Genomic DNA, 55318 nt, shown 5'->3' with positions numbered 1-55318 from the left:
GGTCGTCTGCCAAGGCCCGCACCACGCTGGTGCCGACGTTTCCGGTGGCTCCCGTGACCACCACTCGGATCCCGGTCATCGGACCGCCTCCTCTTGTGCGAAGGGACTCCGGTCGAGGTGGGCGAGCAGGTCGGCGGGGTGCTGGTACACGGCGCGGGCGCCGGCCTCCTCCAGGTCGGCCCGGGGGATGCCCCCGCACAGCAGCCCGACGCAGGCGACGTCGGCCCGGGTGCCGGCCCGCATGTCCCACACCGTGTCGCCGACGAGGACGGAGCCGCGGGCGGGGGCGTCCGCGAGGCGGAGGGCGTGGTGCACCGGGTCGGGGGCGGGTTTGCCCTCGTCGACGTCGTCGGAACTGGCCGTCGCGGTGATGGCGTCGTCGGCGTCGACGGCTCTGAGCAGTGCCTCCAGTTCGGTGTCCTTGGCGGAGGTGACGAGCACCACCCGCCAGCCCCGGCGGTCAAGCTCGCGCAGCAGCCGGGCCGCCGAGTCCAGCGGGGGCAGCCGGTCGAAGTAGGTGCCGTAGAGGGTCTCGTGCGCGGCGGACAGCGCCTCGTCCTGGCCCTTGTCGCGGTCCTCGCCCAGCAGCCGCGCGATCAGGTCCTCGCCGGGGAGGCCGATCGCGCGGTGGATGTCGTGCATCGCGACGTCGTGGCCCGCCTGCCGCAGCGCCTCCCACCAGCAGGTGACGTGGAGGTGGTTGGTGTCGGCGAGGGTGCCGTCGACGTCGAACAGCGCGGCCCGGTTCATGCCGGCCTCCCGGGGTTCGGCGGTCAGTAGCCCAGCTCCCGCTTGAGTTCGGCCTTGTCCATGGAGGAACGGCCGTGCACGTTGCGGCGCTTGGCCTCCTCGTAGAGCTGGTCGTACGTCGGCCCCTGCGCCCCGCTGTGGGAGCGCAGCCCGCCGCGCCGGGAGGAGGAGATGTCCTCGAGCGAGGTCCGGCTCGCCGTCTTGGACTCGCCCGCGCGGGCCCGTTCCTTGTTCACGGTGCGCGCGGCGATCTCCTTGGCCCGCTCGGGGCTCTCGCCGCGCTCTTCCGCGCTCTCCTTGATGTGCTCGTACTGCCGTTCACGCTTGGGACTGGAACCGCGGGGCATGGTGACTCCTCTGCCGGGACGGGACCGCCACGGTGAAACCGCTGCGCGGCCGGGTCGGGATGCGGTGGAGCGGGATCCTCAAGTCCTGCTCGGGGATGTCGGTGTCCAGGCCTGCCAGGGCGGAGGCGAACTCCGCGAGCAGACCGACGGTGATGTCCTCGCCGGGGCAGCGGTGGCCGGTGCGGGCGTCGCCGCCGCCCTGGGGGATGATCTCGCCGGGGCCGGGCTCCCGGCCGAGGAAGCGGAGCGGATCGAAGCGGTAGGGGTCGGGCCACAGCTCCGGGTCGTGGTGGTGGCCGTACACGTCGAGGAGCACGAGGGTGCCCTCGGGCACCGCCTCCCGGCCGAAGCGCAGGTCGCGGGCGGCGAGACCGCCGACGAAGGGCACGAAGGGGTAGAAGCGGCGCACCTCGTGGGCGAAGGCCCTGGCGTACGCCCCGTCGTCCGCCCGCAGTCCGTCGGCGAGGCGGGGCCGTCGGTGCAGGGCGTGCGCGGCGAAGGCCACCATCCAGGCGACGGCGACGGTGGGGCGGATGACGTTGAGCAGTTCCACGGCCGCCGTGCGGGAGTCGAGCAGACGTCCGTCCGCGTCGCGGTGCCGGGCGACCGTCTCCAGCGCGGTGTCGCCGTTCCCCGGGGGCAGCGCCTGGTGGAGGCGGGTCACTCCGCCGCGGAGTTCGTCGATGGTGCGCGCCAGGGACTCCTCCTGGCGGGCCCGGGCCCGGCGGCCCCGCCAGTGGCGCGGTCCGGGGGTCGCGAAGCCGTCGACCATGGCCACGCAGTCCTCGGAGATCTCGCGGGCGGCGTCCTCGGGGACCGCCAGGCCCGTCCAGTCGCAGGCGGCCCGGGCGAGCACCACGGCCGCCTCGTCGAAGAGGACGGCCGGCCGGCCCCGCCAGCCGTCGACGGCGGCCGCCCAGTGCCGGCGTACGAGTGCGGCGAGCTCGTCCACCGCGCCGTCCCGCATCAGCAGCGACACGAACATGGCCTTGCGGACGCGGTGGGTGTCCCCGTCCAGGGTGTGGACCGCGCCTCGCCCGAACAGGGTGTCGAGCACGGGGCCGGGGAGGGCTCCGTGACGCAGTACGTGCCGCTCGTCGTAGAAGAACTCCACGGCGGCCGGGCCGTGCAGCAGCAGCACGGGCCGGCCCATCAGCCGGGTCCGGACGGCGGGCGGGTCGCCGTGGCGGCGCCGCAGGTCGGGGGCCCAGGCGTAGCCCTGGGCCAGCAGGGGGACCGTGCTGTCGATCAATGGAGGCATGCCGGGCGCCTACCCGCGGGCCCCCTCCGCACTCCTGGCGCCCGGGGGGTTTCGACGGGGCCCGAACCGGTTAGGCGGCATCCATGCCCGACCGTGACACCGCGCAGGCGGAACCAGGGAGGCGCCCCATGGCCGCTCGGACCTCCTCCCTCGGAGGCGTCGCCCCGCCCGAGAGCCTGCGCCCTCCCGCGCCGGCCGAGGGGCCACTGCCCAAGGACCACACCCAGGCGATCCTGGAGACCACCAAGCGGGTGGCGGCCCTGCTCAAGCGCGCCGGGCCGCCCTTCGCCCTCGCCGGCAGCGTGGCCGCCTTCGCCCACGGGCTCCCGGCGCGCTTCCAGCACGACACGGACTTCTGCGTACGGCCTGAGGACGCCGACCAGGCCGTGAAGGCCCTGGAGGACGGCGGCATCACCATGCGCCGCGCGCCGGAGGACTGGCTGGTCAAGGGCCGCTCGGGCGGGGAGGAGATCGACCTGATCTTCGAACTGGCCCGGCGTCCGGTCAGCACGGAGCTGCTGGAGCGGGCGAGCGTCAAGGCGGTGGACTCGGTGTGGATGCCGGTCCTCTCCCCCACCGACCTCATGGACAGCCGGCTCGCCGCGCTGTGCGAGCACTACTGCGACTTCGGCGACCTGCTGCCCATGGCCCGCATGCTCCGGGAGCAGATCGACTGGGGCCGGCTGGAGCGCGACCACCGGGCGGCCCCGCTGCCCGACGCGTTCTTCCACCTGCTCGAAAGGCTCCGCGTCATCGACCGAGCGGACGCCACGGGAGAAGGACCGACGGGAGGAAGTGCATGAGCGCCACCCGCATCATCGAGTACCGCATCGAGCACCTGCGCGAGCGGCTGGCCGGTGACGAGCTCGCCGAGCTGGGCGTGCGCGTCGAGCTGCACGGCGGCCGTGCGGTCGTCCGGGGCTGCGTCGGCGACGAGGAGCGCAAGGCGGCCGTCCTGCGGATCGCCGGTGAGGAGCTGTCCGGGCTCGACTGGTACGACGACATCACCTTGAGCCGCGCCCGCCCGCCCGACCACGCCGAGGAGCTGTCATGATCCGCGTCGCGGCCGTCGGCGACATCCACCTCGGACCGGGCAGCGCCGGACTGCTGCGGCCCGCCTTCGACACCCTGGGCGAGTGCGCGGACCTGCTGCTCCTCGCGGGTGATCTGACCCGGCACGGCACCCTCGACGAGGCACGGGTGGTGGCCGCCGAGGCGGCCGGGCTGCCGGTGCCCGTGGTCGCGGTGCTCGGCAACCACGACTACCAGAGCGACCGGCAGGAGGCCGTCGCGGAGGAGCTCCGCTCGGCGGGGCTGTACGTACTGGAGGGCGACGGCGTCCTCCTCGACATCGGCGGCACCCCGGTGGGGATCGCCGGGACCAAGGGCTTCTGCGGCGGCTTCGCCGGGCGCAGCGCCAGCGAGTTCGGCGAACCGGAGATGAAGTCCTTCCTCCGCTCCACCCGCGCCAGCGCGGAATCCCTCGGACGGGCCCTGCGCGAACTGCGCGAGGCCGGCAGCGCCGTGCGCATCGCGCTCACCCACTACTCCCCCGTGCCGGACACCCTGGCGGGCGAACCCCGGGAGATCTACCCCTTCCTCGGCAGTTACCTCCTCGCCGAGGCGATGGACGAGGAGGGCGCCGACCTCGCCGTGCACGGCCACGCCCACCTCGGCACCGAGCACGGCATGACGGCGGGCGGGATCCAGGTCCGCAACGTGGCCATGCCCGTCATCGGCCAGGCCTTCTCGGTGTACCACCTCTCCCCCCACGCCTCCGCGGACGGGAGCCCCGACGGTTCGCACCGGGGCGCGCCGCGCTGGGCCCCGGTCGCCGCGCGGGGGGCGAGCCGATGACCGGCACCGCCCCCTGCCGGGAGGAACCCGGATGACCAGGCGGCCCTCCTCCGCCCGCCCCGGCCGGGACCTGCTGCGGGTCTACCTCAACGACCACCTCACCGCGGCGACCTCGGGCGTGGAGCTGCTGCGCCGCGCGGCCGGAGCCCGTCGCGGCACGGCCCTGGGACCGCCGCTGGCCGCGCTGGCGCAGGAGGCCGCGCAGGACCGGGAGAGCCTGCGCCGCGTCATGGCCGCCCTGGACGTTCCGGAAAAGCGGGGGCGCGCCGCCCTGGGGCGGATCGCCGAGAGGATGGGGCGGCTCAAGCTCAACGGGCGCCTGTTCACCCGCTCACCGCTCAGCGACGTGCTGGAGCTGGAGGCGATGCGCCTGGCCGTCGAGGGCAACGCGTGCATGTGGCGCTCGCTGCGCGCCGTGGCGGCCGCCGACGGCCGGATCGACGGCGTACGCCTCCACGAGCTCCTGCGGCGGGCGGAGCGTCAGCTGCGGATCCTGGAGACCCTGCGCGGGGAGCGTGCCGCCGAGGTGTTCGCCCCGGGGGCGGCGCGGACCACGGCCGCCCGGCCCTGACACCCGGCCGATCAGCCGCCGGAGCCGGACGGGTCGGTCGCAGGGGCCGGACGGATCGGTCGCAGGGGCCGGACGGACGGGTCGCGGAGGCCGAGCGGATCGGTCGCGCGGGTCAGTCGCCGGGGGCCAGGAGGGTGGCCAGCCGGCCGGTGCCGGGGGCGAGGTCCGCCCAGTCGCCGGAGAACTCCAGGACGGCGACGGCGCAGGTCGGCATCGACGCACGGATCCGCCGCAGGAGTTCCTCCGGGCCGTCGCCGGGGAGGGCGGCGGCCAGTTCGTGGATGCCGGGGTTGTGGCCCACCAGCAGGAGTCCGGACACGCCGTCGTCCGTCGCGGTCACGGCGGCGAGCAGGGTGTCCATCTCCGCGTTGTAAAGCCTGTTCTCGTACACGACCGGCGGCTGGTCCGACAGCGAGGGCCGCATCAGCTGCCACGTCTGCCGGGTGCGCGCGGCCGGGGAGCACAGTGCCAGGTCCACCCCGAGCCGGGACCCGCCCAGCCGGTGTCCCATCGCCTCCGCGTCCCCGCGTCCCCGGTCGGCCAGCGGCCGGTCGACGTCCTCGATGCCGCCCTTGGGCACTGCCTTGGCGTGCCGTACCAGGACCAGTCGTCGCTCCTGCTTCGCGGACACCTCTGCCTCCTCCGGGCCGATGCGGGCGCCGGCCGTCTCAGCCGGTCGGCGCCGTGCCCCTGCCCCGGCACCCGCCGGCCAAACCCGCCCGCCGCACCCGGGGGCCGCGCCCCGGCCCGGGCGGGAGGGTCGCCCGCGTTCACCACGGCACCGCGCGGGTAGGCGCACGGAGTGAGCTACGTGAATCCCGGCAAGGAGTACACCCGCGACAGCCGGTACATCGGGACGCGGATCACCGCCGACGGGCGCGAGGGCTTCCCCGTGGAGCCGGGGCGCTACCGGCTGGTGGTGAGCCGGGCCTGTCCGTGGGCGAGCCGGGCGGTGGTCGTACGGCGGCTGCTCGGTCTGGAGAGCGCCCTGCCGATGGCCGTCGCCGGCCCGGTGCACGACGAGGGCAGCTGGACCTTCGACCTCGATCCGGGCGGCCGGGACCCGGTGCTCGGCATCGAACGCCTCAAGGAGGCCTATCTGGCCCGCGACCCCGGCTACGACCGCGGCATCACGGTCCCCGCGATCGTCGACGTCCCGACCGGCGCGGTGGTGACCAACGACTTCGCGCGGGTCACGATCGACCTGTCGCTGGAGTGGACCACCCACCACCGTCCGGGCGCGCCCGAGCTGTACCCGCCGCGGCTGCGGCCGGAGATCGACGCGGTGAACGAGGTGGTCTACCGGGACGTGAACAACGGCGTCTACCGGGCCGGTTTCGCCGGGACCCAGGAGAAGTACGAGGAGGCGTACGAGCAGCTGTTCGACCGGCTCGACCGGCTGTCCGACCGGCTCGCGAGCTCCCGCTACCTGGTCGGGGACACCATCACCGAGGCGGACGTACGGCTGTTCACCACGCTCGTGCGCTTCGACGCGGTCTACCACGGCCACTTCAAGTGCAACCGGAACAAGCTCGCCGAGATGCCGGTGCTCTGGGAGTACGCGCGGGACCTGTTCCAGACGCCCGGCTTCGGCGACACCGTCGACTTCGACCACATCAAACGGCACTACTACCTGGTGCACTCCGACATCAACCCCACCGGCACCGTGCCGGCCGGACCCCGGGCCGAGGCGTGGCTGGCCCCGCACGACCGGGCCCGCCTGGGCGGCCGGCCCTTCGGCGACGGCACCCCGCCGGGGCCGCCGCCCCTGGCGGAGCGGGTGCCGGCGGACCACAATCCGCTGACGGCCCGGTCGCAGGCGCTCACCGGTTGACGACGGCGCGTACGTTCTCGACGCTGCCGCAGTCGGACTCCAGCAGCCTCTGGCGTTCCTTCAGGAACGCGGCGCCGAGCTCCGCCCGGCGCTCGTCCGGGACGTTCTCCCGGGCGCCGTTGAGGATCGTCCGCTCCTCCTCGTCCAGGTGGTGGGAGACGGCCTTGACCAGGTCCTCCAGCTTGGAGTCCCAGTCCTCGGAGCCGATGTCGTCCGCCTCCAGCAGCGCGAGCAGCGCCTGGTTGCCCTCGTCGTGCTCCTCCACTCCGTGCTCGACCTCGTCGTCGTCCACGTTCTTGAAGCGCTTGAGGGCGCCGTAGACTTCGGCTTCCTCCGCCTCGCCGTGGGCGATGAGCAGCGCCGAGAACTTCGCGAGCGCGCCCGCTCGGTCCGCCTCGACGCTCCGCATCTGCCGGAACAGCTCTTCCATGGTCCGGTGGTCCTGGAGGATCAGCTCGACGACGTCCTGTTCCTTCGCTTCGGCGGCCATGGCCGTGCCTCCTTTTGTCGGGGTCTGCGTCGTGTGGCAGGTGCTCACTCGCGGGCGGTTGAAACCCCCGGTGCCGCATTCGGCGGTCGGCCGGGCCGGGCCGGTCAGGCCGGGTGGCCGGCCTCCACGTCGCGGACCGCGCCGAAGCGCAGCGGCCCGGAGCCGGCGGATCCGCCGCTCCGGTCTACCGGGGACAGCACGAAGCCGACGTGGTCGCCGCCCACCGCGACGGTCTCTTCGACCAGGCCGGTGAACCAGACGCGTACGTCCGACAGCACGGGGCTGCCGTCCCGGCCGGGCCGCCAGGCGGTGCGGGCGAACTTGTCGACGCCGTCGCCCGTCTGCCCGCCGAACAGTTCCGCCAGGGCCCGCTGCTCACGGCCCAGCACGTGCACGGTGAGGTGCCGGGCCGTGCGGGCGACGTCGTAGGTGTGGTTCGCGGTGGACAGCCACACCGTGAAGCGCGGCGGTTCGATCGAGCACTGCGAGGCGAAGCCGACCAGGCAGCCGGCCCGCCGCCCGCCCGAGGCGGCCGTGACGACGTACATCGTGCCGTCCACCGCTTCGGCGAAGGCGCCGAGGCCGGGGGCGGGATCGGGTCGGGGATGGGGGTCCGTCACGGTGTCTCCCGGGAGTGGGGCCGCGCCTGGCGGCGGGTGGGGTTCTTCGTCGCCCATCCTCCGCCGCCGTCCCGCGAACGCGGGTGCTTGGGCGGCGCGTGTCCGGGCAGGGGCGGGGCGTACGCGCAATCCGTACGAGCCGAAGGAGGTGGATTCGGTGCGCATCGCCTTTCTGACCGCGCCCGAAGGCGTCGAGGAAGTGGAACTGACCGCGCCGTGGAAGGCCGTCGAGGGGGCCGGCTGGAATCCCCAGCTGGTGTCGACCGAGGCCGGCCAGGTGCAGGCGTTCGACCACTTCGACAAGGCGGGCCGCTTCACCGTCGACCACGTCCTCGCCGGGGACACGTCCGAGGCCTTCGACGCGCTCGTGCTGCCCGGCGGGGTCGCCAACCCCGACGCCCTGCGGACCGACGAGCGGGCCGTCGGCTTCGTCCGCAGCTTCTTCACCGCGGGCAAGCCGGTCGCCGCGATCTGCCACGCCCCCTGGATGCTGGTGGAGGCCGACGTCGTACGCGGCCGGACCCTGACCTCGTGGCCGAGCCTGGCCACCGACGTCCGCAACGCCGGCGGCAGCTGGGTGGACGAGGAGGTGCGGGTCTGCCGCGCGGCGCCGTCGACGCTGGTCACCAGCCGCAAACCGGACGACCTGGAGGCCTTCTGCGGCGCCGTCCTGCGGGAATTCGACCGGCACCTGCACCCCTAGGGACGTCCGGCCCCGGGTCACCCGAACGGCGGCGGGCACCGCCCGGGGGCCCGCCGGTCAGGCAGGCCCCCGGGCGGTGTCATGGGGTGCGCTACCACCGGTACCAGCGCCCGCCGCTGCCCCGGGCGACGAACCCCACCAGCCACAGCACGAGCACCGCGATGGCGACCCACCAGAGGACCTTCACCGCGAAACCCGCGCCGAGGAGCAGCAGAATCAGCAACAGGACCAGAAGGAGCGGAACCATGACCCACCTCCGAATCGAACGGCCGGCAAACGGCGCCCGGGGGCCGGGCGACCGCATGCAGCGCTTGCCCCCGCGCGCCCGCCCCATTCCCGGGCCGGCGTCGCCGGTAGAAAGGTGAACACCGTGACCCGTCCCACCCCGCCCCCGCCGGACGGCCCGGAGCCGGTCCCCTCCGGACCGCAGCCCGTCCCCCGCGAGCCGGAGCCGACGGAGCCGACGGAGCCCCCGTCGCGGCCCTCCGGTCCCCCCGGCGGCAACCCCGAGGAGCCGGTGCCGGAACCCCCCGACTGAGCACCCGGTAGCGCCCCGGTCAGCGCGTACGGCCCCCCGGCTTGCCGAGGAACCGGCGCAGCTTGGCCAGGGGCCAGGTGTTGATGACGTCGTCCGCCGTGAGCCAGCCGCGCTGCGCCGTGGCCACCCCGTAGCGCATGTAGGGCAGATGGGTGGTGGCGTGCGCGTCGGAGTTCACGGCGAACTTCACGCCGTACCGCTTCGCGCGCAGGACGTCCTCGTCGCACAGGTCGAGCCGCTCGGGATGCGCGTTGATCTCCAGCGCCGTGCCCGCCCGGGCGCAGGCCTTGAAGACCTCGTCAAAGTCGGCGTCGATGGGCGGGCGCCTGCCGATCCGCCGGGTCGTGGGGTGCCCGATGACGCCGACGTGCGGGTTCTCGCAGGCGCGGACGAGGCGGCGGGTGAGGTCCTCCCTGCTCTGGTCGAAGTGGGAGTGGACGGAGGCCACGCAGATGTCGAAGCCGGCGAGGAACTCGTCGGGCCAGTCCAGGGCGCCGTCGGGGCCGATGTTGAGTTCCGTGCCGTGCAGGAGCCGCATCGTGCGGTGCGCGTCGTCGAGCGCGCGTACCCGCTCCCGCTGGGCGAGGATCTTCTCGCTGGTCATGCGCTGCATGTACAGGTTCGGGGCGTGGTCGGTCACCGCGTAGTACGCGTAGCCGCGGGCGGCAGCGGCGGCGGTCATCTCCTCCAGGGGGGCCAGCCCGTCGGTGAGGTCGGTGTGCGTGTGCAGATCGCCGCGGATGTCCTCCTCGGTGACGAGTTCGGGCAGCTCGCCGCGCAGGCCGGCCGCGATCTCGCCGCGGTCCTCGCGGAGCGTCGGCGGTATCCAGGGCAGTCCGAGCCGGGCGTAGACCGCCTCCTCCGTCCCGTAGGTGACGCTCTCGCCGGTCTCGGCGTCGAAGAGGCCGTACTCGGAGAGCTTGAGGCCTTGGCGCACGGCGAGCGCGCGGGTGCGGATGTTGTGCGCCCTGGACCCGGTGAAGTACTGGAGCCCGGCGCCCCAGGAGGCCGGCGGCAGGACCCGCAGGTCCACCTGGACGCCGGCGGCGGTCCGTACGGAGGTCTTCTTGTCCCCCCGCACGATGATCTCGGCGGTGTCCGGGAGGGCGGTGAGGGCGTCCATGAACGGGGCCGGCCGGCGTGCCGCGACCAGGATGTCGATGTCGCCGATGGTCTCCTTCATGCGGCGCAGGGATCCGGCGTACGTGCACCGGACGCAGCCGCGGACGTCCGACAGCTCGGCGACGAGCTGCTCGGCGAGGTCCATCGCGGCGCTGATCAGGATCCGGCCCTCGCCGGCCTTCCTCAGGAGGGCGACGCCGTGCAGGATCTTCTCCTCGGTCCGCTCCCCGAAGCCCTTCAGGTCGCGCAGCCGTTCCTGGTGGACGGCCTCGACCAGCTGGTCGACGGAGGTGATCCCGAGCTCCTCGTAGAGGAGCATCGCCCGGCGGGGTCCGAGCCCCGGAATCGCGACGAGCTCGCGCACTCCGGCCGGCACGGACGCCCGGGCCTCGTCGACGACCGTCATGCGGCCGGTCCGCAGGTACTCCAGGATCTTGTCGGCGACGGACCTGCCGACGTTCGGGATCTCGCGCAGGCCCTTCGCGTCGAGGGTCGAGACGTCCTGCGGGTGTCCGCCGACGGCTCGGGCCGCCTTCTCGTAGGCGCGGGCCTTGAAGGCCTCCCCGCCCCGGATGGCGATGAGGTCGGCGTACTCCTGGAGCATCGCCTCGACCCGGTCGTTGGCTCGGCCCATACCTCCAGGGTGCCCCGCCCGCCCGCGCCGGGCACGCCGGGCGCCCGTGCGGGAGGGAAGCCCGGGCCCGGCCGCGGACGGGTGGCGAGGTGGTTCAGTGCTCGCAGAGGGAGAATTCCCGTTCGTAGAGCTGGTCGTTGTGTTCGTCGACGAAGAACTTGCGCTCCCGCATGAGCTGCTCGCGGTGCTCCTCGGCCTGCTCGAGCGTCATGGTGGAGGTGTCGGACCACGGTTGCTGCGGAGGCACGTCCGAGGTCGAGACGATCCTCTGCGAGGGGTCGACCAGGAAGAACGCCAGGATCTTGCGGTGCCCCGGGCGGGTGGGGTCCGTCAGGCGGAACGAGCCGACCCGGTGTTGGAGGACGTTCGGGAACGCCAGGCAGCGCCCCGCCGGCGTCGAGACCGATCCCAGCACCTGGTTCAGCGCGTCCTCGTCCTCCAGGCCGTAGACCTCGCGCAGGCCGTCGTCGTCGTTCTGTTCGTAGTCCGGGTCGTCGAGTGCCGCCCGGAAGCCCAGCCGGCTTTCGGTGATGTTCTCGCTGTCCCAGTAATAGATGCCGGTCGAGACGATCCGCTCGTTCAGCATCCCCTCGACGTGCCAGGAGCCGCCCGGGTACTCGGGCTTCTCCGGGGTGAGGTGAACGGTGGCGAGCTTGACGATGACCTGGAGACGGCGGCCGCGCAGGTCGACGCGGTCGGCTTCGCCGGGCGGCTCGGGCGGGGTGAAGGCCGGGGCGTCCGGGACGTCCGGCCGGCGGTTCTCCCACCACTCGTCCAGGGCCGCTTCCCATGCGCGGCGGGCGTGGGCGTAGGCCTCGTCGTCACTGCAGGAGGACCGGTCCGGGCGCTCCGGCTTCGAGCCGTACCACCCGTATGGATCGGTCTCGATCCGCAGGGGCCGCGGGTGGCGCAGGTCGGTCAGTACGTTCTCCAGCAGCGGGCGCAGGCGGGCGAACAAGTCAGGCAGCACCGCGGCCAGTTCGCGATGGGCCTCGGGGTGGACGTTGTTCACGTACGAGAGGAAGGTGACCTCGCCGTCGTCACTGACGTCGACGTCCGTGGGGAGCCACTGGAACTTCTCCGAGAACTCGTACTTCGAGTAGCGGTCCGCCGGATTCCGCCACGCCTCCTCAGGTGCCCCGCTCACGCCGCGCACCAGGCAGAACAGCGAGGGGTGCACCAGGTCCAGCACCTGCCCGTCGGATCCGGGGTGCCAGTCCCGTTCCGCTTCGGGGACCTCCTCCAGGACCCGGACCGCCTCGCGCAGCCGGGACCTCAGCTCCTCGTCGACCAGCGTGTCCGACTGCCAGACCCCGTCGACGGCGGACACCTCGATGCCGGTCCGGGCGTCCCGCAGCGCGGCGTAGTGCACGAGCTCGTCCAGCACGTAGCGGACCTGCGCTTCGGTGAGGCCCTGGGCGACCGCTTCTCGGGTCCACCTGGCGACGATGCCGTCATCGCCCATCTTGTCGGACCAGCCCGGCTTCGCCCGGATGTGCGCGCTGCACTCCATCATGCCGAGTTCCCGCAGTGTGCGGGGCTTGGCGAACGCTATGGAACGGGAAGTCTGGAAGGGCAGGGGGAAAGCGGGCAGGCCGGTCAATTCTCGTGGTCCCTACAGTCGGTGTGCGGTGGCGGGAAGAATAGCCCAGCACACCGACACCGCTGCCGTGGGCGGGTTCACGGGCCGGCTCCACGGTGGAGCCGGCCCGTGTCACGTCGTCAGCGACGCAGTGTCAGCAGGCCCGGCCGGTAGGGCCACAGGCCGTAGTCGCCGCCGACCTTGGGGTCACGGCCCTGGTAGAGGAACTGCAGGTTGCAGGGGTCGACGGTGAAGGTCTGATCGGCGGTGGTGCGGATCAGCTCGCCATGGCTGATGTCGTTGGTCCAGGTGGCGCCGCTGTTGGCCTTGCCGGCGAAGGGGCTGCTCTCGCTCCCGGCCTGGGGCGTCCACGTGCCGTCCAGGCTGGTGGCCGTGAACGAGCGGAAGTAGCGGCCCTGCGCGCCGTCCGCCTCGACGATCATGAGGTAGCGGTTCTGGCCCTGGAGCTTGTAGACCTGAACGGCTTCGAACAGGTTCTTCGTCGTGTCGCTCATGATCACGGTCGAGTTCGAGCCGAAGCTGCCCGGGAAGTTCCCGATCGGCATGCTGGCCCGGTAGATCTTGCCGTTGTCACCGGCGAAGAACAGGTACATGTTCGTGCCGTCACCGATGATCGTCTGGTCGATCGGTCCTGTTCCGGAGTCGGCGATGCTTCCGGAGAAGAGCACCTGCTGCGGCGACCAGCCATTGGGGTTGGTGGGATCGTTCGACGTCCGGTAGGAGAAGGCGCTCCCGCCGCCCCACTGGTAGGTGAGCACCCAGATGTTCTTCGGCGCGAAGTAGAAGAGCGTGGGCGCGACGGTGGACGCCGACATGGCGTTCTGGCCGGCCGTGGCCATCTCCGACCAGTTGGTGAACGGGCTGAAGTTCATCGAGCCCCAGCTCTTGCCGGTGTCGTGGGTCGTCGCGTAGACGAGCTGCCGCCCGTTGTAGGGGGCGACGGTGAAGTCCTTGAGCGAGGCCCACCCGGGCTTCGGCTGCGCCAGCGGGCCCGTCGACGTCCAGCGGTAGGCCGACGGGAGTTCGCACGTGCCGGGGTTGCCGGCGCCGACCCGGACGAGCTGCCACTGCTGGTTGGTGCCGCCCCAGTCGTCGTACTGGACGACGTTCGCGTTGTCGGCGGTGGAGCCTCCCTGCACTTCGAGGACCTTGTTGCTGTGGCGCGCGATGAACCTCACGTGGCCGTCCGCGCTGTCCGCCAGCCGCCACTGCTGGTTCGTACCGTTCGCGTCGGCCCACTGGACGATCGCGGCGCCGTTCGCGGTGGACCCGTTCTGGACGTCCAGCACCTTGCCGGAGTGGCGGGACTTGATGCGGTAGTAGCCGCCGCCGGAGTCGACGAACTGCCACTGCTGCTGGAGCTGGTCGTTCCTGGTCCACTGGGTGATGCGGGCGCCGTCATCGGTCGCCAGGTTGTAGACGTCCAGGGCCTTGCCGCTCTTGCGGTTGACCAGCACGTACGAGGCGTTGGGGTCGACCGACGCCGCCGCGGCGGGCTGGGCACCGAGGAAGGCGACCAGGAGCAGCAGGGGTGCGAGGACGGCGAGCAGGCGTCGTGCCGGATGGACCGGGGACGGTGGGCGGGACCACATCAGAAGGGCTCCTTCGGGGGGTGGGGTGATCCCGACGGCCCGCGGGGCGGGCGCGTCGAGGGGCCGGGTACGGGATAGGTGTGGAGGAGGCCGCACATGCCGAAGCGCTGGTGCCGCGGGCGCTCCAGCCGTGACACTTCGCCGTCGTCGAGGTGGGAGAGGTCCCCGGCCTTCAGCCGTTCCAGCTGACGGCCGGTCGTGACGGCCGTGGCGAGGGCGCCGTCGCGCCAGCGGATCCGCCAGGCGTCCAGGAGCTCGCTCTTCAGCCGGTGGGCCGCGTTGTGGAACTCCCGCAGCCCGCCTTCGCGCAGGGCCAGGAAGCCCTCCAGTGCCAGATCGCGGCGGCGACGGGCTGCCGCCGAGCGGTCGCCGCTCAGGCCGGCCGCCCTGCGGTAGGCATGGGGATCGGCCAGCACGGGAGCGGGGAAGGTGAAGACGGCGTCGCCCGCCTCGGGCAGTCCGTCGTTCTGCATGAGCACGACGAGGCGCAGGTCTCCGTCGTTGACGAGGCGGTGGATCGTGCCGGGGGTGAACCAGACGACGTCGCCGGGGAGCAGCGGGGTCTCGCCGAAACCGGAGGTGGTGAGGGTCTGTACGCTGCCCGCGCCGGCGATGACGACGTAGGCCTCGGAGCAGACGAGGTGCATGTGGGGCGTGCCGCCGCACAGCCCGTCGGCGGCCTCCCAGTCGTAGACGGTGAGCCCGGAGATCCCCACGCCCCCGGGGAACGGGCTCACCACGGGTGGTCCGCGAGGTGGCGGGAGACGCGGCCGGCGGTCCATGCGCCGTCGGCGACGACGATCCGGTAGCGGCGCGACAGGGTGTCGCCGGGGGCCAGTGGCAGTTCCTCCTCGAACGCCAGGGACGGGTTGACGGCGGGGATGGGTTCGGTGCGGACGAACCAGTGGCCGGGGGCGTCGGGATCGTCCAGGAACAGGAGGGTGGAGAAGCGGTCGACCTCGTCGTGCGCGCTGGTGAAGGCCAGCCAGTCGCCCCGCTCACCCATCGCGGGGCCGGTCACCGCGCCGCCGGTGAACTCGCGCGGGCCGCGCCAGAACAGGCCGGAGTACCCGGCGAGTTCTCTGCCCTGCGTGCCGGGGCTGCCGAACGTCAGAGCACCGTCGTGGACGTTGGTCAGCGAGGTGGTGACGTCCAGGGTCCAGTAGTCGGCCCCGGGGCCGTGCGCGGTCAGCGTGCGGTGTTCGTCGATCCAGTGCTCCCCCGCCATCGTGTGCCAGGCCAGGGCTTCGGTGATCACGGCGCGGCCGTGGCCGGTCGCGGCGGACACGGTGAGGCTGCGCATCGTGCCGAGGTTCGGCAGGTCCACGTAGCCCTGGCCGCGCAGGTAGGTGCCGCCGCCCCAGAAGTTCTGCCCGGACAGCCACGACGCGGTGATCTGGATGCCCTTGTGCCAGCGGTGGTCGTGCGGCCGGTACCCGGTGACCACGTCCCCGGCGAGCGTGCGCACCGGGTGCAGGTAGGGCTTCGGCGCCTCGAAGGGGTCCATGACCGGCCGGTGCACGTACCGGAAGAGGTCGACGCCGCGGGCACGGACGGTCAGCGAGTCCTCGTCCTCGAGGAGTTCGAACGTCACCGGAACACCTCCGGGTGCCCGCCGTCGAGCGAGCCGTAGAACGGGTCGGCGACGTCGATCTCGCCGCGCCGGACCGGCAGGCCGGTGATCGCGGCCTTGTACAGGGCGGTGACCAGTTCCATGGTGGGTCTGCCGAGGTCGGGCCGGGTCCCCGCCTCGTAGTCGTCCAGAAAGGCCGCGAGCTGGGCGGTGTGCGAGCTGGGCACGTCGTCGGGGGGCTCCCACTTCCCGCCCGGCGACCTGGTGGTGAAGGTCCAGTCCGCGTTGGAGTAGCCGTACAGGTGCCGCAGTTCGACGGTGGCGTCGGTGAGGTCGAAGCGCAGGTAGCTCTCCTCCCGGAGGGAAAGGACGCTGTTGACGACCGTCGCGATGGCTCCGTCGCCGAACCGGACCAGGGCCGCGGACACGTCCTCGGTCTGGACCTCGCGCGCGAGGCGGCCGGCCATCGCCCGTACCTCGGTCCATTCGCCGAGCACCGCGAGCATCAGGTCCATCTGGTGGATGCCGTGGCCCAGGGTCGGGCCGCCGCCCTCGCTCTCCCAGGTGCCGCGCCAGGGCACCTCGTAGTAGGCGTCGTCGCGGTACCACGCGGTGACGCACTGCGCGACGAGCGGACGGCCCAGGGTGCCGGCCGTGATCCGGTCGCGCAGGTACCGGGACCCCGAGCCGTACCTGTGCTGGAACACCGCGCCCGCGAAGGCGGGCCCTTCGGCGCGGCGGATCCGGTCGAGCTCGGCCAGCGACCGGGCCACCGGCTTCTCGCACCACACCCACGCCCCCGACTCCAGGCAGGCCACGGCCTGTTCGGCGTGCAGGAACGGAGGGGTGCACAGGTGAACGAGGTCCGGCCTCTGCTCCTCGAGCATCGTGCGCAGGTCGGTGTAGACCGCGGGGACGCCGTGTTCGGCCGCGAACTCCCCGGCGCGGTCGGCGTCCACGTCGACGGCCGCCACGATCCGGGCCCGGTGCGCCTGCGCGCGGAGGGCCGGAACGTGGCAGATGCCCGCGATCCCGCCCGTTCCGACGATCGCCGTCCTGATCATCCGCCCAGCACCTTCCTGATCGCGTGGTAGGCGGGCTTGGGCAGCAGGTTCTCGTCGTAGGGCAGCGCCGCGCCCTCGCCGGGGAAGACGGAGGGGATCCACGAGTACTTGTCCGTGTAGTCCCAGATGGTGACGCCGACGCACCTCCTGACCGCCAGGCAGGCCCTGACGTAGTCGGCGTACCAGGTGGCCTGGGTGGCGAGCATCGAGGGGGTCGCGGGGAGGGTCATCCGGATGTCGAGCTCGGTGACCGCGACGTCGACCCCGAGGTCGGCGAAGCGCTGCATGTTCCGCTGGACGTCGGCGGGGAAGCCGTAGTGGAGCGCCAGGTGGCCCTGGATGCCGAAGCCCTCGACCGGGACCCCTTCGGCCTTCAGCTGCTTGATCAGTTTGTAGTAGGCGTCGCTCTTGGGGCCCATGCCGTCGACGTTGTAGTCGTTGAGGTAGAGCTTGGCGTGCCGGTCGGCCTCGTGGGCCCAGCGCAGGGCGTCGGCGATGTAGCCGGGGCCGAGCGTCTTGTAGAAGAGCGATTCGCGGTAGGTGCCGTCCTCGTTGAAGGCCTCGTTGACGACGTCCCAGTGGATCACCTGGCCCTTGAAGTGCCGGACCTCCGTCTGGATGTGGTTCTTGAGGATGGAGCGCAGTTCGTCGGCGCTCCAGGTGCCCTCGGTGAGCCAGGCGGGGAGCTGGCTGTGCCAGACGAGGGTGTGGCCGCGGACCTTCTGGTGGTGGGCCTTGGCGAACGCGACGACCTTGTCGGCGTCGGTGAAGTCGAAGACGCCGCGCTCGGGCTCGGTGGCGTACCACTTCATGGCGTTGCCGGGGGTGGTCTGGCCGAATTCGCTGCCGAGGAGCTTCAGGTAGGGGGCGTCGGTGAACTCGGGGTTGTCGGTGGCGGAGCCGAAGTACTTGTGGTGCTTCGCGGCCAGTTCGCCGAGCGTCCTGGGACGGGGCTCGGCGGCCGCGGGCGCCGCGGCGAGACCGGCCGAGAGGCAGACGGCGGCGGACAGGGCGGTGAGGATCCGGGACAGGGGAGCGGGCAGGTGAACGGACATGGCGGGTGGCTCCTCGGGGTGCGGGCGGTTCAGTCGAGGACGATCGTGGTGAGCGCGCGCGGGGCGAGTGTCGCCGTGAGGGTCGTGCCGTGCGTGGAGACGACGTCGGCCGGGGTGATCGAGCGGGTTCCGTCGGTGACGTAGCCGTCGGGGTGCCGGTCGTGCGCGCCGCGGAGGGAGAACGCGGCGGAGCTTTCGGTGGTCGCGGTGTTGAGGATCTCGATCACGCGGCTGCCGTCGGTGTTGCGGAAGGCCGTGATCTTCAGTGCCTGGTCGGCGTGCGTGACCGGAACGCGTACGGCGCCGGGCCGGATGAAGCGGCTGAAGGCGGCCAGGGCCCAGTACCGCTTGGACACCCGGTAGTCGTCACCTGGGTCGGCGAGCTGGATGAGCCCCCGGGTCGCGCCGAGGGAGGCGCCGGTCCAGTAGACGTAGGCACTGGCGTTGCCGGTGGTCAGGGTGTTCTGGATGTCGGCGGCGACGGCGAGACCGTCGTAGCCGCTGCCGTCGTCCCAGTTCTCGTTCCAGGTGGCCCCGTCCGGGGACCATTCCGACATCCACACGGGTTTGCCGGTCGGCTGCGGGACGGCTGTCGGGCCGCTGTAGCGGTGGCCGGTGACGGTCCGCACGGACCTGGCGGCGGCGGGGTCCGCCTCGATGGCCCGGGTGTAGGCGACCTGCCGGTCCCAGCCGGCGGCGTCGCAGCAGACCAGCCCGGTCTTCAGTCCGGACGCGCGGACGGCCGGCCCGAGCACCTTGAGGAAGTCGACGGCCTGCCGCGGGGTGAACCGCATCGAGGCGTAGGCCGCCGTCCAGTCGGGTTCGTTGGTGAATCCCAGGTCGGTGATCCCGATGCCTTCCTGCCGGTAGAACTTCGCGTACTGCACGAGGTAGTCCGCGTAGGCCTGGCGCCATGCGGGCCGCAGCTCGCCGCCGTCGTTCTCGCTCCCGTTGGTCTTCATGAAGGCCGGGGCGCTCCAGGCGTCGGCGTAGAACCGTTCGACGCCGTAGGACTTGGCCTCCTTGGCGAGCCAGACCTGGCCGCCGTCCCAGCCGTCCCAGACGTACTCCGGTGGGGCGTCCGGGCCGCCGGGATCGGCCGGCAGGATCGTCGGCATGTGGTCGTAGACCCTGTCGGTCGACGACCCGATGCCCAGGCGCAGGATCGACAGGCCCGCGCCCTTGTCCTTGCTGAGCAGCAGGTCGAGTACTTCGCGCCGCTTGGCCGGGCCGAGACCGCGCGCGCCGTGCAGCAGGTCGGCCCGCTGGAAGGCCATCGAGAAGCCGAATCCGTCGATGGGCTGGAGCGCCGTGCGGAAGTCGATGGCGTCGCGCGCGGGGGCGGCCACGGCCGTCGCCGATGTTAGCGCTAACAAAAATGGCAGTGCGAGTGCGGTCAGGCGTTTCACGATGTCTCCTCGGGGGTGGAGGTCGCGCGGGACGGGTCAGCCCTTGGTGGCGCCCGCGGTGAGGCCGCCGATCAGCTGCCGCTCGGCGACGGCGTAGAACGCGAGGGCGGGGACCATGGCGAGCACGATGTAGGCGAGGACGAGTGCGTAGTCGGTCGAGTACTGGCCCTGGAACTGCTGGACTCCGACCGGGATCGTCTGCCATTTCGGGTCGTTGAAGACCAGCAGCGGCAGGAAGAAGTTGTTCCAGCTCGCGACGATCGCCAGCACCGACACCGTGCCGAGCGCCGGACGGGCCATCGGCAGCAGGATCTTCCAGAAGAAGCGGAATTTGCCGCAGCCGTCCATGACGGCAGCCTCCTCGACCTCCGCCGGGATGGTCCGGAAGAAGCCGCGCAGAATGATGATCGTCATGGGGAGCCCGAAGGCCGCCTGCGGGAGGATCACCCCGAGCGGGTTGTCGAGCAGTCCGAAGGTGCGCAGCAGCAGGAACAACGGCAGTACGGCCACCGCGAACGGGAACATGAGCCCGATCGTGAACAGCGTGTAGAACAGCTCCCGGCCCCGGAAGGCGTAGCGGGCCAGGACGAACGCCGCCATCGCGGACGCCGCCACCGTGCAGCACGTCGTGCCGATCGCGATGCCCGCACTGTTGGCGATCTGCCGCCAGAACATCCCGTCGCCGAGGATGCCGGTGTAGTTGGCGGTCTCCCAGTGCTCCGGCAGCCCGAACGGGTTGGTCGTCAGCTCTCCGGTGCTCTTGAACCCGGAGATCACCGCGTACACCAGCGGCACGACGACGAACGCGCCGATCAGCCAGACCACGGCGTGCAGCGACAGGCCCCGTACCGTCCTGCGGGCGTTCATCGGCCGCCTCCCGAGGTGATGGCCCCGCTCAGGTCACGGCGGAGCACGTAGCGCTGGTAGAAGAGGGAGAAGACCAGGCTGATCATGAACAGCACCACGCTGATCGCACTGGCGTAGCCGACCTGGTAGCGCTTGAAGCCGAACTGGAACATCGAGATGGCCATCGTCTCGGAGGAGTGGTTGGGCCCGCCCGCCGTCATGACCCAGACGAGGTCGAAGAGCTGGATGGCCCCGATGATCGAGAGGAAGACACTGATCCGGATCGTCGGCCCGAGCAGCGGAAGCGTCACGTTCCGGAAGCGCTGCCAGGCGCCGGCGCCGTCGATGGAGGCGGCTTCGAGGATCTCGGCCGGAATGCCCTGCAGGCCGGCGAGGAAGAGCATCATGTGGAACCCGAAGTACTTCCAGGTCATGACCACGAACAGGGTCGGCATGACCGTCGAGGGATCGGCGAGCCACTTGCCCTGCAGCCCCTCCAGGCCGAGGAGACCGGCGAGGTGGTCGGCCATGCCGGCACCGGGAAGGAAGATCATCGTGAAGAGGACCGCCGTGACCACCTCGGACAGGATGTACGGCGCGAAGAACAGCGCCCGGTAGACGGCCCGGCCCCGCAGCCGCTGGTTGAGCAGGACCGCGGTGAACAGCGCGAAGGGCAACTGCACCGTGACCGACAGGACGATCAGGTACAGCCCGCGCCCGAGGTCGCCGAGGAAGACCTGGTCGCCGAAGAGCCTGGCGTAGTTCCCGAAGCCGGCGAAGTCGTCCATGGGTCCGACCCCGCCCCACGTGAAGAAGCCGGTCCAGACGGCGACCGCGATCGGTGCGAGGACGAAGACGAGGAAGAGGACCAGGGCCGGGACGAGGAACCAGGCGACCGACGCCCAGCTTCCCGGCCCGCGCAGGAGCGACCGTACGGGGGCGGGCGGGCGCACCGGCCCGGCGTCCCGCGTCCGCTCCTCGGTCAGGGTGGACACGGGGCTAGGCACCCTTCGCAGCCTCGGTGATCGACTTGGTGACCTGCTCGGGCGTCTTCTTGCCCGCGATGAGGTCGGCCACGCTGTCGTTGACCTCCTGGCCCACCGCGGGCGGGTAGGCCTGGTCGAGGAAGAGCTGGAAGCCCGTCGCCTTCACCAGGCTGTCGGCCACCACCTTCCTGTTGGGCTCGGTGAGCCGGCTTTCCGCGCCCTTGACCACCGGCAGGTAGCCGTTGGAGGCCAGCAGTCTGGACTCGTTCTCCAGGACGAAGAACTTCAGGAAGTCCAGCGCCTCCTTCGGGGCGCCCTTGCGCAGAGCGAACCCGCTGCCACCGCCCAACACCTCGGTCACCTGGCCGACGCCGCCTTCGACCGCCGGGAAGGGGAAGAAACCCAGGTCCGCTCCGAGGTCCGCGCCCGCGTCCTTCTGCACCGACGGCGCCCACTGCCCCATCAGCTCCATGGCGGCCTTGCCGTTGCCCATGGTCGCGGCCTGGCCGCCGGGGGTGGAGTAGCCGGCGCCGAGGAAACCCGTCTGGAACGGCTGGAGGTCGACCAGCTCCTTGAGGTGGGCACCGGCCCGGACGAAGCCGGCCCCGGTGAAGTCCTTGGCGGTCGCCGCCCGCTGGAGCGCGGGGAGGCCGGCGACGCGCATCGCGAGGTAGGCCCAGTAGTAGTGGCCCGGCCATTTCTCCTTGCCCGCGAGGGCGATCGGAGTGACGCCCGCCGCCTTGAGCTTCCTGACGTCTTCGAGGAACTCGGCCCAGGTGGCCGGCGGAGTGGTGATCCCGGCCTGGACGAAGAGCTTCTTGTTGTACCAGAAGCCGACCATGCCGATGTCGTACGGCACCGCGTAGGTCCGGCCCTCGAACTGGTAGGCCTGCAGCGAGACCGGGGTGAGCTCGGACGACCAGCCGAACGCCTCGGTGAGGTCCTCGACCAGCCCCGCGTCGACCTGCTGCCGCAGCACGCCGCCGCCCCAGGTCTGGAAGACGTCGGGAAGTTTGCCCGAGGAAGTGCCGGCCGTCAGCTTGGACTTGAAGGCCTCGTTCTCCAACGAGGTGGTCTTGATCGTGATGTTCGGGTGAGCGGTCGTGAACGCCGAGGAGATCTGCGGGAACAGGGACTTGCCCGGCTCCGTCGTGGCGATGTTCCACCACGCGAAGGACATTTTGCCGCCGGCCGCCGACCCCGGGCCGGAGCCACCGCCGCCGCAGGCCGCGGTGAGCGGGACGGACAGAGCGGTCAGGCCCGAGAGCGCGAGGAAGGTTCGTCGACTCGGGGATGTGCTGGCCATGGGACCTCCGGGGTGGGGAATGCCGGTTCGGGTCGGTCGGTACGGGGCGCTCGGTGCCCGTCGCTGGTTCAGCCGGTTCGAAAATCTTTCGTAACATTCTCGAATTGACGCTGCCACAAACTAGGAACGTGAAGGCTCACGGTCAAGCCTTCTTACCGAATTTCCTTCAGCAGCAAGCCTCTTGTTGCTTGACAACCCGGTCATGCCGCCCGGAGACTCATCGAAAGTTTGCGATACCTGTCGCCCACCCAAGGCGTCCGCGCGGAGGAGAGAAGTTGAGCGAGCAGCGCCCGACCCTGGCCGTCATCGCCGCTGAGGCGGGGGTCTCCCAGGCCACCGTGTCCAAGGTGGTCAACGGCCGCTCCGACGTCGCACCCGCGACACGCGAACGGATCGAGGGCCTGCTGCGCTCCCACAACTACCTCCACCCCGGCGCGCAGGCCAGGGCCCGCAGGTCCGGCCTGGTCGACCTGATCATCGGCGGCCTGGACAGCGCGTGGGCGGTGGAGATACTGCGCGGCGTCGAGGCCGAGTGCGCCCGGCGCAGCGTCGGCACCGTCGTGTCGCTCGTCCCGCCGGGCGAGGCCACGCCTTCGAGCTGGGCCGCGCTGCCGGTCCTGCACCACAGCGACGGCGTCATCCTCGTCACCGCCTCGGTCACCCAGGCCCAGCGCGCCCAGATCGAACAGGCCGGGGTGGCGCTGGTCGTCATCGACCCGATCGACCTGCCGGGCAACGGTGTGCCGAGCATCGGCGCGACCAACTGGGCGGGTGGCCTCGCCGCCACCGAGCACCTGCTGGAGCTGGGGCACCGCCGGATCGCCGCGATCGGCGGGCGCAAGGAGATGCTCTGCAGCCAGGCCCGCATCGACGGGTACCGCGCCGCGCTGGAGCGGGCCGGGATCGAGGTCGACCGCGACCTGATCCGGTTCGGCGACTTCCAGCACGAGGGCGGCTTCCGGCGAGCCCGGGAACTGCTCGCCCTCCCCGAACCGCCGACCGCCGTCTTCGCCGGGAGCGACCAGCAGGCGATGGGCGTCTACGAAGCCGCCCGGCAGGCCGGGCTGAGCGTCCCGCGGGACCTCAGCGTGGTCGGCTTCGACGACCTGCCGATGTGCGAATGGCTGTCACCGCCGCTGACGACGGTCCGCCAGCCACTGGAGGAGATGGGCCGGCTCGCCGCCCGCACCCTTTTCCAGCTCCTGGACGGCCAGCCCCTGGTCAGCCCCCGGATGGAGCTCTCGACCGAGCTCAAGGTCCGGCTCTCCACCGCCCCGCCACGTTCCTAGGAGAACTCCTTGACCGAGCCCTGGCGTGACCCCCTCCTGCCCGTGTCCGTACGAGTCGCCGATCTGCTGAAACGGATGACGCTGGAGGAGAAGGCGGGTCAGCTCGCCGGCTTCTGGGCGCTGCCCTCGGATCCGGGGGCACCCGTCGCTCCGATGGAGGACGACTCCGGCGAGCCCGCGCCCGGCCTCGACGACGTCGTCGCCCACGGCCTCGGCCAGCTCACCCGGGTGTTCGGCACCGCGCCGATCACCGCGGAAGCCGGAATGGAGCGGCTCGCCTCGCTCCAGCGGCGGGTGACCGGAGCCGGCCGGTTCGGGATACCGGCGATCGCCCACGAGGAGTGCCTGACCGGGTTCATGACGTTCGGAGCGACGGTCTTCCCCGGTCCACTGGCCTGGGGCGCCTCCTTCGACCCCGGGCTCGTGCGCCGGATGGCCGCCGCCATCGGCGCGGGGATGCGGCGGGTCGGCGTCCACCAGGGGCTGGCGCCGGTGCTCGACGTGGTCCGCGACTACCGGTGGGGCAGGACCGAGGAGTGCATCGGCGAGGACCCCTACCTCGTCGGAGCGATCGGCACCGCCTACGTGCAGGGGTTGGAGGGTGCCGGGATCGTGGCGACCCTCAAGCACTTCGCCGGGTACTCGGCCTCGCGCGGCGGCCGGAACATGGCTCCCGTCGCCTCGGGACCGCGCGAGTTCGCCGACGTACTGGTCGAGCCCTTCGTACGGGCACTGCGCGAGGGGGGCGCCCGGTCGGTGATGAACAGTTACACCGACGTGGACGGCGTCCCGGTGGCCGCCGACCAGGGGCTGCTGACCGAACTGCTCAGGGACGGGCTCGGATTCGGCGGTGTGGTCGTCGCCGACTACTACGCCGTCTCCTTCCTGGAGACCCGGCACGGTGTCGCCGGATCGCGGGGCGCGGCCGGCGCGCTGGCGCTGACCGCCGGGATCGACGTCGAACTGCCCACGGCCCGGTGCTACGGCGAACCGCTCACCGCACTCGTACGGGCGGGAAGCGTGCCCGAGGAGCTCATCGACCGGGCCGCGGAACGGGTCCTGCTCCAGAAGGCCGGGCTCGGCCTGCTCGACCCCGACTGGGAACCCCTCAAGCCCGAGCCGGTCGACCTCGACCCGCCGGAGAACCGGGCCCTGGCCAGGCTCCTGGCCGAGCGGTCCACCGTACTGCTCGCCAACGACGGCATCCTGCCGCTGCGTCCGTGCCGGGTCGCGATCAGCGGGCCCCACGCCGACGACCCCCAGTCCTTCCTCGGCTGCTACTCCTTCCCCAACCACGTCGCGCTGCCCGGTGACCTCGGGCTGGAGATCCCGACGCTCGGCGAGGCGCTCACCGCCGCCGGGTTCACGGTCACCGCGGACGATCCGGACGTGAACCTGCTCGTGCTCGGGGACCGGGCGGGCATGTTCGGCCGGGGCACCTCCGGAGAGGGCTGCGACGCCGAGACCCTCGACCTGCCCGGCGGCCAGGCGGCGCTCGCCTCCGCCGTCCTGGACTCGGAGGTGCCGACCGTCCTGGTCATCGTCTCCGGACGTCCCTACGCGCTCGGCGCGCTGGCCGAGCGCGCATCGGCCGTGGTGCAGGCCTTCTTCCCCGGCGAGGAGGGCGGGACGGCGCTGGCCCGGATCCTCAGCGGTGCCGCGGAACCGTCCGGGCGGCTGCCCGTCTCCATCCCCCGCCGGGCCGGCGGCCAGCCCGGCACCTACCTGCACGCCAGGCTCGGCGGGCGCACGGACTGGAGCTCGGTGGACCCGACCCCGCTGTTCCCGTTCGGGCACGGGCTGAGCTGGACCAGCTTCACCTGCTCGGAGCTCTCCGTGGATCCCGTCGCCGCGACGGACGGGGCCGTCGCCGTTTCGGTCACCGTACGCAACGTCGGCGAGGTGGCCGGGACCGAAGTGGTCCAGCTGTACCTCTCCGACCCCGTGGCGTCCGTCGTCCGGCCGCGGCGGTGGCTCGCCGGCTTCGCCCGGGTCGAACTACGGCCGGGCGCGGCCGCCCGGGTCACCTTCTCGGTCCATGCCGACCGGACCTCCTTCACCGGGCTCGACCTGCGCAGACGGGTGGAGCCCGGGGAGATCGGCGTGGCCGTCGGACGGTCCAGCGGTGATCTTCCGCTCCGGGGCTCCTTCGTCCTGGAGGGCCCCGTACGACACCCGGCGGCCGACCGGGTGCTGTCCGTGCCGGTCGAGATCGTCCCGGTGCCATGACCGGCTTCTCCGGCGATCCCGTGCTGCCCGGGTTCCGGCCCGACCCGTCCGTCTGCCGGGTGGGGGCGGACTACTACCTGGTGACGTCCAGCTTCGAATGGTTCCCGGGCCTTCCGGTGTTCCACAGCCGCGACCTCGTGAACTGGCGGCGCATCGGCTCCGCGCTGGACCGGCCGTCCCAGCTCGGCCTCGACGGGTGCGAGCCCTCCCGGGGCCTGTTCGCACCGACGATCCGGCACCATGACGGGGTCTTCCACCTCGTGTGCACGCTGATGGACGGACCCGGCCATTTCGTCGTCACGGCGACGGACCCGGCGGGGCCGTGGTCGGAGCCCCACTGGCTGGAGGGTAAGGGCTTCGATCCGTCGCTGTTCTTCGACGAAGGGCCGGACGCCGGCGACGGGAACGGCGACGGCGACGGCGACGGCGACGGCGACGGCGAGAACGGGAACGGCCGGGGCGGCGGCCGGGCCTGGTTCACGGCCGCACGAGTCGTGGACGAAGCCGCGGGCCGCACCGAGATCTGGATGCGCGAGTACCTCCCCCGCGAACGACGGCTGACGGGACCGGAGCACATCCTGTGGTCGGGAAGCCACGCCGGCGCCCGGTGGTCGGAAGCCCCGCACCTCTACAGGACCGGCGGCGGCTACCTCCTGGTCACCGCCGAGGGCGGCACCGATGTGGACCACAGCGTGGTGGCCGCCCGCGCCGACCGGGTGACCGGCCCCTACGAGGGCGTCCCCGGCAATCCGGTGCTACCGCCCGCCACGGGTCCGGTCACCTGCACCGGGCACGCCGACCTCGTCCGGACCCCGGACGGCGACTGGCGGGCCGTCCTCCTGGGCGTCCGCCCCGGCTCCGCCCTCGGCCGCGAGACCTTCCTCAGCCGGATCGGCTGGGACGCGGGCCGGCCGGTCTTCTCCCCCGTCGTCCACACCGGCCCCCGCCGCCCCGTCCACGAGGACTTCGCCACGCTCTCCGCGGACTGGAGCTGCCTGCGCACACCGCCGGAGCGGTTCTGGACCACCGGCGACGGGCTCCGCCTCCGGCTGCGCCCGGAGCGCCTCGGCGAACGCGCCACCCCGTCGCTCCTGGCCCGCCCCCAGGAACAGCCCGACTGCGACGTCTCCACCGAACTGCGCTTCACCCCCGCCGCACCGGGTGAAGAGGCGGGCCTCGCCGTCGTCGTTGACGACGACGCGCACCTCCTCTTCCTCCGCACCGCGGAAGGGCTCAGCCTCCGCCGCGGGGCCGAGGTCCTGGCGGACGTTCCCGTCGCCCCGGGCCCCGTCCGCCTGGGGGTCCGCATCCGCGGCTTCGGCCACACCTTCGCCCACGCGGTCCCCGAGGGAACCTGGCAGGACCTCACCACCGTCGAAGCCACCTTCCTCACCCCGCTGTTCACCAGCGTCCAGCTCGGGCTCTACGCCACCTCCAACGGCCGTCCCTCCACCAACCGGGCCCACTTCACGGGGTTCGACATCACGTACCCGAACCCACAGGAACCGCCGGGCAGGCCCTGACCCCGCCGGCCGGTGACGGCTCGTCCCCGACGGTGCCAGACGCATCCGGAACGCCGCCAGCGGGCTCGTCCTCGGCATCCGGGACACGCCCACCGCGGACGGCGGCCTCGCCGCCCTCTGGGACGACAGCGGCACCGCCGACCACCTGTGGCGCTTCATCCGACCCGCCCCGTACCGGTCAGGCGGGCGCGGACGGACCGGGGGCGGACGCGCGCACCGTCAGGCGGGTCGGGAGGATCAACGGGCTGGGGCGGTGTCCTTCGATGGCCCTGACCAGCATCCTGGCCATCTCCTGCCCCAGTGCCCGTACCGGCTGATGGACCGTGGTCAGCGGAGGGCTGGTGTGCCGGGCGCTCGCCAGGTCGTTGAAGCCGATCACCGCGACGTCCTCGGGCACCCGGAGCCCTTGTTCCCGCAGGGTGCGCAGGGCGCCGATGGCCATCGCGTCGGAGGCCGCGAACACCGCGTCGGCATCGGGGTGTGCCCGCAGCAGCCGCTCCATCGCCTGGGAACCGCCCTCCTCGGTGAACTGTCCGGGCTCGACCCCGAGCAGCGGCAGGCCCGACAGGGTCAGACCGTCGGTGAACCCCTGTTCCCGCGCGACCGCGGCCCTGGTGTCCACCTGGCCGGTGATCATGACGGGCCGTCGGCGGCCCGTGCGCGCGAAGTGCTCGGCGGCCAGGCGGGCACCGCCCCGGTTGTCGGCGTCCACGTACCACGTGGGCTCCCCGACGAGCGGGAGTCCGCCGAAGACGACGGGCAGATCGGCCTCCTCACCGAGGTGCCCCAGCGGATCGTCGCCCCGCAGAGCCATCAGCATGACGCCGTCGGCCCGGCGGGAACGCAGCAGCCGCTCGAACCTGTCCCGGCCGCGCGGGGTGTTGGCCAGCAGCAGGATCAGTTCCAGCTCGGTCTGTTCCAGCGCCGCGCTGACGCCGACGATGACCTCCGCGAAGAACGGGTCCGCGAACAGCCCCGGTTCGTCGCTGGCGACCGCCAGCACCACTGCTCCCACCCTGCGGGTAGCGAGGGCCTGCGCGGACTGATTCGGCACGAAACGCAGCTCGCGCACCGCCCGTTGGACGGCCTCCCGCTTGGCACGGCTGACGTTCGGGGCGTTGTTGATCACCCGGGAGGCCGCCGTGCGCGACACACCGGCGCGTGCGGCGACCTCGTCGAGAGTCGGCATGCGCTTGGGCGACGGCTCCATGGACGGACTGCTCCTCGGGCTCACGCGGACGGCGAACAGCGGCCATGATTCCACGCGCCGCCCGGGTTCGGACCTGCCCGTGAACGCCGTCCTCGGCCTGGATCCGGTAGCGCTTCCAACCCATGACGTCAGACCGGCCACCAACGGTACTTCCGCGTTCAACCTCTTGACACGCCCTGGCGGCGGCGCCAATCATCCCATCAGCGCGATCCGCCCCCCCATCAAAACTGGAAGCGCTTCCATTTCCTCACCCCCACCGGAGGAAGACCCATGCGCAAGTCCGTCCGAGCCGCGTCCGTCATGCTGGCCGGTGCGCTCACCGCCGGCCTCGCCCTGCTCAACGCCGGCCCCGCATACGCCGCCGACCCGACCACCATGACCAGCGGCTTCTACACCGACCCCGACAACTCCGCGCTCCGCTGGGCCAACGCGAACCCCGGCGACGGGCGGGCGGCGGCGATCCGGACCTCCATCGCCAACACCCCGGCAGCCCGCTGGTTCGGGAACTGGAGCGGCGACATCGCCGCCGCCACGGGCGCCTACGCCGGCCGCGCGGACTCCTCCGACAAGCTGCCGGTCCTGGTCGCCTACAACATCCCCAACCGCGACATCTGCGCCGGTCACTCCGGCGGCGGGGCCGGCAGCCGCGCCGCGTACGACGCCTGGATCGCCGCCTTCGCCAGTGGTATCGGCAGCCGCCCGGCCGTCGTCGTCCTCGAACCCGACGCGCTCGGCCACGAAAGCTGCATGACCCCCGCTCAGATCACGGAGCGCAACGCCATGCTGAAGAACGCGATCGCACAGTTCCGCGCCAAGGCACCCAACACCTGGGTCTACCTCGACGCCGGGAACCCCGGCTGGGTCGACGCCTCGACCATGGCGCGGCAGCTCGTCGCCGCCGGGGTCGGCGGGGCGCGCGGCTTCGCGCTGAACGTCTCCAACTACTTCACCACCGAACAGAACACCTCCTACGGCAACGCGGTCAACTCCGCCCTGCGCGCCTACGGCTACACCAAGCCGTTCGTCGTCGACACCAGCCGCAACGGCAACGGCTCCAACGGGCAGTGGTGCAACCCCGCCGGCCGCCGGATCGGTACGCCCACCCAGCGCGGCGGCGGTGCCGAGATGCTGCTGTGGATCAAGATCCCCGGCGAGTCCGACGGCGACTGCGGCGTCGGGGCCGGCTCCACGGCCGGTCAGTTCCTCCCGGAGGTCGCGTACAAGATGGTCTACGGCTACTGACCACGCTCTGATTCCACCCGGGCATTTCAGCCGCAGCCCCGGCCGAGCGATCCTCATCGAAATGTTTTCGATGAGGATCGTTCTATGAAAAGCGGCTATTGGACTATTCGGAGGGGCCCCGGATTCTCGAAACACTTACGAAACTCTTGACATGTTTCCGCGGTGTTTCCAGACTGAGGCCGAGGCGATACCCCCCGTCTGCGTCCGGGTGCCGGGTGCCGGCCTCAGATATTCACGCCCTGACGGCGAGCGTCCTTTTCAATGGATGCGGTCCTGGACGCGGGCGTCGTTCACGCGGATTCATTCCGCCGCGCTCCCATCCTTCCGTGGAATTTCTCTCCTGGAGGCTCTTTCATGGGCTCGAATGCCATTCCTCCGTCCGCCATTCCCCCGTCCGCCGTCCGCCGGAAGGCCGGCGTTCTCCGTACGGCGCTGGTCGCCGGCGTCCTCGGTTCGGCCGCCCTGCTGGTGGCTCCGCTGACCTCGCACGCCGCCGAAAGCACGCTCGGCGGCGCGGCGGCGCAGAGCGGCCGCTACTTCGGCACCGCCGTCGCCTCGGGCAGGCTGGGCGACCCGGCGTACACCTCGATCGCGGCCCGCGAGTTCAACATGGTGACGCCCGAGAACGAGATGAAGATCGACGCCACCGAACCCCAGCAGGGCCGGTTCGACTTCGCCGCGGGCGACCGCGTCTACAACTGGGCCGTGCAGAACGGCAAGAAGGTACGCGGCCACACCCTGGCCTGGCACTCTCAGCAGCCCGGCTGGATGCAGAACCTCAGCGGCAGCCCCCTGCGCCAGGCGATGACCAACCACATCAACGGCGTGATGGCCCACTACAAGGGCAAGATCGCCCAGTGGGACGTCGTGAACGAGGCCTTCGCCGACGGCAGTTCCGGCGCCCGGCGCGACTCCAACCTGCAGCGCACCGGCAACGACTGGATCGAGGCCGCCTTCCGCACCGCCCGCGCCGCCGACCCGGCCGCCAAGCTCTGCTACAACGACTACAACGTCGAGAACTGGACCTGGGCCAAGACGCAGGCCATGTACGCCATGGTCCGGGACTTCAAGCAGCGCGGAGTCCCGATCGACTGCGTCGGCTTCCAGGCCCACTTCAACAACGACAGCCCGTACAACGGCAACTTCCGCACCACCCTGCAGAGCTTCGCCGCCCTCGGCGTCGACGTGGCGGTCACCGAGCTCGACATCCAGGGCGCCTCGGCCACGACCTACGCCAACGTGACCAACGACTGCCTGGCCGTCCCGCGCTGCCTCGGCATCACCGTCTGGGGCGTGCGCGACACCGACTCCTGGCGGTCGGAGCAGACGCCGCTGCTGTTCGACGGCAACGGCAACAAGAAGCCCGCGTACACCTCCGTGCTCAACGCGCTCAACGCCGGCTCCTCCACCCCCACCCCCACGCCCGGCACCGGGCAGGTCAAGGGCGTCGGTTCGGGCCGCTGCCTCGACGTCCCCGGTTCCAGTACCACCGACGGCACCCAGCTCAACCTGTGGGACTGCAACAGCCGCTCCAACCAGCAGTGGTCGTACACCGCCGGGGGTGAGCTCAGGGTCTACGGCGACAAGTGCCTGGACGCCGCCGGCACCGGCAACGGCACCAAGGTCCAGATCTACAGCTGCTGGGGCGGCGACAACCAGAAGTGGCGCCTGAACTCGGACGGATCCATCGTCGGAGTCCAGTCCGGCCTCTGCCTGGACGCCGCCGGCAACGGCACCGCCAACGGCACCCTGATCCAGCTCTACGCCTGCTCGGGCGGCAGCAACCAGCGCTGGACCCGTACCTGACGACCCGCCACGGCGAAAGGGTGAACTGATGAAGACCCACGGTACGTCTTCCCCCGCCCCTGCGCGCACGCACCGCCGGTGGTCCCGTCTGGCCGCCGTGGTGGCGGCGACGCTCACGATCGGCATGCTCTCCGCGGTGCGGCCGGCGCCCTCCGAGGCGGCGACGGTGGACGGCAGCCGGCAAGCACAGACGATCAAGCTGTCGTCCAGCGGCGGATGCGGAAGCGCCCCGACGCTGGCCAGCGGTACGCACACGATCCAGAGCAGCGGCAAGAGCCGCAGCTTCATCCTCAGGGTTCCCGACAACTACTCCGGCAGCCGTCCCCACCGGCTGGTCTTCGCGTTCCACTGGCGGGGCGGAACCGCCCGCGACGTCGCCTCGGGCGGAACGAGCGGGAGCGCGTGGTCCTACTACGGCCAGCAGGAGCAGTCCGGCAACAGCGCGATCCTCGTCGCCCCCCAGGGCCTCGACAACGGCTGGGCCAATCCGCGCGGTGAGGACGTCACCTTCGTCGACGACATGATCCGGCGGATCGAGGGCGGCCTCTGCGTCAACACGGCGCAGCGTTTCGCCACCGGCTTCAGCTGGGGCGGCGGAATGAGCTACGCACTCGCGTGCACCCGGGCGCACGTCTTCAGGGCCGTCGCCGTCATCTCCGGCGCCGAGATCAGCGGGTGCGCCGGCGGCACCCAGCCCATCGCCTACTTCGGAATCCACGGCGTCGGCGACTCCGTCCTCGGCATCGCGCAGGGACGGTCCCTGCGCGACCGGTTCGTCCGCGACAACGGCTGCGCTGCCCAGAGCCCGCGCGAGCCCGCCCCGGGCAGCCGGACGCACATCACCACCACCTACTCGGGCTGCCGTGCCGGGTACCCGGTCCAGTGGGCCGCGTTCGACGGCGGCCACCTGCCCGGTCCGGTCGACGGCTCCCCCTACGAGAGCGGCGTCACCACCTGGACCAAGGGAGAGATCTGGAGGTTCTTCGCACAGTTCCGGTGAGTGACACGCCCGCGAAACCACGGGGTGGGGCCAGGATCGTCCTGACCCCACCCCTTCGTCGTCCACCGCGTACCGGCGCCGGGTACGGGAGCGGCCCGCCCGCACCAGGGGTTCCGGTGCGGGCGGGCCTTCAGGGCGTGGTGAGCGGTCAGGAGCAGAGCGCACCGTTCAGCGCGTAGCGCGCCGGGATGGCGTTGGTGCCCGAGTACGTCGCCTGGAAGCCGAAGCTCGCGCTGCCGCCGGGCTCCACGGTGCCGTTCCACCCGGCGTCCCGGGCGGTGACCGTGCTGCCCGCCTGGGTCACGGTGGCGTTCCAGCCGTTGCTGATCCGCTGGTCACCCGCGAAGCTCCAGCCGAGGGTCCAGCCGGAGACCGTCGTGGCTCCGGTGTTCCGCACGGTCACGGTCGCGGTGAAGCCGTTGCCCCAGGCGTTGTCGATCCGGTACGCCACCGTGCAGGAGGCCGCCGGCGCGTCGTCGTCCGCCTCCGTCGCCGTGAACGCCGCCGACCCTACGCCGGGACCACCGGCCGTGAACGTCGCGCTGCCCGGCGACGCGTCGGCGTCCTGCGCGGCGAGGACCGGAACCTGTTGCGCGGTGGCCCAGTCGGCGGGGGTGAACACCAGGGTCGCGGCTGCCGACAGGTCCCCGTCGCCGGAGTTCCGGGCCACCGTCACCGTCACGTTCCGCGCGGGCGCGGCCGAAAGCCGTACGCCCACCGGCGTCGAGCCGCCCTCCGGGACCGTCACGGCTGCCGGGGTCACCTGGACCACGGGCGCCGCCGGGGCTCCGCGCCGCTCGGCCGCGAAGGCCGCCAGCCAGGCCAGTGAGGCGTTCCAGTTGATGGCCACCTCGTTGGTGGAGTACGAGCCGATGTCGTCCACGTAGCACGCCGCCGGGGCGCAGCCCGCCAGCTTCTCCCTGGCCACCGGGTCCTCCAGCCCGGCGTTCGGCCCTCCGGCGAAGGAACCGGCCGGCGGGTGCGGCAGGGAGGCGTCGTTCTGGTGCGCCCAGAACCGGTGGTGCTGGTTCTCGGCGTAGCGGTCGCCGTGGCCGGTGACGTAGGAGAGGCCGAGCGCGTTGCGGCCCAGCAGGTAGTCCAGGGATTCCAGCGCTCCGGCCCGGTAGCGCTGCTGTCCGGTGATCTCGTACGCGACGGCCAGCACCATCGCGTTGTTGGTGACGGCGCTGTTGGAGCCCCACACGTACCCGGTGGCGGGCAGCGGCACCGCGTAGCCCTGGCCGGCCATGGTGGACAGATGGCCGTCGGCGGCCGCGGTCAGCAGGCCGCGCAGCCGGCTCACGTCGCCGGCGGGCAGGGTCACGCCGGGGACGGTGGCGAGGGTGATGCGGCCGAGCGTCGCGGTGCCGCCCCACCAGAACGAGTCGGCGGGCTTGGTGTGGTGCGGGGAGGAGGTGACGGCGTCCCGGTACGGGGACTCGCCGGTGGTGGCCAGGAGTTCCGCCGCCGCCCAGTAGAACTCGTCGGAGACGTCGGCGTCCTCGTACGCACCGCCGCCGGTGTTGTCGCTCGCCGGGGCCAGCACGTTCGGATTCGCCCTGGCGGCCGTCCAGGCGCGGCGGGCCGCGTCCAGGCAGCGCGCGGAGAACGCGGCGTCGTACGGCGCGTACACGCGGGCGCACTGCGCGGCCGAGGCGGCCAGGTTCAGCGTCGCGGCAGTCGACGGCCGGTGCAGCTCACGCTGCTCGGCGTCCAGCTCCGGCCGGGTCGGCAGGGCGGTCCACTGGGCGTCGTGCATCTTGTGGAAGGCCATCCCGGCCATCGGCTTTCCGTCGGGGACCTGCATCCGCAGCAGGAACTCCAGCTCCCAACGGGCCTCGTCCAGCACGTCCGGCGTCCCGTTGCCGCGCTCCGGCACCCGCAGCGTCGCGTCGCCGAGCGCCGCTTCGCCGCCCGAACGGCGTGCGCGTTCGAAGGAGTTGACCATCTCCCAGACGGAAATGCCGCCGTTGACCACGTACTTGCCCTGGTCGCCCGCGTCGTACCAGCCGCCGCGCACGTCCCGTTGGTAGTCGCAGACCCCGGGTTGGCAGGGGACGCCGGTGTCACCCTTGTTCGGGGCGACGCCCAGGTGCCCGGCGGGGCGGGCGTACGCGCTGCCGCCCGCCAGGGCGGCGTCGATCGCGATGCCGCTGCGCTGCTGGTAGAAGAACGACATGCTGTCGGCGCGCAGCCCGTCGTACAGGGACGCGGAGATGTCGAAGGGGTGGCTGGCCCGGCCGTCCACGACCAGGGTGAAGCCGGTGCCGGTGCCGGTGTACGCGCCGAAGTCCACCAGGTGCGTGGACTGGCCGGACGCCCGGTCGGCGCCGTGCACCGTGGTGGCACCCGAGGCGGCCACCGCACCGGAGGCGTCGCGCAGTTGCCAGGCGAGCGGGGCCGTCGCGGAACCGACCACGGTGGCCCGCTTGGGGCCGTCGGGCAGGTAGCCGAGCTGGTTGACCCGGACGGACGAGTCGGCGGCGGCCACGGGGGCGGCAGCCGCGACCGGAACGGTCAGGGCGGTCGCGGACAGGCCGCCGACCGCCAGCGCGAAGCCGGCGAGCACGGCGGCCGCGCGACGTGGCACGCCGCGGGCGGAGGTGACAGGAGACATGGTGGGGCCTTCCCAGGGGGGAGCAGTGGCGGGATGGGACGGATGGGTGGGTGGGCGAAACCCGGGCGGGGAGCGGACGGGCCGCTCGGATGCGGGCGCCGTCCGGGCTTCCGGGAGGGCGGGTGACGGGCGGACGCGAGGGGCCGGGCAGGCCCTGAGGGCCTGCCCGGCCTCGTCGTACGCGGAGCGGTCTCCGGGCGGGGCGCTCTGTTATTCGAGCAGCTCCGCGTACGAGCCCATGGCCAGGGCGATGTCCGCCTGGGCCCAGAACCGGTGGTAGCTGAAGACGGGCGCGGCGCCGCCGGCGAGGTAGGCCTCGACCTTCGGCCAGGCCGGGTCGTTCTTGTAGAAGCCGCGGATCGAGGCGAAGGTGGACGAGGAGTTCACCGCGTCGCCGTTCGGCATCTTCCCGGTCCACGTACTGGGTACGTACACCGGGTCGTTGAAGCGCTTGTAGTCGGTCCGGGTCTCCTGGACGGAGAGGCCCAGCGGGTCCCGGTGGTGGGCCCACATGCCGTCGAGCAGGGCCTTGGCCACGCGCTTGGCCTCGGCGTTCCCGGACTTCGCGGCGTAGTAGGTCAGGGTCTTGGCGTACGCGGCGGCCACGCCCACGTCGTCGGTGTAGTCGGCGACGGTGACGTGCAGGCCCGCGTTGGCGCCGGGAGCCGCCGGGTTCCAGGTGTCGGGGGCGCCGGACCACTTGAGGGTGGAGGGGATCCGGTAGGTGCCGTCGGGGTTGATGGTGGTCTTCGACAGGGCCCAGCCCACCCACTTGTCGAGCAGGGCCTTGGCGCTCGTGTCGCCCGTCCGCTCGTAGAGTTCGGCGACCCGCTCCATGGACCAGGCCTGGAAGCCGAACCACTGGTTGGACGGCGGGTCCTGGTAGACCGGCTTCTCGTCGTAGAAGAGGCCGTGGAAGGTGGGGGTCCCGGCCGGGGGCTGTGCGTAGCGCCCCTGCCAGCTGTTGGTGGCGCCGCCCGCGATGGCGCCCTCGTGGGACTGGAGCCAGCGGTAGAACTCCAGCTGCCGGTCGAGGCTGGTCGCCCAGTCCGTGGCGGCGGACGGCGACTTGGGCTTCAGCGGGGCGTACTCGCTGAGCGCGTAGGCGGCGAGGGGGTTCTGGTACCCGCTGTGGGCGTGGCTGGAGCCGATCCGCCAGGACCAGCCGGCCGCGGTGTCGGTGGCGCCGCCCCAGGCGTAGTACCAGGACATCAGGTAGTGCGCGCTGTCCTTGCCGGTTCCGGCGGGACAGGCGGTGGGGCCGACGCAGTTCCCGGCCTTCTTGAAGTACTTGTCGAACATGGAGTACCGCAGGTAGTCGCCCATCTTCGCCGCCTTGGAGACGGTCGCGGCGACCTGGGTCCCCTTGCCCTGTTCCTTGGCCCACAGGTCGGCCCAGTAGGCGGCCTGGATGGCGCGCGCGTCGGCGTCGGGGGCGTTGGTGAACTTCCACTGCTTGGCGTAGGAGGCGTCCCCGGTGAACAGGTCGAGGTAGCCGTTCCTGCCGCCGTAGGTGAAGTTGTCGCAGGTGGGGTGCGGCACGGTCTCCCAGACCGATTCCTCGGGGCCGCGCTGGAAGGTGTTGATGTACGAGGGTCCGGTCGCGGCCGGTCCGGCGGAGCACTTCCCGGGCTCGTTGCCGTAGCCGTAGACGTTGTCGACGTCCTGGAGCCAGTGCATGCCGTAGATGTCGTCCGTGCCGTACGCGCTCTTCAGCTCACCGGCGATCGGGTCCGCGCCGGCGGCGACTGTGCCGTCGAGCCTGGCCGGGTACTGCGAGGGGAGGTCGTGCTCGGGGGCGTAGGTGGCGGGTTTGGAGGCGTTGTAGGAGCCGGTCGTCGGCTGGTCGGCACGGGTGGGGATCATGAACTTCTCCATGGTCTCCCACGCGCCGTTGAACTTGGCCCAGTCCCCGGTGATCTTCCCGTACATCGCCTGGAGCCAGATCAGATAGCTGTAGGCCTCCGAGGTCGTCTGGTGTCCGTGGTCCGGTGCTTCCACGATCAGCGTCTCGACGGAGTGGTACGGGATGCCCTCGGGCGAGAAGTAGCCGCCGGCCGGATTGGTGATCTTCCCGTAGAGGTCGAGGAAGCGGGCGTCGTACGTCGAGTCGGCGGCCAGCTCGGTGACGGTCACCTCGGCCTTCGCGTGGCCGGGGGCGGTCACGGCGAAGACGGCGGAGCCGGTGCCGGTGGTCCCGGCGGTGACCGTCACCTTCTGGGCGGTGTTCCAGTTCGCCGGGGTGAACGTGAGCGTGGCGGGTGCCGCGGCGAGGTCGGTGTTGCCCGAGGTGCGGGCCACGCCCACCGTGACGTTCGCGGCGGGCTGCTGGGAGAGCTTCACGTCGAAGGTGCCCGTCTCCCCGCGACGCACGGAGAGCTGCCCGGGTGTGGCGACGAGCGCGGGACCGGCGGCGACGGTGATGCCGACGGGGGCCGACTCGGCGGAGGCTCCGAGGCTGTCGTGGGCCTTCGCGTAGAGGGAGTGGGAACCGGCCGCGAGGCCGGTGGCATCGAAGGTGAAGGGTGCCGTGGTGTCCGTGCCCAGGAGCGTGGTGTCGCTGTAGAACTCGACCTTGTTCACGGTGGCGCCGTGGGCCGCGGCGGCGGTGGCGGCCAGCGGGACCGGGGTGCCCGCCGTGTAGACGGCGCCCGCGGTGGGGCTGGTCAGGACGGTGACCGGGGGCTGGTGGGCTCCGGTGCACGGGGTGCCGTTGACGGCGAAGGAGGTGGGCGCGGCGTTGGTCCCGCTGTAGCTGAACTGGGCGCCGGTGGTGACGGCCGCGCCGGCGGCGACGGTCCTGCTCCACTCCGGGGCCACGACGCGGACGCTCTTGCCGGACTGCGTCCACACGCCGTTCCAGCCGTTGGTCAGCCGCTGGTCGCCGGAGTAGTCGTAGGTGAGGTTCCAGCCGTCGAGAGCGGTCGTCGAGCGGTTGGTGAGGGTGAGCTCGGCGGTGAAGCCCGAGCCCCAGTCGTTGGTCCTGTAGTCGACGCTGCACTGCACCGCCGCGACCGCGGCGGCGGGGGCGCCGACGGCCGTGAAGCCCAGGGGGAGGGCGAGGGCCACGGCAGTGGCGGACGCGGCCAGCAGTCCGCGCCGTCCGCGGAACAAGGGTGGGGGATGTGACGACATGCGGATGGTTCTCCTCGCGGCTCGGGGAGACGGGATGGAGGAACGGCTACGCGCAAGCTCTGAACCAGTGGGAGCGCTCCCACTGTGCAGACGCGTTCCGGCGGCGTCAAGACGCGTGAAGAGTCGAAGGGAATCTGCGAGGAATTTACCCGCCCCCTCTTTTGCTCGGCAGCTCTTGACGCTACGGTCTGGCCCCAACCAGTGGGAGCGGTTCCATGAGTCGGCGCGCCGTCAGGGCGCGCCTCGCTGCCGGGACCGCTCATCGGCACCCCCCGCGCCTGTCAGCGCCGCTCGGCCGAGCGGCGCCGGCCTCGCGCGACAGCGGTACCCGCCGCCCTCGGCCAGGAGGCCGCACGGCACGGGGACCTGGGGGAGGCCGTGCACGCGACCGGGGCCCGCGGTTTCCCGCCGGTCCCCGGGATCGCATACGACGACCCGAGCAAGTGGCTCACCCTTTCCCCCCCTCGCCCCGGTCGCGGACCGGGCCCCGGATCGGGGCGAGGGCGGCGAGCACACCCCCTGCGGGCACGCGCTCACCGACCGCGCCACGGCCCTGTTCCGACGACCGCACCCGCTCCGTACGACGGCACTCCCCCGCACGACGGCACTCCTTCCGTACGACGGCCCTCCCCCATTCGGCACCGGGCGCGCCACCGCCGGCGCGCCCTGAACTGAAAGGCACCCCCGACATGAGCCGCACCATCCCCCGCACCGCCTTACTGGCGGCCCTCAGTCTCGTCACGGCCGCCGGCGCCACCGCCACGGCGTTCGGCACCAGCGCCGGCGCAGCCGCCGCCGGCTGCAAGGTCGAGTACCAGATCTCGAACCAGTGGGGCACCGGCTTCGGTGCCAACGTGATCGTCACCAACACCGGTGACCCCGTCGCCTCCTGGACCCTGGAGTGGTCCTACGCGAACGGCCAGCAGGTCACCCAGGGCTGGAACGCCACCCTCACCCAGGCCGGGGCCGCGGTGACCGCGAAGAGCATGTCCTACAACGGATCGCTGGCCACGGGCGGTTCGGCTTCCTTCGGGTTCAACGGTTCGCACACCGGCACGAACGCCGTCCCCGCGACCTTCAAGCTCAACGGCGTCACCTGCAACGGCGCCACCGACCCGACCCAGCCCCCCACCACACCCCCGACGACCCCGCCCACCACACCGCCGACCACGCCTCCGCCCACCGGCGGCAGGGCCGACAACCCCTACGCCGGCGCCAAGATGTACGTGAACCCCGAGTGGTCCGCCAACGCCGCCGCCGAGCCGGGCGGCAGCAGGGTGTCCAACCAGCCCACCGCCGTATGGCTGGACCGCATCGCCCTCGTCACGGGCACGAGCGGCAAGATGGGTCTGCGCGACCACCTCGACGCGGCCCTGGCACAGAAGGGCAGCGGCGAACTCGTCGTCCAGCTGGTGATCTACAACCTGCCCGGACGGGACTGCTCCGCGCTCGCCTCCAACGGCGAACTGGGCCCCACCGAGATCGACAAGTACAAGACGCAGTACATCGACCCGATCGCCGCGATCCTCGCCGAACCCAAGTACGCGGGGCTGCGGATCGTCACCACCGTCGAGATCGACTCACTGCCGAACCTGGTCACCAACGTCTCCGGCCGCCCCACCGCGACCCCCAACTGCGACGTGATGAAGGCCAACGGCAACTACGTCAAGGGCGTCGGCTACGCCCTGAACAAGCTCGGCTCGATCGCCAACGTCTACAACTACGTCGACGCCGGCCACCACGGCTGGCTCGGCTGGGACGACAACCTCGGCGCCTCCGCCGAGATGTTCAAGCAGGCCGCGACCGCCGAGGGTTCCACGCTCTCCAAGGTGCACGGCTTCGTCGTCAACACCGCCAACTACAGCGCCCTGAAGGAGGACCACTTCAAGATCGACGATTCCGTCAACGGCACCTCCGTGCGCCAGTCGAAGTGGGTCGACTGGAACCGCTACACCGACGAACTGTCCTACGCCCAGGGCATGCGGGCCAAGCTGGTCTCCCTGGGCTTCGACGCCAACATCGGCATGCTCATCGACACCTCCCGCAACGGCTGGGGCGGCACCGCCCGCCCGACCGGGCCCGGCGCGCTGACGAACGTGGACACCTACGTCAACGGCGGCCGCTACGACCGGCGCATCCACCTCGGCAACTGGTGCAACCAGTCCGGCGCCGGACTCGGCGAACGACCGAAGGCGGCCCCGGCCCCGGGCATCGACGCCTACGTGTGGATCAAGCCCCCGGGCGAGTCCGACGGGGCGAGCAAGGAGATCCCGAACGACGAGGGCAAGGGGTTCGACCGGATGTGCGACCCCACCTACACGGGCAACGTGCGCAACGGCAACAGCATGTCGGGAGCCCTCCCGGACGCCCCGCTCGCCGGCCAGTGGTTCTCCGCCCAGTTCCAGGAGCTCATGAAGAACGCCCACCCGGCGCTGTGACGCGGGGCAGGTGAGGAGCCCGGAGCCGCGCGGAAGCACTCCCTTCCGCGGGGCTCCGGGCCTCGGCGCGCTCCGTGCGGGGCGGACGGCGGGCGGCCGGAGCGGCTCAGGAGGAGTCCCGCACGACCAGCTCCGTCGGGAGCACCCGGCGCGGCTCCTCGGCCCCGCCCCGCCGCGGGGCGGCGCCGGCTACGGGGTCCTGCGCGATCTTCTGGAGCAGGAGCCGGGTCATCGTGCGGCCCATCTCCTCGATGGGCTGGCGCACGCTGGTCAGGGGCGGGTCCATCAGACGGGCCACCGTGGAGTCGTCCACCCCCACGAGGGCGACGTCCTCGGGGACCCGCCGGCCCGCCTCGCGCAGCACGCCGCGCGCGCCGGCCGCCATCACGTCCGAGGCGGCGAAGACGGCGTCCAGACCGGGGGCGCGTTCCAGGAGCTCGCGCATCGCCAGCCGGCCGCCCTCCTCGGTGAAGTCCGCGGTCACCTCGAGCGACTCGTCGGGCCGGATCCCGGCCTCGGCGAGGCCCGCGCGGTAGCCGCCGAGACGGGCGCGCGCCACGTACATGTCCAGCGGCCCGCTGATGGTCGCGATCCTGGACCGGCCGCGCCCCGCGAGGTGGGCGACGGCCGCGCGTCCGGCACCGATGTTGTCGGAGTCCACGTAGGCCACCGGCTCGGCCTCCGAGCGCCGCCCGTTCATGACGACCGGCAGGCCCAGCCTGGCGATCCGGTCGGGCAGCGGGTCGTTCCCGTGGACCGACGCCAGCAGCACGCCGTCGACCCGCTGGGCAGCCAGGTAGTGCTCGAACCGCTGCCGCTCCGCCTCCGTCCGGACCAGGGTGAGCAGCAGCTGCTTGTCCGCCTCGGCCAGCTCGGCGCTGACCCCGCGGATGAGGTCGAGGAAGTACGGCTCCGAGAACAGCCGGGCCTCGGTCTCCGGGATGACCAGTGCCACCGCGTCGGTCCGGCTGCCGGCCAGCGCCCTGGCCGCCTGGTTGGGTACGTACCCCAGCTCCGCGACGGCCCGGGCCACGGCGTCCCTGGCCCGCTCGCTCACCCGCGGCGAACCGTTGATGACCCGGGAGACCGTGCCCCGGCCGACACCGGCCAGGGCCGCGACCTCTTCCAGAGTGGGCCTGGCGCCGCTCTGCCGTCCGCTCACGCTCGTGGACTCCCCTCGTGTTCCATCGCACTCCGCACCGGGCGCGGGCCCGGCCCGCTGATCAGGTCAGCAGGACGGTGCACCCGCCCCCGTAGCCGTGGGACACGTTACGCCGACGAGCGAGTGGGAGCGCTCCCACCGTACCTCCAATCCCCTGTCGCCACCACGGTCGCGTCCAGCACCTGACACCCGCCGCGCGCCCCCGGAGGAAGCCGCCCGCCGCCGAGACCCCCTGTGTAATGAATTCGCCTTCCTCTCTTGACACTTGGACCCACCAGGCAGCAACCTTCCGGCAACGACGTGGGAGCGCTCCCATCCACGGGTGCGACAACGGCTTTCACATCAGGTCCGGGCGGGCCCTGGCCGAGCCGCGAACAGCCCGCCGGACCCCATGGCGCACAACCGGCAGCACCTTGGACGAGGAGAGTGGAATGCGCACTTCCAGCAGCAGGCACGGACGCGGACGCGGACGCCGCACCGTGATCAACGCGGTCGCCGCGGTCGCCGTCGTGGCGACCGGTACGGCCCTGCTCACCGGCTGCGGCGGTGACGGCGACCAGGGCAAGGGCGACGGCGCGGCCGGCGGCGAGCAGATCACGCTGCGGATCGGCACCTTCGGTTCCTTCGGCTACGACGACGCGACCGGAGCCAAGCTCTACGCCGAGTACATGAAGACCCACCCGAACATCAAGATAGAAGAGTCGAACGTCGCGGACGGCCAGAAGTACTGGGACACCCTCAAGCTGCGCCTCTCCCGCAACAGCGGCCTCGCGGACATCCAGGCCCTGGAGGTCGGCTACATCGCGGAGGCGACCGGACCCGCCATGGCCGACAAGTGGACCGACCTCGGCAAGACCGGCGGCGCGGACCTCGGCGCGTTCCTCGACTGGAAGGTCAAGCAGGCCACGACGGGCGACGGCAAGGTGATCGGCCTCGGCACGGACATCGGCCCGATGGCCATCTGCTACAACAAGGACCTCTTCGCCAAGGCCGGCCTGCCGACCGACCGCACCGAAGTGGCCAAGCTCTGGGCGGGCGACTGGGCGAAGTTCATCCAGGCCGGCGAGGCGTACAAGAAGAACGCCCCCGAGGGGACCTCCTTCCACGACTCCGCGAGCGGCCTGTTCAACGCGGTGATCGCCAGCGAGCCGGTGCAGTACGCCAACGCCAAGGGCGAGCTGGACTACGAGAACAGTCCGGGCGTGAGGAAGGCCTGGGACACCGCCGTGACGGCCGCCAAGGGCGACATGACCGCGAAACTGCGCCAGTTCGACGAGAAGGGCACGTGGAACGCGGCCTTCAAGAACGCGAAGTTCGCCACCGTGGCCTGCCCGAGCTGGATGACCGGCATGATCAAGGACCAGGCGGGCGCGGAGAACCAGGGCAAGTGGGACATCGCCGCACCGCCCGTGGCCGGGAACTGGGGCGGCTCCTTCCTCGCCGTCCCGAAGTCGGGCAAGCACGTCAAGGAGGCGGCCGAACTCGCCGCCTGGCTCACCGCTCCGGCCCAGCACGCCAAGGTCTTCGGCGTGAACGGCAACATCCCCTCCTCCAAGGACACCCTCGGCTCCCCGGTGGTACAGGGCGCGAAGCTGGCGTACTTCGGTGACACTCCGGTCGGCAAGATCTACTCGGAGGCCGCGGCCGGCATCACGCCCGCCCCGATCAGCCGCTGGGACGGACAGGTGAAGACCTTCCTCACCGACAACGGCATCCTCGACATCGAGCAGCGCGGCACCGACCCGGCGAAGGCCTGGGAGAACGTCAGGAAGCTGGTCGCGGACAAGATCGACAAGTAGCCGGGCCCGCGGCGGCCCGCCCCCGCCCGCCTCCCACCGCCTCCCCGCGGGTGGCGGTGGGCCGCCGCCGTCCGAGTCGCCGCTCCACCGCTCCACCGCACGCATCGACCTGGAAGGACGCCCCCGTGGCCACCTCCGTACGGGCGACCAGTGGCGGCTCCCCGCCGCCCGCCGCGCAGCCCCCGGCCCCCAGCACCGGCTCCCGCGAGCAGCGGCCCTCCGGCCGGGGCGGACTGCGCAGCACGCTCTACCGCCTGGACCTGAAGGCGGTCCCCTACGTCTTCCTCGCCCCCTTCTTCCTCACCTTCGCCGCCTTCGGACTCTTCCCCCTGATCTACACGGGCTGGCTCTCGCTCCACCGGGTGGAACTCGGCGGCAGCGCCCAGTGGAAGGGACTGGAGAACTACACCTCCCTGGCGGGCAGCGAGTTCTTCTGGAACGCCCTCGCCAACACCTTCACCATCGGCGTGATCTCCACCGTTCCCCAGCTGCTGATGGCCCTCGGCCTCGCCCACCTGCTCAACTACAGACTCCGTGGCCGCGGCTTCTTCCGCGTGGCGGTGCTCGCCCCGTACGCCACCTCGATCGCGGCGGCGACTCTCGTCTTCGCGCAGCTGTTCAACACCGACTACGGTCTGATCAACACGGTGCTGGGCTGGGCAGGCTTCGATCCGGTCGCCTGGGAATCCTCCAAGTGGCCCTCTCAGATCGCGATCTCGGTCATCGTGACGTGGCGCTGGACCGGCTACAACGCCCTCATCTACCTGGCCGCGATGCAGGCCGTGCCCCAGGACCTCTACGAGGCCGCCGCGTTGGACGGGGCTTCGCGCTGGCGCCAGTTCCTCAGCGTGACCATCCCGTCGATCCGGCCCACGATCCTGTTCACCGTCGTCGTCTCGACCATCGGGGCCACCCAGCTCTTCGGCGAACCGATGCTCTTCGGCGGCAGTGTCGGCATCAGCGGCGGCAGCGGCAACCAGTTCCAGACGCTGAGCCTGCTCATGTACGAGAAGGGCTGGGTGACCGGCGCGCTGGGCCAGGCCTCCGCCATCGCCTGGGTCATGCTCCTGCTCCTCCTGCTCATCGGCGGCCTCCAGGCCCTGGTCTCCCGCTCGAACCGCAACCGCAACCGCACCCGCGCCAGCGCCGGCCGCACGCACACGAAGGCGGAGAGCTGAACCCATGAGCCGCACACTCGGCACGCCCCCCGCCGCCACGACGGCCGCCAGGGCGCCGCGCGCCGGGCGCCTTCGCCCGTCGGCCGGCCGCCAGCACCACGCCGGACCGCTGACCTACGTCCTGCTCGGCCTCGCCGCCCTGGTCTCCCTCTTCCCCCTCTACTGGAACCTGGTCGCCGCCTCCCATACGGGCGAACGCGTGGTCGAGGCTCCGGCCCCGCTCCTGCCGGGCCCCCGGCTGTTCGACAACCTCTCCTTCGCCTGGAACCAGGTTGACATGGGCGAGGCGCTGGTCAACACGACGGTCGTGGCCGGGCTCGTGGCCCTGTCCACCGTCCTGTTCTCCACCCTGGCCGGCTTCGCCTTCGCCAAACTGCCCTTCAGGGGCAAGGGCGCGCTGCTGGCGGTCGTGGTGGCCACCATGACGATCCCGCCGCAGCTCAGTGTCATCCCGCTCTACCAGATCATCACCGACCTCGGCTGGGTCGACCAGCTCCAGTCGGTCGTCCTGCCCTCGCTGGTCGCCGCCTTCGGCGTGTTCTTCATGCGCCAGTACCTCATCGAGGCCCTGCCCGTGGAACTGGTGGAGGCGGCGCGGATGGACGGCGCGCACAGCCTGCGCATCATCTGGCACGTGGTGTTCCCCGTCGCCCGGCCCGCGATGGCGGTCCTGGGCATGCTCGTCTTCGTGCAGGCGTGGAACGACTTCTTCTGGCCGTTCATCGCCCTGACCCCCGACGGGAATCCCACCCTCCAGGTCGCCCTGGCCGGCCTCGGCGCGGGAAACCACACCGTCGACCAGGCCGTCGTACTGACCGGGGCGCTCCTCTCCACCCTGCCGCTGCTGCTGGTCTTCGCCCTCCTCGGCAAGCACATCGTGGGCGGCATCACCGCCGGCGCCGTCAAGAACTGACCCACTCCATCCGGCACCACTTCATCCAAGCCCGCGTTGGGAGCGCTCCCCTATGACCGCGTCCGAGACCCGGCCGCTCACGGCCGCCCGCACCTTCCCGCCCGACTTCCTCTGGGGTACGGCCACCGCCGCGTACCAGATCGAGGGCGCCGCCCGAGAGGACGGGCGGACCCCGTCCATCTGGGACACCTTCTCCCACACCCCCGGCAAGGTCTTCGACGGCCACACCGGTGACGTGGCCGTGGACCATTACCACCGGTTCCCCGAGGACGTCCGTCTCATGTCGGAACTGGGCCTGGGCGCCTACCGGTTCTCCGTCTCCTGGTCACGCGTTCAGCCCACCGGCCGGGGCCCCGCCGTCCAGAAGGGCCTGGACTTCTACCGCCGGCTCGTCGACGAACTGCTCGCCGCCGGCATCACACCGGCGCTCACCCTCTACCACTGGGACCTCCCCCAGGACCTCGAGGACGCCGGCGGCTGGCCCGAGCGCGCGACCGCGGAGCGGTTCGCCGCGTACACGGGCCTGGTGGCCGACGCCCTCGGAGACCGGGTGAAGCACTGGATCACCCTCAACGAGCCCTGGTGCAGCGCGTTCCTCGGCTACGCCTCCGGCGTCCACGCCCCCGGCCGTACGGACCCGGTCGCCGCCCTGCGCGCCGCCCATCACCTCAACCTGGGTCACGGCCTGGCCGTCCAGGCCCTGCGCGCGGCACTGCCCGGGGACGGTCAGGTCGCGGTCTCCCTCAACCTCCACGAGGTGCGCCCCCTGACCTCCTCGGCCGAGGACCGGGAGGCGGCCCGGCGCATCGATGCCGTCGGCAACCGGATCTGGCTCGGACCGATGCTGGAGGGCGCCTACCCCGAGGACCTCCTCGCGGACACCGCGCACCTGACCGACTGGTCCTTCGTCCGGGACGGCGACACCGCCGCCGTGCACCAGCCCCTGGACCTGCTCGCCGTGAACTACTACACCCCGACGGTCGTCTCGCACGCCGCGCGGGGCGGACCGGTGCCGCAGGACGACGGGCACGGCGACAGCGCGCACTCGCCGTGGCCCGGAGCGGAGGGCGTGGCCTTCCACCGGGCGCCGGGTGAGCTCACGGCGATGGGCTGGCCGGTCGACGCCGGCGGCCTGTACGACCTGCTGACCCGGACCGCCGCCCGGTACCCCGGGCTGCCGCTCGTGATCAGCGAGAACGGGGCGGCGTACGAGGACGAGGTGGGACCCGACGGCACGGTCCACGACCCGGAGCGCGCCGCCTACGTCCACGCCCACCTCGACGCGGTGCACCGGGCGATCACGGACGGGGCGGACGTGCGCGGCTACTTCCTCTGGTCGCTGCTCGACAACTTCGAGTGGTCCTACGGCTACGCCAAGCGGTTCGGCGCCGTCCACGTCGACTACGACACCCTGGAGCGCACACCCAAATCGAGCGCGCACTGGTACTCCCGCGTGGCCCGGACGGGCGAGCTGCGTCCTCCCGGCGGGGCGTAGCGGGCGTGCCGGTGGACTCGGCGGCGGTACGGGCCCACCGGCACGCGGCGCGCAATGCGCCGCGGCCCGATCCGCCGCGAGCCCAATCCGGCCAACCGCCGCGAACGCCTCATCCTGCTCGCCGAACCCGGGCGGCGACCGCTCGCCGAGTACGCCGGGCCGGCGCGCCGCGTCGAGGAGCGCATGACCGCCGGCCTGTGCCCCGAGGAGACCGACGCGTTCCGCCTGGTCCTGAACGAGGCCCGGCGGGCCCTGTCCTGACGCGGGGCACGCGCGCGGGGCGGACGCCCCTCAGGCCCCGGTCGCCGGCGGGCGGAGCGCCTCCAGCGCGCCGAGCATCAGTTCCAGGGCGAATGGGTAGCCGCTGTCCCGCATGTCGGCGGCGAGCAGCGGGAAGACCGCGGCGATGTGCGGGTGGGTGTCGGCCGGCAGCCTGCCGTAGACCGAGTTCCAGACCGCCGAGTCCGCCTCCCGGGCCGCCTTCGGCAGCGCGAGCGCCGCGGCGTCCTGGGCGGCGAACGCCAGGGCCTGGTCGACGAACGCGTGATAGGCGCGGACGGCGAGGGGGTCCGGGAAGCCCGCCGAGCGGAGGATGCCGAGGATGCGCTCGACGGCCCGGGTCTCATGGGGCCGGCCCGTGGTGCGGTACGCGCCGAGGACGGCGGCCTGGGGGTGCGAGAGGTAGCAGGCGTGGATCCGCAGGCCCATCGACCGCAGGTCCTCCCGCCAGTCCCCGGTCGCCCGCCAGCCCTCCTGCGCCCGGCCGATCAGTTCGTCCGCGAGGGCGAGGAGGAGGGCGTCGGTGTTGCGGAAGTAGCGGTAGAGCGCGCTCGGGTCGGCGCCGAGCGCGGCGCCCAGTCTCCGTACGGAGAGCGCTTCGGCGCCGTGCTGGGCCACCAGCCGCAGCGCCGTCTCGACGATGAGCCCCTCCGAGAGGACGGCGCCCTGCTTGGTGGGCCTGCGGCGCCGGCGTCCGCCTTCGGGGATGACACGTTCGGACATGGCCGGGACCTTACGTCAACACCATTGACGTGTAAACGGCCTTGCCGCTTCCATGGCGCCACGCCCGTCGCCTCACGCTCAGGAGTTTCGAATGGCCAAGGCCGATCTGGTCTTCACCCGCGGCCCCGTCTTCACGGTGGATCCGGCCCGCACCCGGGCGACCTCGCTCGCCGTGACCGGCGACAGGATCACGGCCGTCGGCCACGACGAGGTACGCGAACTCGTGGGGCCCGGCACCGAGGTGGTCGACCTGACGGGGAAGCTGCTGCTCCCCGGCTTCCAGGACGCCCACATGCACCCGGTCTTCGCCGGGGCGGAACTGGCCGAATGCGATCTGACCGGGACCGTCGGCGTGGACGACTACCTGGCCCTGGTCCGCGCGTACGCGGACGCGCACCCCGACCGCGAGTGGATCACCGGGGGCGGCTGGTCGATGGAGAGCTTCGAGGGCGGACTGCCGACCCGGCAGCTGCTCGACTCGGTCGTCCCGGACCGCCCAGTGCTGCTGTCCAACCGGGACCACCACGGCGCCTGGGCCAACACCCGGGCGCTCGAACTCGCCGGAATCACGGCCGCCACTCCCGATCCCGCCGACGGCCGGATCGAGCGCGAGCCGGACGGCACTCCCAGCGGCATGCTCCAGGAGGGCGCCACCTCGCTGGTCGGCCGGCTGCTGCCGGCGAGCACGCATGCGGAACTCCTCGCCGGGCTGCTCCGGGCCCAGGAGCTGCTGCACTCCCTCGGCATCACGGGCTGGCAGGACGCCATGCTCGGTGACCTCAACGGACGGCCCGACCCCTCGGACGCGTACATGACCGCCGCAGGGGACGGCTCGCTCACCGCCCGCGTGACCGGAGCCCTCTGGTGGGACCGGGCACGGGGCGCCGAGCAGATCCCCGAGCTGGTGGCCCGCCGCGAGAAGCTCCGGGCCGGACGGTTCCGCGCGACCTCGGTGAAGATCATGCAGGACGGTGTCGCGGAGAACTTCACCGCCGCCATGACCTCCCCCTACCTTGACGGCTGCGGCTGCGCCACCGCCAACAGCGGCCTGAGTTTCGTCGAGCCCGCAGCGCTGCGCGGATACGTGACGGAGCTCGACGCCCTCGGCTTCCAGGTGCACTTCCACGCCCTCGGCGACCGGGCCGTGCGCGAGGCCCTGGACGCGATCGAGTCGGCGGTGGCGGCCAACGGACACCGCGGCAACCGGCACCACCTCGCCCATCTCCAGGTCGTCCACCCCCAGGACCTCTCCCGCTTCGCCCCACTCGGCGCCCTGGCCAACATCCAGCCCCTGTGGGCGGCCCACGAACCCCAGATGGACGACCTGACCATCCCGTTCCTGGGCCCGGAGCGTGCCGCCTGGCAGTACCCGTTCGGCGACCTGGTGCGCGCGGGCGCGACCCTCGTCACGGGCAGCGACTGGCCCGTGAGCAGCCCTGATCCGTTGGCGGGCCTCCACGTGGCCGTGAACCGCCGGGATCCCGAGGCGGGCGACGACCGGGTCTTCTACCCCGAGCAGCGGCTCGACCTGCCGACCGCGCTGGCCGCCTACACCGCCGGGGCCGCCCATGTGAACGGTCACGACGACGCGGGCAGCCTGCGGGCCGGCAACCTCGCGGACCTCGTCGTCCTGGACCGCGACATCCTCACGGCGCCCGCCGAGGAGATCGCGCGGGCCCGGGTGGAGCGGACCTATGTGGGCGGCCGGCTCGTGTACGCGGGCTGAGCCGGCCGGACCGATGACGCACGGATGTCGAGGCGGGTCGCGACGAGCGCCCCCGGCGCCTCCCGCTCGCCGTGTTCCAGGACCGCCACGAGCATGCCGATGCCCGCCTCCGCGATCGCCTCGGGCCGCAGGCTCAGGGTGGTCACGGGCGGCTCGGTGTGTGCTCGGCGGTGACGTCCTCGCTCACGCGGACGAGGAGCTACGGTCGGGGCCGCCGCCAAACGACGCGCTACCTCGTCGGACGCGTCCTCGGCCTGGCGGCGGTGCTGTTCGTGACCTCCCTCGTGGTCTTCGACAACGTCCACCTGGCCCGGGCGACCCGGTGGCCTTCCTGCTCCACGGCCGCCCCGCGACCCCCGAGGCCGTGGCGGTCCTGCGCGCCCAGTACCAATTGGACGACCCGCTGGCCGTGCGGTACGCCAAGTGGCTCGGCGGCGTCCTGCGGGGCGACTTCGGCAGCTCCGCCCGGTTCCACCAGGACGGCTCCGCGCTCATCGGATCCCGGCTGCCCGGCACGGCCCTGCTCGTGGGGTACGCGGCACTGCTCGTCGCCCTCATCGGCATGGCGGCCGGTGTCCTCGCCGCGCTGCGCCCCGAGCCGCTGGACCGCGCGGTGCTCCTCGGCAGCGGCCTCGCCACGGCCACTCCGCCCTTCGTGACCGCGATCGCGCTCGCGTCCCTGTTCTCCGTCCGTCCGGGCTGGTTCCCCGGCCCCGGCGGCACGGCCGCCGGATTCCCCGAACGGCTGCACCATCTGACCCTGCCGGCCATCGCCCTGGCGCTGACCTTCGCGGGTCTGCTCGCCCGGGTGACCGCTCGGCGATGCTCGACGAACTCGGCCGGGAACACGTCGAGGTGGCACGCGCCCGCGGCGTCCTGGGGCGGACCGTGGTCCGCCGCCACGTCCTGCGCAACGCGCTCGGCCCGGTCGTCGCCGTCGGCGGCACGATGCTCGCCGGACTCCTCATCAGCACCTCGATCGTCGAGACCGCCTTCGACGTGCCCGGCCTCGGCTCCCCTGCTCGTCCAGTCGGTCACCGCGAAGGACTTCGCCGTCGTGCAGGCGATCACCCTCCTCAGCGTGGGCGTCTTCGTCCTCGTCAACCTCGCGGTCGACCTGCTCGCACCCCTCATCGACCCCCGGCTGTCGCTCCACGGGGAGGGCTCCTCATGACCACCACCGCACCACCGGAGCCCGCCGTCCTGCGCCGCAGGCCCGGGCTGCGCCCCCTGCGCCTCGTCGCCCAGGGACCGTTGTGCACCGCCTCGGCCGCGGTCCTCGCCGCTCTCGCCCTGATGGCCGTACTCGCCCCCGTCCTCGCGCCGTACGACCCCGAGGTCCTCGACCTCTCGGCGAGCCTGGCCGGAACCACCGGCGAGCACCTCCTCGGCACCGACCAGTCGCCGATGCGGGCGCCGTCGGCCTCACCCTCGAAGCCGCCGGAGGCTCCCCCCGGCCCACCTCCGCCCCCCTGCTCCTGATGACCCTCCCCGCCTGACCGGGCGGACTCCCCACCCCCGAAGGAACCCCCGATGACCCCTGCGCGTTCCGCGCTTCTGCTCGCCGGCCTGATGGCCTCGGCGGGCCTGGCCCACTTCGTCGCCCCCAGGCAATTCGACTCCATCGTGCCGCGTTCCCTGCCGGGCAGCCCCCGGGCCTGGACAAAGGCCAGCGGCGCGGTCGAACTCGCCTTGGCCGCCCGTCTAGCACTGCCGGCGACCCGAAGGGCCGGTGCCCGGGCCACCGCGCTGTTCTTCGCCGGAGTGTTCCCGGCGAACGTCAAGATGGCCTACGACTGGCGTCACCGCTCGGCGGCCGCGAGAACCATCACCTACGCGAGGCTTCCCCTCCAGGTCCCGCTGGTCCTCTGGGCCCGCCACGCCGGTATGCGGGACGTCAGGCGTGGCGCCGGCGGCGCCGACGGGTGAGGAGGAGCGGCCCGGTGGCGGGAAGTGCCGGCCCGTGCGCGATGACGACGCCATTCCGGTCGTGAACCGGGCCGCGCCCGGCACGTGCCGGGGTCGGCCGGTGCGCCGGCTGAAGTCACCTCGTAGGCTGCCGTCATGACTGAGAAGATCCAGACGCCGTCGCCCCGCGACGCTTTCGACCTGCTCATGGCCGGTAACAAGCGCTTCATCACCGGCGCCCCCGAGCACCCGAACCAGGACGCCGCACGCCGCACCCAGACCGCACCGTCCCAGCAGCCCTTCGCCGTGCTGTTCGGGTGCTCCGACTCCCGGCTGGCCGCCGAGATCATCTTCGACCGGGGCCTGGGCGACCTGTTCGTGGTCCGCACCGCCGGGCACGTCGCCGGCACGGAAATCCTCGGTTCCATCGAGTTCGGCGTCGCCGTCCTCAACGCGCCGCTGGTCGTCGTCCTCGGTCACGACTCGTGCGGCGCCGTCGCCGCGGCCTGCTCCGCCCTGGAGAACGGGAAGACGCCCGGCGGATTCGTCCGCGACGTGGTCGAACGGGTGACTCCGAGCGTGCTGGCCGCCCGCGCCGCCGGACGCGAGACGGCCGACGAGATCCTGGCCGAGCACATCGAGCACACGGTGGACCTGCTGCTGGACCGCTCCCGCGTCCTGGCCGAGGCGGTGGCCGCGGGCCGCCTCGGCGTCGTGGGCATGTCGTACCGGCTGGCCGACGGCAGCGCGCAGCTCGTCGCCGCCCGCGGCCTCGACGTGGAGATCCCCACCGCGTCCTGACCAACCCCTCCACCGGCCGGTCACGCCCCTCTCGCTCCGTGCCCTACCGGCACGGAGCGCGAGCCGGGGGGCGTGCCGCTCACCGGCCCCCGGCCGGCCGGTCGTCGCCCCAGGTCCAGTCGGTGACTTCGGGCATGTCGGTGCCGTGTTCGCGGATCCAGGCGTGGTGGCGGACGCGGGCGTCCGCCATGGCCTGCCGTACGCCCACGGCCCGTACGGCCAGTCCCGGCACGCGGTCGATCACGTCCATCACGAGGCGGTAGCGGTCGAGGTCGTTGCGTACGACCATGTCGAAGGGGGTCGTGGTGGTGCCCTTCTCCTTGTACCCGCGGACGTGCAGGTTCGGGTGGCCGGTGCGGCGGTAGGCCAGGCGGTGCACGAGCCAGGGGTAGCCGTGGTAGGCGAAGATCACCGGCTTGTCGGGGGTGAACAGGGCGTCGTATTCCAGGTCGGTCATGCCGTGGGGGTGTTCCTCGTGGGGCATGAGCCGGGTCATGTCCACGACGTTGACCACGCGGACGGCGAGCCCGGGCAGATGGTGCCGCAGCAGGCCGGCCGCCGCGAGGACCTCCTGGGCGGGTACGTCACCGGCGCAGGCGAGGACGACGTCCGGATCGCGCGTGCCGTCCTCGGTGCCCGCCCACGCCCACACGCCGGCCCCGCGGGCGCAGTGCGCGCGGGCCTCGTCGAGGGAGAGCCAGTCGAAGCACGGCTGTTTGCCGGCCACGATCACGTTCACGTAGTCCCGGCTGCGCAGTACGTGGTCCGCCACCGACAGCAGGGTGTTGGCGTCCGGCGGAAGGTAGACGCGGACCACCTCGGGGCTCTTGTTCAGGACGTGGTCGACGAAGCCGGGGTCCTGGTGGGAGAAGCCGTTGTGGTCCTGGCGCCACACGTGGGAGGTCAGCAGGTAGTTGAGGGAGGCGACCGGTGCGCGCCAGTGCAGGGCGCGGGAGGTCCTGAGCCACTTGATGTGCTGGTTGACCATGGAGTCGACGATGTGCACGAAGGCTTCGTAGCAGGAGAACAGCCCGTGCCGCCCGGTCAGCAGGTAGCCCTCCAGCCAGCCCTGGCAGGTGTGCTCGGAGAGGATCTCCATGACCCTGCCGTGCCGGTCGAGGTGCTCGTCGGTCTCCAGGACCGGCTCCTGCCACGCCTTGCCGCTCGCGGCGTACACGGCCTGGAGGCGGTTGGAGGCGGTCTCGTCGGGGCCGACGAGGCGGAAGTCGCGGCGATCACCGGTGGAGGCCATGAGGCTTTCGAGCAGCTGTCCGAGTACCCCGGTCGGCTCGTGCCGGGTGGCGCCGGGCCGGTCCACGGGGACGGCGAAGCGTTCGAGCGGAGGCAGGGGCAGGTCACGGAGCAGCAGGCCGCCGTTGGCGTGCCGGGTCGCACCCAGCCTCCGTTCGCCCTCCGGCACGCATTCCAGCACCTGGGGGCTCGGCCGGCCGTTCCCGTCGAAGAGCTCCTCGGGGCGGTACGAGCGCAGCCACGCTTCCAGCTGGGCCCGGTGGCCGTCGTCGTCGCGGACTTCCGCCAGGGGTACCTGGTGGGAGCGCCAGGTACCTTCGACGGGCAGGCCGTCGACCTCGGCCGGCCCCGTCCAGCCCTTCGGCGTGCGCAGGACGATCACCGGCCAGCGCGGCCGTCCGGCGGAGGCGCCGGTACGGGCTTGCCGCTGGACGTGCCGGATGCGGTCGAGGGCCGTGTCCATCGCCGCGGCCATGGCCCGGTGGACCTGGTGCGGGTCGTCACCGGTGACGTGCAGCGGGTCGTGGCCGTAGCCCCGCAGCAGTTCGTCGAGCTCGGCCTCGGGCAGCCGCGCGAGCACGGTCGGGTTCGCGATCTTGTAGCCGTTGAGGTGGAGGACCGGCAGGACCGCGCCGTCGTGGACGGGGTCGAGGAACTTGTTGGAGTGCCAGGAAGCGGCGAGCGGTCCCGTCTCCGCCTCGCCGTCGCCGATGACGCACGCCACCAGCAGGTCCGGGTTGTCCAGGGCCGCGCCGTAGGCGTGCGACAGGGAGTAGCCCAGTTCACCGCCCTCGTGGATCGAGCCGGGGGTTTCGGGCGCCACATGGCTCGGCACCCCGCCCGGGAAGGAGAACTGCCGGAACAGCCGGGTCATGCCGTCCTCGTCGCGGCTCACGTCCGGGTAGACCTCGCTGTAGCTGCCCTCCAGCCAGGAGTTGGCCAGAACGGCCGGCCCGCCGTGCCCGGGACCCCAGACGCACAGCGCGTCGACGCCGTGCCGCTTGATGATCCGGTTGAGGTGGGTGTGCACGAGGTTGAGGCCCGGGGAGGTGCCCCAGTGGCCGAGCAGCCGCGGCTTGATGTGCGCCGGCTCCAGCGGCTTCCTCAGCAGCGGGTTGTCCATCAGGTAGATCTGGCCGGCCGACAGGTAGTTGGCGGCCCTCCAGTGCGCGTCGAGCGCACCGAGTTCCTCGTCGGTCAGCGGTACGCCGGCCGGACGCTCGTCCTTGCGCATGCTTCCTCCATCGTGTGGGGTCGCGGCGGGAGCCGGAGCGGACCGCCCCGCGGTCCACGGACACACGGCCCCATGGTCGTAAGCGCGCCTGCCCCCGACGACGCTGACACAGCGGATACGTCGCGATAAGGGCCGGATGGGCCACGCGCACACGCGCGGCGGCCGTGATCGTCGTCATGGAGACCGGCAGGGTCCGCGT

49 protein-coding genes and 1 pseudogene (1 of these 50 running past the window's edge) are annotated in these 55318 nt (G+C 72.0%); 24 read left to right on the top strand and 26 right to left on the bottom strand.

Going from position 1 to position 55318, the window contains the following annotated elements; translation table 11 throughout:
• The 4 genes in view from ACFY7H_RS01575 to ACFY7H_RS01560 are tightly spaced (at most 23 nt apart) and all read right to left on the bottom strand, a layout consistent with a single transcriptional unit that may run on beyond the window.
• On the bottom strand, positions 1–79 hold the 5' portion of the coding sequence (locus ACFY7H_RS01575) for an NAD-dependent epimerase/dehydratase family protein (protein ID WP_388931469.1). The gene continues 956 nt to the left of window position 1, outside the view; the window shows 79 of its 1035 coding nt (coding positions 1–79); the start codon lies at positions 77–79; its stop codon lies beyond the left edge, outside the window.
• Complete coding sequence (locus ACFY7H_RS01570; protein WP_388931466.1) at positions 76–750, bottom strand: HAD family hydrolase; 675 nt, start codon at positions 748–750, stop codon at positions 76–78. The genes ACFY7H_RS01575 and ACFY7H_RS01570 overlap by 4 nt, the downstream gene beginning before the upstream one ends.
• Positions 751–773: 23 nt before the next feature.
• The gene (locus ACFY7H_RS01565) at positions 774–1097 is read right to left on the bottom strand and encodes a plasmid stabilization protein (protein WP_388931463.1); all 324 of its coding nucleotides are present in this window, start codon (positions 1095–1097) and stop codon (positions 774–776) included.
• Complete coding sequence (locus ACFY7H_RS01560; RefSeq protein ID WP_388931459.1) at positions 1069–2358, bottom strand: cytochrome P450; 1290 nt, start codon at positions 2356–2358, stop codon at positions 1069–1071. The genes ACFY7H_RS01565 and ACFY7H_RS01560 overlap by 29 nt, the downstream gene beginning before the upstream one ends.
• A 128-nt stretch (positions 2359–2486) precedes the next feature.
• Here ACFY7H_RS01560 and ACFY7H_RS01555 point away from each other — a divergent pair, with 128 nt between their 5' ends.
• From ACFY7H_RS01555 to ACFY7H_RS01540, 4 genes are read left to right on the top strand one after another with little or no spacing between them, the layout of a single operon-like run.
• Positions 2487–3161, top strand: a complete 675-nt coding sequence (locus ACFY7H_RS01555) for a nucleotidyltransferase family protein (RefSeq protein ID WP_388931457.1) — start codon at positions 2487–2489, stop codon at positions 3159–3161.
• Positions 3158–3412, top strand: coding sequence for a hypothetical protein (locus ACFY7H_RS01550; protein WP_388931455.1), 255 nt, complete (start codon positions 3158–3160; stop codon positions 3410–3412). The genes ACFY7H_RS01555 and ACFY7H_RS01550 overlap by 4 nt, the downstream gene beginning before the upstream one ends.
• Complete coding sequence (locus tag ACFY7H_RS01545) at positions 3409–4215, top strand: metallophosphoesterase (RefSeq protein ID WP_388931453.1); 807 nt, start codon at positions 3409–3411, stop codon at positions 4213–4215. The genes ACFY7H_RS01550 and ACFY7H_RS01545 overlap by 4 nt, the downstream gene beginning before the upstream one ends.
• A 31-nt stretch (positions 4216–4246) precedes the next feature.
• Entirely contained in the window at positions 4247–4786 is a 540-nt protein-coding gene (locus tag ACFY7H_RS01540) for a hypothetical protein (protein ID WP_388931450.1), read from the top strand.
• A 112-nt stretch (positions 4787–4898) separates the two neighbouring features.
• On the opposite strand, the gene ACFY7H_RS01535 is transcribed toward ACFY7H_RS01540, so the two are convergent.
• Positions 4899–5417: a SixA phosphatase family protein gene (locus tag ACFY7H_RS01535; protein ID WP_388931448.1), complete on the bottom strand. Its 519-nt coding sequence runs from the start codon at positions 5415–5417 to the stop codon at positions 4899–4901.
• Positions 5418–5588: 171 nt separating this feature from the next.
• On the opposite strand from ACFY7H_RS01535, the gene ACFY7H_RS01530 reads away from it, so the two are divergent.
• Positions 5589–6620 carry a glutathione S-transferase family protein gene (locus ACFY7H_RS01530; protein WP_388931446.1) on the top strand — a complete coding sequence of 344 codons (1032 nt, stop codon included), beginning with the start codon at positions 5589–5591 and terminating at the stop codon, positions 6618–6620.
• Here the strand turns inward: ACFY7H_RS01530 and ACFY7H_RS01525 are convergent.
• On the bottom strand, positions 6610–7110 hold the full coding sequence (locus ACFY7H_RS01525; RefSeq protein WP_388931443.1) for a hemerythrin domain-containing protein: 501 nt from the start codon (positions 7108–7110) through the stop codon (positions 6610–6612). The two genes, ACFY7H_RS01530 and ACFY7H_RS01525, sit on opposite strands and share 11 nt — an antisense overlap.
• Positions 7111–7214: 104 nt before the next feature.
• Complete coding sequence (locus ACFY7H_RS01520) at positions 7215–7658, bottom strand: flavin reductase family protein (protein WP_388932237.1); 444 nt, start codon at positions 7656–7658, stop codon at positions 7215–7217.
• A 229-nt stretch (positions 7659–7887) separates the two neighbouring features.
• Here ACFY7H_RS01520 and ACFY7H_RS01515 point away from each other — a divergent pair, with 229 nt between their 5' ends.
• A complete protein-coding gene (locus ACFY7H_RS01515; protein WP_388931440.1) occupies positions 7888–8433 on the top strand; it encodes a type 1 glutamine amidotransferase domain-containing protein in 546 nt (181 codons plus the stop codon).
• 91 nt (positions 8434–8524) lie between these two features.
• Here ACFY7H_RS01515 and ACFY7H_RS01510 read toward each other — a convergent pair whose 3' ends face one another.
• Positions 8525–8680: a hydrophobic protein gene (locus tag ACFY7H_RS01510; RefSeq protein ID WP_388931438.1), complete on the bottom strand. Its 156-nt coding sequence runs from the start codon at positions 8678–8680 to the stop codon at positions 8525–8527.
• A gap of 123 nt (positions 8681–8803) precedes the next feature.
• Between ACFY7H_RS01510 and ACFY7H_RS01505 the strand changes: the two genes are divergently transcribed.
• Positions 8804–8971 carry a hypothetical protein gene (locus tag ACFY7H_RS01505; protein WP_388931435.1) on the top strand — a complete coding sequence of 56 codons (168 nt, stop codon included), beginning with the start codon at positions 8804–8806 and terminating at the stop codon, positions 8969–8971.
• Between the two features lie 19 nt (positions 8972–8990).
• On the opposite strand, the gene polX is transcribed toward ACFY7H_RS01505, so the two are convergent.
• The 11 genes from polX to ACFY7H_RS01450 form a co-directional block, all read right to left on the bottom strand.
• Positions 8991–10727 carry a DNA polymerase/3'-5' exonuclease PolX gene (gene polX / locus ACFY7H_RS01500; protein WP_388931433.1) on the bottom strand — a complete coding sequence of 579 codons (1737 nt, stop codon included), beginning with the start codon at positions 10725–10727 and terminating at the stop codon, positions 8991–8993.
• Between the two features lie 94 nt (positions 10728–10821).
• Positions 10822–12330 carry a DUF4246 domain-containing protein gene (locus tag ACFY7H_RS01495; protein ID WP_388931430.1) on the bottom strand — a complete coding sequence of 503 codons (1509 nt, stop codon included), beginning with the start codon at positions 12328–12330 and terminating at the stop codon, positions 10822–10824.
• Positions 12331–12449: 119 nt separating this feature from the next.
• Positions 12450–13922, bottom strand: a complete 1473-nt coding sequence (locus tag ACFY7H_RS01490; protein WP_388931428.1) for a non-reducing end alpha-L-arabinofuranosidase family hydrolase — start codon at positions 13920–13922, stop codon at positions 12450–12452.
• Positions 13922–14704 carry a cupin domain-containing protein gene (locus ACFY7H_RS01485; protein WP_388931425.1) on the bottom strand — a complete coding sequence of 261 codons (783 nt, stop codon included), beginning with the start codon at positions 14702–14704 and terminating at the stop codon, positions 13922–13924. Before ACFY7H_RS01485 ends, ACFY7H_RS01490 begins: the two co-directional genes overlap by 1 nt.
• Complete coding sequence (locus ACFY7H_RS01480) at positions 14656–15516, bottom strand: PmoA family protein (protein WP_388931423.1); 861 nt, start codon at positions 15514–15516, stop codon at positions 14656–14658. The genes ACFY7H_RS01485 and ACFY7H_RS01480 overlap by 49 nt, the downstream gene beginning before the upstream one ends.
• A complete protein-coding gene (locus ACFY7H_RS01475) occupies positions 15513–16559 on the bottom strand; it encodes a Gfo/Idh/MocA family protein (protein WP_388931421.1) in 1047 nt (348 codons plus the stop codon). The genes ACFY7H_RS01480 and ACFY7H_RS01475 overlap by 4 nt, the downstream gene beginning before the upstream one ends.
• On the bottom strand, positions 16556–17614 hold the full coding sequence (locus tag ACFY7H_RS01470) for an endo-1,4-beta-xylanase (RefSeq protein ID WP_388931418.1): 1059 nt from the start codon (positions 17612–17614) through the stop codon (positions 16556–16558). Before ACFY7H_RS01470 ends, ACFY7H_RS01475 begins: the two co-directional genes overlap by 4 nt.
• A gap of 29 nt (positions 17615–17643) precedes the next feature.
• The gene (locus tag ACFY7H_RS01465; protein ID WP_388931416.1) at positions 17644–19023 is read right to left on the bottom strand and encodes a glycoside hydrolase; all 1380 of its coding nucleotides are present in this window, start codon (positions 19021–19023) and stop codon (positions 17644–17646) included.
• A 36-nt stretch (positions 19024–19059) separates the two neighbouring features.
• Positions 19060–19890 (bottom strand): carbohydrate ABC transporter permease, encoded by an 831-nt coding sequence (locus ACFY7H_RS01460; protein WP_388931414.1) that lies wholly within the window; start codon positions 19888–19890, stop codon positions 19060–19062.
• Positions 19887–20792, bottom strand: coding sequence for a carbohydrate ABC transporter permease (locus ACFY7H_RS01455; RefSeq protein ID WP_388932234.1), 906 nt, complete (start codon positions 20790–20792; stop codon positions 19887–19889). The genes ACFY7H_RS01460 and ACFY7H_RS01455 overlap by 4 nt, the downstream gene beginning before the upstream one ends.
• Positions 20793–20868: 76 nt before the next feature.
• On the bottom strand, positions 20869–22161 hold the full coding sequence (locus ACFY7H_RS01450) for an extracellular solute-binding protein (protein WP_388931412.1): 1293 nt from the start codon (positions 22159–22161) through the stop codon (positions 20869–20871).
• A 275-nt stretch (positions 22162–22436) separates the two neighbouring features.
• On the opposite strand from ACFY7H_RS01450, the gene ACFY7H_RS01445 reads away from it, so the two are divergent.
• Genes ACFY7H_RS01445 through ACFY7H_RS01435 form a run of 3 tightly spaced genes read left to right on the top strand, consistent with a single transcriptional unit; the run spans position 22437 to position 27202 of the window.
• Positions 22437–23450 carry a LacI family DNA-binding transcriptional regulator gene (locus tag ACFY7H_RS01445; protein WP_388931410.1) on the top strand — a complete coding sequence of 338 codons (1014 nt, stop codon included), beginning with the start codon at positions 22437–22439 and terminating at the stop codon, positions 23448–23450.
• Positions 23451–23459: 9 nt separating this feature from the next.
• Positions 23460–25679, top strand: a complete 2220-nt coding sequence (locus ACFY7H_RS01440) for a glycoside hydrolase family 3 N-terminal domain-containing protein (protein WP_388931407.1) — start codon at positions 23460–23462, stop codon at positions 25677–25679.
• A complete protein-coding gene (locus tag ACFY7H_RS01435; protein WP_388931405.1) occupies positions 25676–27202 on the top strand; it encodes a family 43 glycosylhydrolase in 1527 nt (508 codons plus the stop codon). Before ACFY7H_RS01440 ends, ACFY7H_RS01435 begins: the two co-directional genes overlap by 4 nt.
• Positions 27203–27380: 178 nt before the next feature.
• Here ACFY7H_RS01435 and ACFY7H_RS01430 read toward each other — a convergent pair whose 3' ends face one another.
• Complete coding sequence (locus ACFY7H_RS01430) at positions 27381–28412, bottom strand: LacI family DNA-binding transcriptional regulator (protein ID WP_388931402.1); 1032 nt, start codon at positions 28410–28412, stop codon at positions 27381–27383.
• Between the two features lie 270 nt (positions 28413–28682).
• Here ACFY7H_RS01430 and ACFY7H_RS01425 point away from each other — a divergent pair, with 270 nt between their 5' ends.
• The 3 genes from ACFY7H_RS01425 (at position 28683) to ACFY7H_RS01415 (ending at position 32460) form a co-directional block, all read left to right on the top strand.
• Positions 28683–29654 (top strand): glycoside hydrolase family 6 protein, encoded by a 972-nt coding sequence (locus ACFY7H_RS01425; RefSeq protein ID WP_388931400.1) that lies wholly within the window; start codon positions 28683–28685, stop codon positions 29652–29654.
• 354 nt (positions 29655–30008) lie between these two features.
• Complete coding sequence (locus ACFY7H_RS01420; RefSeq protein WP_388931398.1) at positions 30009–31460, top strand: endo-1,4-beta-xylanase; 1452 nt, start codon at positions 30009–30011, stop codon at positions 31458–31460.
• Positions 31461–31488: 28 nt separating this feature from the next.
• A complete protein-coding gene (locus ACFY7H_RS01415) occupies positions 31489–32460 on the top strand; it encodes an alpha/beta hydrolase family esterase (RefSeq protein ID WP_388931395.1) in 972 nt (323 codons plus the stop codon).
• Between the two features lie 148 nt (positions 32461–32608).
• Here ACFY7H_RS01415 and ACFY7H_RS01410 read toward each other — a convergent pair whose 3' ends face one another.
• Both ACFY7H_RS01410 and ACFY7H_RS01405 read right to left on the bottom strand, forming a co-directional pair.
• On the bottom strand, positions 32609–35077 hold the full coding sequence (locus ACFY7H_RS01410) for a glycoside hydrolase family 9 protein (protein WP_388931393.1): 2469 nt from the start codon (positions 35075–35077) through the stop codon (positions 32609–32611).
• Positions 35078–35287: 210 nt separating this feature from the next.
• The gene (locus ACFY7H_RS01405; protein WP_388931390.1) at positions 35288–38212 is read right to left on the bottom strand and encodes a glycoside hydrolase family 48 protein; all 2925 of its coding nucleotides are present in this window, start codon (positions 38210–38212) and stop codon (positions 35288–35290) included.
• 689 nt (positions 38213–38901) lie between these two features.
• On the opposite strand from ACFY7H_RS01405, the gene ACFY7H_RS01400 reads away from it, so the two are divergent.
• A complete protein-coding gene (locus ACFY7H_RS01400) occupies positions 38902–40650 on the top strand; it encodes a glycoside hydrolase family 6 protein (RefSeq protein WP_388931388.1) in 1749 nt (582 codons plus the stop codon).
• 106 nt (positions 40651–40756) lie between these two features.
• Here ACFY7H_RS01400 and ACFY7H_RS01395 read toward each other — a convergent pair whose 3' ends face one another.
• Positions 40757–41812 (bottom strand): LacI family DNA-binding transcriptional regulator, encoded by a 1056-nt coding sequence (locus ACFY7H_RS01395; protein WP_388931386.1) that lies wholly within the window; start codon positions 41810–41812, stop codon positions 40757–40759.
• A 431-nt stretch (positions 41813–42243) separates the two neighbouring features.
• Between ACFY7H_RS01395 and ACFY7H_RS01390 the strand changes: the two genes are divergently transcribed.
• The 5 genes from ACFY7H_RS01390 (at position 42244) to ACFY7H_RS01370 (ending at position 47458) form a co-directional block, all read left to right on the top strand.
• A complete protein-coding gene (locus tag ACFY7H_RS01390) occupies positions 42244–43611 on the top strand; it encodes an ABC transporter substrate-binding protein (protein ID WP_388931384.1) in 1368 nt (455 codons plus the stop codon).
• Positions 43612–43736: 125 nt separating this feature from the next.
• Positions 43737–44789: a carbohydrate ABC transporter permease gene (locus tag ACFY7H_RS01385; RefSeq protein ID WP_388931382.1), complete on the top strand. Its 1053-nt coding sequence runs from the start codon at positions 43737–43739 to the stop codon at positions 44787–44789.
• Between the two features lie 4 nt (positions 44790–44793).
• Positions 44794–45702, top strand: a complete 909-nt coding sequence (locus tag ACFY7H_RS01380; RefSeq protein ID WP_388931379.1) for a carbohydrate ABC transporter permease — start codon at positions 44794–44796, stop codon at positions 45700–45702.
• A 52-nt stretch (positions 45703–45754) separates the two neighbouring features.
• Positions 45755–47197, top strand: a complete 1443-nt coding sequence (locus ACFY7H_RS01375; RefSeq protein WP_388931376.1) for a GH1 family beta-glucosidase — start codon at positions 45755–45757, stop codon at positions 47195–47197.
• Positions 47198–47251: 54 nt separating this feature from the next.
• Positions 47252–47458: a hypothetical protein gene (locus ACFY7H_RS01370; RefSeq protein ID WP_388931373.1), complete on the top strand. Its 207-nt coding sequence runs from the start codon at positions 47252–47254 to the stop codon at positions 47456–47458.
• A 30-nt stretch (positions 47459–47488) separates the two neighbouring features.
• Here the strand turns inward: ACFY7H_RS01370 and ACFY7H_RS01365 are convergent, their stop codons facing one another.
• A complete protein-coding gene (locus ACFY7H_RS01365; protein ID WP_388931370.1) occupies positions 47489–48199 on the bottom strand; it encodes a TetR/AcrR family transcriptional regulator in 711 nt (236 codons plus the stop codon).
• A gap of 91 nt (positions 48200–48290) precedes the next feature.
• Between ACFY7H_RS01365 and ACFY7H_RS01360 the strand changes: the two genes are divergently transcribed.
• Positions 48291–49925, top strand: coding sequence for an amidohydrolase (locus tag ACFY7H_RS01360; RefSeq protein WP_388931367.1), 1635 nt, complete (start codon positions 48291–48293; stop codon positions 49923–49925).
• Here the strand turns inward: ACFY7H_RS01360 and ACFY7H_RS01355 are convergent.
• Entirely contained in the window at positions 49892–50071 is a 180-nt protein-coding gene (locus ACFY7H_RS01355; protein WP_388931365.1) for a hypothetical protein, read from the bottom strand. The genes ACFY7H_RS01360 and ACFY7H_RS01355 overlap by 34 nt on opposite strands.
• A gap of 676 nt (positions 50072–50747) precedes the next feature.
• On the opposite strand from ACFY7H_RS01355, the pseudogene ACFY7H_RS01350 reads away from it, so the two are divergent.
• The 4 genes and pseudogenes from ACFY7H_RS01350 to ACFY7H_RS01335 all read left to right on the top strand — a co-directional run.
• Positions 50748–50888, top strand: a pseudogene (locus ACFY7H_RS01350) (ABC transporter permease subunit); the annotation flags it as partial.
• Between the two features lie 207 nt (positions 50889–51095).
• Positions 51096–51407, top strand: a complete 312-nt coding sequence (locus tag ACFY7H_RS01345; RefSeq protein ID WP_388932232.1) for a hypothetical protein — start codon at positions 51096–51098, stop codon at positions 51405–51407.
• A gap of 51 nt (positions 51408–51458) precedes the next feature.
• Positions 51459–51854: a hypothetical protein gene (locus ACFY7H_RS01340; protein ID WP_388931363.1), complete on the top strand. Its 396-nt coding sequence runs from the start codon at positions 51459–51461 to the stop codon at positions 51852–51854.
• 135 nt (positions 51855–51989) lie between these two features.
• Complete coding sequence (locus tag ACFY7H_RS01335; RefSeq protein ID WP_388931360.1) at positions 51990–52634, top strand: carbonic anhydrase; 645 nt, start codon at positions 51990–51992, stop codon at positions 52632–52634.
• A gap of 79 nt (positions 52635–52713) precedes the next feature.
• Here the strand turns inward: ACFY7H_RS01335 and ACFY7H_RS01330 are convergent, their stop codons facing one another.
• Positions 52714–55119 carry a phosphoketolase gene (locus tag ACFY7H_RS01330; RefSeq protein WP_388931357.1) on the bottom strand — a complete coding sequence of 802 codons (2406 nt, stop codon included), beginning with the start codon at positions 55117–55119 and terminating at the stop codon, positions 52714–52716.
• Positions 55120–55318 lie beyond the last annotated feature (199 nt).

Origin of the sequence: Streptomyces sp. NPDC012794 (assembly GCF_042901085.1) — a bacterium.
Classification (GTDB): Bacteria; Actinomycetota; Actinomycetes; order Streptomycetales; family Streptomycetaceae; genus Streptomyces.
The sequence above is the reverse complement of the archived record's forward strand: the minus strand, read 5'-3'. Positions and strand labels throughout refer to the sequence as shown.

What these genes read in the sequence shown, in the direction of transcription:
- ACFY7H_RS01570 (WP_388931466.1), bottom strand. Translation starts at nt 750, where the DNA reads ATGAACCGGGCCGCGCTGTTCGACGTCGACGGCACCCTCGCCGACACC.
- ACFY7H_RS01565 (WP_388931463.1), bottom strand. Translation starts at nt 1,097, where the DNA reads ATGCCCCGCGGTTCCAGTCCCAAGCGTGAACGGCAGTACGAGCACATC.
- ACFY7H_RS01560 (WP_388931459.1), bottom strand. Translation starts at nt 2,358, where the DNA reads ATGCCTCCATTGATCGACAGCACGGTCCCCCTGCTGGCCCAGGGCTAC.
- ACFY7H_RS01555 (WP_388931457.1), top strand. Translation starts at nt 2,487, where the DNA reads ATGGCCGCTCGGACCTCCTCCCTCGGAGGCGTCGCCCCGCCCGAGAGC.
- ACFY7H_RS01550 (WP_388931455.1), top strand. Translation starts at nt 3,158, where the DNA reads ATGAGCGCCACCCGCATCATCGAGTACCGCATCGAGCACCTGCGCGAG.
- ACFY7H_RS01545 (WP_388931453.1), top strand. Translation starts at nt 3,409, where the DNA reads ATGATCCGCGTCGCGGCCGTCGGCGACATCCACCTCGGACCGGGCAGC.
- ACFY7H_RS01540 (WP_388931450.1), top strand. Translation starts at nt 4,247, where the DNA reads ATGACCAGGCGGCCCTCCTCCGCCCGCCCCGGCCGGGACCTGCTGCGG.
- ACFY7H_RS01525 (WP_388931443.1), bottom strand. Translation starts at nt 7,110, where the DNA reads ATGGCCGCCGAAGCGAAGGAACAGGACGTCGTCGAGCTGATCCTCCAG.
- ACFY7H_RS01520 (WP_388932237.1), bottom strand. Translation starts at nt 7,658, where the DNA reads ATGTACGTCGTCACGGCCGCCTCGGGCGGGCGGCGGGCCGGCTGCCTG.
- ACFY7H_RS01510 (WP_388931438.1), bottom strand. Translation starts at nt 8,680, where the DNA reads ATGGTTCCGCTCCTTCTGGTCCTGTTGCTGATTCTGCTGCTCCTCGGC.
- polX (WP_388931433.1), bottom strand. Translation starts at nt 10,727, where the DNA reads ATGGGCCGAGCCAACGACCGGGTCGAGGCGATGCTCCAGGAGTACGCC.
- ACFY7H_RS01490 (WP_388931428.1), bottom strand. Translation starts at nt 13,922, where the DNA reads ATGTGGTCCCGCCCACCGTCCCCGGTCCATCCGGCACGACGCCTGCTC.
- ACFY7H_RS01485 (WP_388931425.1), bottom strand. Translation starts at nt 14,704, where the DNA reads ATGGACCGCCGGCCGCGTCTCCCGCCACCTCGCGGACCACCCGTGGTG.
- ACFY7H_RS01475 (WP_388931421.1), bottom strand. Translation starts at nt 16,559, where the DNA reads ATGATCAGGACGGCGATCGTCGGAACGGGCGGGATCGCGGGCATCTGC.
- ACFY7H_RS01470 (WP_388931418.1), bottom strand. Translation starts at nt 17,614, where the DNA reads ATGTCCGTTCACCTGCCCGCTCCCCTGTCCCGGATCCTCACCGCCCTG.
- ACFY7H_RS01460 (WP_388931414.1), bottom strand. Translation starts at nt 19,890, where the DNA reads ATGAACGCCCGCAGGACGGTACGGGGCCTGTCGCTGCACGCCGTGGTC.
- ACFY7H_RS01450 (WP_388931412.1), bottom strand. Translation starts at nt 22,161, where the DNA reads ATGGCCAGCACATCCCCGAGTCGACGAACCTTCCTCGCGCTCTCGGGC.
- ACFY7H_RS01435 (WP_388931405.1), top strand. Translation starts at nt 25,676, where the DNA reads ATGACCGGCTTCTCCGGCGATCCCGTGCTGCCCGGGTTCCGGCCCGAC.
- ACFY7H_RS01430 (WP_388931402.1), bottom strand. Translation starts at nt 28,412, where the DNA reads ATGGAGCCGTCGCCCAAGCGCATGCCGACTCTCGACGAGGTCGCCGCA.
- ACFY7H_RS01425 (WP_388931400.1), top strand. Translation starts at nt 28,683, where the DNA reads ATGCGCAAGTCCGTCCGAGCCGCGTCCGTCATGCTGGCCGGTGCGCTC.
- ACFY7H_RS01420 (WP_388931398.1), top strand. Translation starts at nt 30,009, where the DNA reads ATGGGCTCGAATGCCATTCCTCCGTCCGCCATTCCCCCGTCCGCCGTC.
- ACFY7H_RS01415 (WP_388931395.1), top strand. Translation starts at nt 31,489, where the DNA reads ATGAAGACCCACGGTACGTCTTCCCCCGCCCCTGCGCGCACGCACCGC.
- ACFY7H_RS01410 (WP_388931393.1), bottom strand. Translation starts at nt 35,077, where the DNA reads ATGTCTCCTGTCACCTCCGCCCGCGGCGTGCCACGTCGCGCGGCCGCC.
- ACFY7H_RS01405 (WP_388931390.1), bottom strand. Translation starts at nt 38,212, where the DNA reads ATGTCGTCACATCCCCCACCCTTGTTCCGCGGACGGCGCGGACTGCTG.
- ACFY7H_RS01400 (WP_388931388.1), top strand. Translation starts at nt 38,902, where the DNA reads ATGAGCCGCACCATCCCCCGCACCGCCTTACTGGCGGCCCTCAGTCTC.
- ACFY7H_RS01390 (WP_388931384.1), top strand. Translation starts at nt 42,244, where the DNA reads ATGCGCACTTCCAGCAGCAGGCACGGACGCGGACGCGGACGCCGCACC.
- ACFY7H_RS01380 (WP_388931379.1), top strand. Translation starts at nt 44,794, where the DNA reads ATGAGCCGCACACTCGGCACGCCCCCCGCCGCCACGACGGCCGCCAGG.
- ACFY7H_RS01375 (WP_388931376.1), top strand. Translation starts at nt 45,755, where the DNA reads ATGACCGCGTCCGAGACCCGGCCGCTCACGGCCGCCCGCACCTTCCCG.
- ACFY7H_RS01370 (WP_388931373.1), top strand. Translation starts at nt 47,252, where the DNA reads ATGCGCCGCGGCCCGATCCGCCGCGAGCCCAATCCGGCCAACCGCCGC.
- ACFY7H_RS01365 (WP_388931370.1), bottom strand. Translation starts at nt 48,199, where the DNA reads ATGTCCGAACGTGTCATCCCCGAAGGCGGACGCCGGCGCCGCAGGCCC.
- ACFY7H_RS01360 (WP_388931367.1), top strand. Translation starts at nt 48,291, where the DNA reads ATGGCCAAGGCCGATCTGGTCTTCACCCGCGGCCCCGTCTTCACGGTG.
- ACFY7H_RS01345 (WP_388932232.1), top strand. Translation starts at nt 51,096, where the DNA reads ATGACCACCACCGCACCACCGGAGCCCGCCGTCCTGCGCCGCAGGCCC.
- ACFY7H_RS01340 (WP_388931363.1), top strand. Translation starts at nt 51,459, where the DNA reads ATGACCCCTGCGCGTTCCGCGCTTCTGCTCGCCGGCCTGATGGCCTCG.
- ACFY7H_RS01335 (WP_388931360.1), top strand. Translation starts at nt 51,990, where the DNA reads ATGACTGAGAAGATCCAGACGCCGTCGCCCCGCGACGCTTTCGACCTG.
- ACFY7H_RS01330 (WP_388931357.1), bottom strand. Translation starts at nt 55,119, where the DNA reads ATGCGCAAGGACGAGCGTCCGGCCGGCGTACCGCTGACCGACGAGGAA.